Source organism: Gammaproteobacteria bacterium, assembly GCA_029862005.1.
In the GTDB taxonomy this organism is placed as follows: domain Bacteria; phylum Pseudomonadota; class Gammaproteobacteria.
Genome location: JAOTYD010000027.1, coordinates 1 through 42,447, shown reverse-complemented (window position 1 = coordinate 42,447; position 42,447 = coordinate 1). Strand labels below are relative to the sequence as shown.

Here is a 42,447-nt window from a genome sequence, read left to right as displayed (position 1 = left end):
CTGGCCGAAGGTTGCCTCCTACCAGGATTCTATGAGGGTCTGCTTACGAGAAAACAGACGCTCAAACTCGGTGAAGCAGCGGCAATATCCAACCCTAAACCGACCTTGAAGTTATAAGCGCATAGAGGACTTTTGGGTCCGACTGCATTCGCTTGTTATGTGGCCCTCGCAAGTCACTTCCCCCGATGCATGTTGCGTAGAGGCGGGTTGTATCACTCATTTGTGCCCGCATATTATTGTCGCTTTGCTATAACCCTAATCTCGATAAGTGTGCCTTCTGTAATAAGCTCAGATACACCGATCTCAGTCCATGCGGGAAATGGAGATGAAACGAACTCATCTTTTACCTTCATAAACGTGTGCAAATGCTCTCGCAATCCGACATGGTAAGTTGTCATGTCCACAACATCATCGAATTTGAGTTCCGCTTGCGCAAGGTTTTTTTCGAGGACTTGAAATGTATCTCGAAACTGTGTCTCTGGGTCGGTCGAAACTGAAAGGTCTGGTTGGATTCCTGTTACCCCGGAAAAAAATACATAATCACCGTCATCAATGCCCGGTGACAGATGCCAATCGTTGAGAAAATGCTGAAACTCTGGGGTAACAATAACTCTCTTGGGCCTCATGTTTATCTCCGGTTCAATACTTCCCTCATACATCGGTATCGATGGTTCGCTTCTCTCATCTATGGCCGCCTAACAGCATAATGAAAAGGTAATTGACCTGATAATATATTATCTGCTGCCAGGTGTCCGCTTATGGCCGGTTCGAGAAGCCTGGGAAACGAATTTCAGAGTCTGCTATTGAGAAATCGTCAGCGCAACGAGTGGATTGTCCGACTGCATGCGCTTGTTATGGGGCATTTTGCTTTAATGCAGCTTGCATGCATATAAATTCGAGACCTAGCTGAGCGGCAACTAAAGCCGTAATTTCGCTGTGATCGTAATCCGGCGCCACTTCAACGATATCCATACCGACAAATTCGATATCCCATATCCCCCTTAGAATTTCTAGGGCTTGATTTGAAGTTAGACCCCCTGGAACCGGCGTGCCTGTGCCAGGGGCGAAAGCGGGGTCGAGAGCGTCAATATCGAAAGTGAGGTAAGCCTTATGATCACCTATCATCTGCCTTACTTTCCCTACAGTTGAGTCTATGCCGATTCGGTGAACCGTAGGTGAGTCGATTACAGTAAACTGGTCTTTATCTTTATCGTAGTCGGTCCTGATACCAATTTGTACTGATCTCGTGGGATCAACAATGCCTTCTTCAACGGCACGATAGAACATGCATCCATGGTCGTAAGGATTGTCGTTTCTTTCGGTATCTGTATGCGCATCAAAGTGAACTAGCGATACCGCACCATGCGTTTTTGCAACTTCGCGCAAAATAGGTAGAGAAACAAAATGATCTCCGCCGAGGCTCAATGTTTTTGCCCCCTTTCTTAATATATCAGCGACGCAGGCTTGGGTTTGCTCGACCATTTCAGCGGCATCTCCGTAACGGTAAACCACGTCACCATAATCGAAAACATTTATATAATCGAAAGGATCAAATCCCCAGGGATATTGGTTCCTCCAGCTTGATATGTCACGGCTCGCTTGTCTTATTGCTCTGGGTCCAAATCTTGTGCCAGGGCGATTACAAACGGCGAGATCAAATGGCACACCAAGAATTGCAATGTCAGCGTGTTGAAGCTCTCTGCAATAAGGCCGACGCATGAAGGTGTTGGCGCCAAAAAATGGTGCCTCGGAAGTTTGCTCACTCGGGCGTGAACAACCAAATATAGCGTCTGAGGTATTGATATCAGAATCTTTCATATCTATCTAAATAACATATTATCACGGAAAATATGAGCGTCCGGTATTGGCCGAAAATTGCCGCCTACCAGGGATTGACGAGGGTCTGCTATTGAGAAAGCTGCCGCTCAAAATCGATAGATCAGCGGCGATATCCGACCCATAGGCGTCTTTCGACCCTGCTCGACGTGTCTGTCTCGCAGTCAAGCACCCTTATGCCAATGCACTCAGAGCACGATTTCCAAACGTGCTGTATTAATTCTTCGGCATAAGGTTCCAGCATCGCCATGTAATGGGCTGCTGTCCTGAACCTTTCTTATCTCCCGCACCTGGTCTAGTTCCGCCCTTCATTGATTTTGACTGAATTTAAATCAATGGTGACTATAGTATAGTTCTCGCTATGTTCTCAAAAGTACACACTGTAAAGATTCTTTACAGTTGCACCGGAAAGCTGTAAAAAAATTTTGCAAAATGATTCAAAATTTATATTCAATTATTTTTAAGTTACTGATAAACACCATCATTAATTACGTGGCCTGAAATTTGCTTTATTCATCTAATCTAATATTGAGTGATACTAAATTGAAAAATACAATCATACGAATCTCAGCGGCATTAATATTGTCCTTCGGTTTCGCGACATCAAGCCAGGCCACGCTCATAACCATCAATCTGCCGGTCGATAATATTCTCGCATCGGGTGGATTGTGTTCTGATTCAAGCTGCACGGATGGCCAGCTTTGGGAGGATTTAGGTTCGGGGGCTTTGGCAAATGCTAGTGATTGGACGCAATCCGATTCAGTAACAATCGACCTGGGTGCTGGCACACACTATTTTGCCTGGAACATACTGAATGTAGGTAATTTATCCGACGGTAATCCTGCTGCATTGCTTGCAGAAATCCTTTGGGATGGTAACGCCAACTATTCTTCCTCAGCCTGGGAAGTCTATGATGTAGACACTGGCAATTTCCTCGCGAATGCAACCGAGTATGGCTTCAATGGCGATCCGAACATCTGGACTACCGTAAATGGCGGCGCAGCGGTGAGTGGAATTAGCACAAATGCCAATTGGATTTACACCGCGAACAACTTCGCTAATGCTGATGACTCCGCCTGGATTAGGACCAGTATTACAGTTGTACCTGAACCTTCAATCGTAGCTCTCTTTGGGTTGGGTTTACTCGGTTTAAGTTTTGCTCGTCGCAGAAAAACATAACCAATAACTACTTAGTAAAATAACTAAGCCATCTTATTTTAGGTGGCTTTTTTATGAGTGTCTCAGTTGCGGGTGCTGAGTTCAACTGATCGACGCAACACTTTATCTTTAGAACAAAAGATGGAGTGTCCACAATCGAGCACTGACCTAGGCCCGAAAGGATGGCTTAAAATATTCGGAGATTTGTGGGAGATCGTTTCCGCTATAAAGCAGCTAGAGAACATTCATTCCCGAATAATCACGATACTGTCAAACGGGAAGAGTATTTGATATTTTATTGCTAACTGAACCTAACTAAAGAAATATCCGGCCATGATTCTAAGTGACATACAGCCTCAGTATTTTCCCAGATTGAATTTTTTTGCCCGCATGTTCGAATCCAACCAGTTCATCATCAAGGATGAGGTTCAATTCGTAAACAAGCACAGGTTCACAGACGGTTCGCGCGGGGTATCACACCAGGTGCATTCCCCTATCAAGACCAACCACGGGCCAGTAATGCTTACCGTGTCCGCAAAAAAAGGGAGCTACCTGCCGATCAGCAAAACGCTGGTCTCCTACGATCAGCCGTGGCTGAAAAAGCAATTAAATCAAATCAAACATAACTACAGCAAGTCCCCGCAATTCGAGCCCGTCTTCAGCGAGATCCAGTCGATCCTGGAAAGCGGCTATGAAACGGTGGCTAAACTCAACACGACAACCATATGCTGGGCAGTTAGCCGACTGCTGGGCGTCGATCCGGTAGGTCCGGAACACATGACCCTGAAATCGGTAAATTCGCTGATAGATCAGAAGTTGCCGGGTAAGTTACGCCATATCATCCTCGGCACCGAAGTCGATGTTGGCGCCGCCTATCATCAAATGAGCGCATCGGAAAAGATCGCCCGATTGTGCACGATTTTCGGTGCTACGGATTACATCACCGGCAGAACAGCTTATGAGAGTTATTTAGATCTTGATGTTTTTAGTGAAAGAAATATCAATGTCCGGATTCAGCAATGGCTATGCGAGCCCTATGCGCAACAATATATGGACGTGGAAGAATTTACACCCAATCTCTCCATCATCGATTTGTTGATGAATTGTTCACCTGGCGAGGCGCTGGATCTGCTACTGCCGTAGGTGTTGTCTTTTTGGCTGAAATTGACCGCGCATACGGATAAAGGCGGGCAGGCGCTCCTCGTGGCAAGTTTCGCGTCGTACCCGATGTATTTCCCAGTTGATCGGATAGGGCTTGCGGGAGGGGCCGCGCCTCTTGCAGCTAAAGGCCTCTAGCTGCTCGGCATGGCAGAATACGCAGACTACGCGCTGGAAACCATAATCCAGACCGTCGCAACGCAAATAGGCATCAAATTCGCGATGAACAGTTTATATCAATTTCACTGGTTTCATTCTCAAAAAATGTAGTTTGCCGGTGTAGGAAAATTGTAGGATTCAGTAATGCATTGTTATGCTTAGTGGTGCAATCTCGGCAATGGGTGCCTCGCTAGGCTATTGATTATTAGCCTAATATAATTGCCTTATCGTACTCATAATGGTGGGGTCCCCTGTTCAAATCAGGGCGTAGCCACCATTTCTTTCAATGACTTAGCGTCGTTTCGCATTCTCCAGCAACTCTCACTGTAGGAAATTTGCGGTAGATATCTCTAGTAATGGAATTCACCGCCTCCCGCAGATGCTCGATTTTAACTTTGCTCTAATGGGTTATGATGTCGCCATTCTTGTGACTCAATAGATCTTTTCGATCTTCGATTACTCTGCGGCATTGTTTAAAACCAACGTATAGTGTTTTCCGAGGCTCGTTAAGGGCTCACCAACTATTGTGGCCAGAAGAATTTGAGCCGTCAGATGGATGTTGATTGGAAAAAATCCCAGATCCCCATTATTCAAAGCATTACCAACATCCTCCTCTTTGTAGCTAGAAATTAGATGTTGCATCGACCGATTGAGTTCACATCCCAACTGAGACGTTCGCCTATAAACATCTCACTATGTATCGCGGAGATTTTTAACCTGTTTGGGTGAAACTTACCTCATTTGGGTGATGTGCTTTACTTCTTCATTACTGTATAAGACGTATTAAATAACCAGCAAAAAATTCAGGGGGATTTCTAGTTGTAGCGCTATATATAGTTGTTTGGACTAACAATGCCTACAATATCTGGTATTTTCTTGCTAAGAAGCAATAATTATATGCAAAGTGTAAATGGTTGCTTTGGGTAAATGGTTACTTTGGTATAAATCGGTTGGCATCGCGCGAATCGAAGTCGTTGATTCAGTTATTAACGTCTTTGACTTTTCGGAAACCTGAACAATGTTTTTAATTGATTAAAATTAACTAGTCACCGTTATTTAGTAGATTATATTTTGCCGCAAAATACTCAACGAAGGAGGTATGAAGACAAAAATATGGGAAAAATGAAACGTGTTATGGTAATCGGGGGTGCAGGTTTTGTTGGGTCCAACATATGCAAATACTTTCTCGAAAAAGGTCATAGCGTCGACTGCATCGATAATTTTTCAACTGGACGAAAGGCATCAATTTCAAGCCTTCATGAAAGCCGCTCCTTTCGGTTAATGGAGATTGACATATCGGATCCTGGTTTTGTATCTGAATTTAAAGATGAAAAATACGATGAGATATTTCATTTGGCCTGCCCAACTGGGGTACCGAATATCCTTCCAATGGCCGAGGAAATGCTGGTTACCTGTTCGACCGGAACTTTCAATGTCCTCGAACTGACCAAAAAGTGCAAGTCGAAACTCATATTCTCAAGTTCAGCGGAAGTATACGGCGATCCCGAGATATTCCCACAGCCGGAAACCTATAACGGCAATGTCGATCCCGTTGGCCCCAGAAGCGCTTACGAGGAGGGCAAAAGATTCTCGGAAGCCCTAATCGCTATGTACGTTAATAAATACCAGATCGATGCCAAGATCATGCGGCTGTTTAACACTTTTGGAAACGGGATGTCGCCCGACGACACGCGGGTGATACCGCAATTTTTAAAGAGAATTCGACTAGGCCAGAAAATCACCATTTACGGCGACGGAAACCAGAATAGGGCGCACATGCACGTCCAAGATCTGATACGCGGCATGCTGCTTGCCCTGGAGCGAGGAGCTCCCGGTGAGGTTTACAATATCGGTGGTTCAACCCAGATGACGATCAAGGAGTTAGCCTTTCTGATTGATTCGTTAACGTCGATGCCGGTGGAAATTGAGTTCCGCCCTCATTTCATCGAAGATCATGGCGGCCGCCTACCCAATACCACCAAAATCAGGGGGCTTGGCTGGTCTCCCAGAGTAACGGTAGCCGAAGGATTGCTGGAAATGATGCCTAACTACGGTGTACCAGCGATTGATTCAATTCCACCTGAAACTGGCGAAGTTCTAGAACTAGTGTCTTTTATCCAGTAATCGAAACAATTAGTGACCAAATCGATACTAGCGTTTATAACATTGTACGGTTTCAGTTTTTCGCTATGGGGCACCATAGGATTTATCAGGTTCCTCTCTCAAGACAATGCCCGTGCATACGTATCCCCGATCAGGCTTTTTCTGTTATTCTCGCTCGCGGCCCTGATTGCGTTTTTGCTATTTGAAGTATTGCTTTCGATTTCGACGGCCATTAGCGGTGTTTTTTCTACAGATACCCGGCCAGCAGACGACATAAACTCTCTGCCTGCTCCGATTTCATGGGTATTACCGACGATTTCCTGGACTGCAGCGTCTGTCCTGATCGCATACACCCTGGTGCGTATCTTGCGTGCCGCACTTTCCCTGGTCGATACCTTACTGTTCCCGGTGCTTTACTGGTCGCTATATTATTATCTCGAATATTCGAATATTGCTGAATTCGCCGATATCACGGATCCTGCCTATTTGGAGGAATTGGCTATTTTCTTTTCACTGGCCTTGATCGGGAGCTGGTTTGGCAGCAGGTATCTCGTCGGTCGATTAAGGCTCAACTACTACAGGTGGATCAAGCGCGATTCAACAAACGATAAGCTGACTGAACAATCACATGTCGATCTAGACGACGTGGCCGTGCTAGTGCCGGCCCATAACGAGGAAAAAACCATTCATCTATGTCTTGATGCACTACAAAGAGTCGTACCAATTCGCAATGTCTTTGTCGGTAGCGATGGATCCACCGATAACACGGTAGAGGTGGCCAAGCAATGGGACTGCAATGTCGCGAATATACAGCCCAATGGAGGAAAGGCCCGGGCAATACAATATCTGATCGATCATTACGAACTCTGCGACCACTACAAGGCAGTGCTGATCATGGATGCCGATTCGGAAATCGATGAGGCCTACATGAAAAATGCGTTGCCCCTGTTCGACAATCCATCCGTTGTTGCGATTGCGGGTCATGCAGTTCCCAAATGGAAACCACACTGGATACCGGTTTGGGGAAATTTTTTTATCGCCTACCGAGTCCGCCTATATAAGGTCATGCAGGCTTTTCTTCGCTACGGACAGACATGGGAGTTTTCCAATGTAAGTTACATTATCCCTGGTTTTTCCAGTATGTATCGATGCAGCGTGATTCCCGACATCGATATAACTGCCCCCGGTCTATTGATCGAGGATTTCAACATGACCTTTGAGATTCACAAAAACCGCTGCGGGAAAATAGCATATACGCCCAAAGCGATTTCATTTTGCGAAGATCCTCACTCACTGCGGGATTATTTTTCTCAGGTTAAGCGCTGGAATCTTGGTTTTTGGCAAACGGCGAAAAGACATGGTTTCTGGTTTAGTTTCTTCTGGCTTGCACTCGGCACTTTCACATTAGAGGTGCTGCTGCAAAGCGTGGTATTCCTGATGTTTCCGGTCGTATTGGTCTGGCTTCTGCTAGCCCCCGGCGAAACAATGGCTCTCTGGCTTCCCACGCTAGGGATCGTCAATATCAGCCTGAGCGACGTCGTTATCGGCATATTTCTGGTTGATTACATCTTGACGATAGTTATTGCCGTGCTTGAGAAGAAACCAATGTTATTACTGTACGGCCTGGGATTTGTCTTGCTACGCTGGATCGACGCATTTATTTTTTTGTATACCTTGCCCCTCACTTATTTCGTTGAGTCTGATGGTCGCTGGTCTAGCCCTTCCCGTGCGTAAACTATGACTCCAGGAAATTACGATGATTGATCTAAGTAAAGTCAGGGCACTCGTAATCGCCCCACACCCCGACGACGAAGTCTTTGGATGCGGCGGAATTATTCATCGCATCAAGCGCGAAGGCGGCAAGGTATATGTCATGTATGTTACGGTGGGAACTGCGAAGGATTTTTCCGATAAAGGAATATCGACTGCCGATGAACGCATCAGTGAAATTGAAAAGGTTGCCGATTACCTTGACTTCGATGATTTCGACATTGCCCTGAGCGGAGATAAATACCACCTGAAACTCGACGCCATACCCCAGGGCGAACTGGTACATGCCATCGAAAGGGGGAGCAAACTGGCCTTGCATATAATCGAACCGAACCTGGTCCTCACCACCTCCAATCATGACTACAACCAGGATCACCGCGCGGTATTCAAAGCGACCGTAACCGCACTGCGGCCGGCTTCGTTGAAGCAAAAATCGTATCAGTCGATGCTGGCCACATATGAACTGCCTTATCATGCCTGGAATACTGCCGAGACCCTGAGTTCTTCATCGCTGTATGTTAAATTGGAAGAGGCTGACTTGAGTGCCAAGATTGAAGCGCTCAAGCTCTACCAATCCCAGTTAAAACAAGCCGATAGCCCGCTTTCGGTCCATGGGGTGAAGACCATGGCCAGTTATCGGGGGCTGCAATGCGGAGCCATGGCGGCCGAAACGTTTTGGTTAAAACGATTGGCGATTCTTTGAAGATCGTGGAATCTACCAACAAATTACGCTTATGCCCGTTTGATATCGGTTGTTGATTCAGGAATTAAAGTTGATCGCTCCGGATTTACATTACGCTTGGGCGCGCCTACCCCGGGCGACACATTTCGTAGCGGACGGTGCAGCTTGTTTATTTACCGCTCGTTCCTATGTCGGCTTTTAACCTTAGCACCCATCCGGTAAACAATGGATTGGGATTGAATCGGGAAACACAATCGTGACAATATTGTTAACCAACCTAGAATCGAAAGCGGCAACTCTTGGCCGACCCGATCCAATTTGTCCTAATACGATCGGGGGATCATCGGTACCTACCGCGAAATCACGAGGCCCTTTATCAAAATTTATCTTGATCCTCGTTTATTTAGTTTTATGCCATTCTGAATCGGCTTTTGCGGGTGATTTTAAAAAGCGATTTGGCGCCAGTCCTTTGTTGCCGTCTTCCCAGGATCGTGTGTTGACGCTGATAAGTGCCCAAGTCGACAGCTTAGCAACGGATACGGATGGCACCGAGGCGCCAGAGCAGGATACGCCACCACCGCAAACCGACGACGCCACACCGGTGGAAGAACTGGAAACCGTGTTACCGGATTCTTCCACAACGACAAGTCAGGAAACTAGGTTATTTAATTGGGAAAGTACACACGTCCAGGCCGAGGTCGAATACTTGAACGTCTTAGAGGCTACGGATCCGATATTCGAGCAGGAAGATTTTATCAGCCGTGTAAAATCCTATTCCGATTTCAAAATCACGGATAACCTGAATTTGCTGCTGGAGACCGATATCATCTTCGACGAAGAGAAGAACATTTTTGATCAGGACGAAAAGTTTCTGTTTCGAAAAGGCCTGAACATCGATATGTTGAAACTGGACTACAGTGGAGAACGATTCTCATTATTCGCCGGACGATATGAGCCCGCTTCTGAAATATTTCCCGAATCCCCGACATTTTTCGGCAATTATTCGAATTACATCAATCTCGACGAAAAAATAAGCCTCGGTGGAGCGGTCAGACTGGGCAACGAATCCACCGACGAGCACTGGCTAACGCTTCATTTGTTTCATGTCGACACGTCTTTTCTTAGTGCCCCCCTGCTCAGTGGCTTGGACGAAGTGGATAAGGAAGACGGTGGGACTGGAAATACCGAGAAATTTGATAATGGGCTTCTCACTTTTCACGGAAGCTCAAACTACGGAGCCGGAAGAGTCGACTACGTCCTCGGTTACGGAGAACAGCAGCCGGGTCTCGACCTGGAGCTGGTTGAAAAGATGTCCATCGGCGCATTGTACGGGGTAATTAAGCCGTCCGAGAACTACGAAATCGAGTTGGGCTTGGAACTTTTAGACATCGAAAATGCGAACAATAATCCCGAAGACCATAGTACCGTTACCATCAGCGCATATTACAACGCATGGCCCCTGGGTATCGGACTTGCCTACTCGGAACGGGAAGTAACGCCCAACGATGCCAGTGAGGAGGCAGCGACGGGCAGAATTGTCGAAGTAGTCGTACGTTACTGGATTAACGACAATTGGAGCCTCGAATCGGCTCTCGAAACCATAGATGAAACCAGCTTCGAAGAAACTCTGTTTGGATTGGTTTTAGTTTACAGTTTCGATGAAGTGGTTTTACCGGCTTCTACTCCGGCAGACCGAGTTGACCGGCGCCGGTAGCAGCGACAGGCTCTGCATGGTGAAAAGAGTGAGCAACCGCAGACTCCGCCCTATGCCAGGTCCGGCCGATTCCTGCGCTTTTTGGTGCAAACATCGTAGGCCTGAATCTGTCATATAAATCCAATCTGGACAATAATCCGTATATCAAGGATATTTACGGTGACAGTTATCTTTTAATAGCGAAAACGGAAATCCCGATTATGCAGCCTGCCAGCACCACTTTATTAAGACGACCGCTAAAATATCTGCTTGATGGTATCTTGGTGATTTCTGTCCTGCTCGTGGTTTCCTGTATCAAGCCGGATAGTTACTCGGTTACCTCGAACGAAGCTGAACATACTCATAAGATAGTATTGGGGTGGGTGCCTTATTGGGATCAGGATGACGCGATGGAATCGTTTCAGGAAAACATTGACTTGTTTACTCACATTTCTCTTTTCTGGTATGTCCTCGACGAAAGTGGAAAAATAAAAAAATACAAGGGTGCGAGGGAAAGCAGGGAACTGATAAGGTCTGTGCAAAAAAATGGCGTAAAGGTGCTGGCAATAATCACCAATCTTCCGGACGACGATAACGAGGGGGCCTCTAACTGGGATCCGGAACGGGTTTGGGAGGTTATAAAATCGAAAAACCGGAGACAGAAACATGTCGCCGACCTGATTGACCTTGTGAATCGCATGGGATTCGATGGCATCAACATCGATTACGAAGCTTTGCCTGGCGAATACAGAAGCAATTTCACGCAGTTCATACAATTGCTGGGAGAAGCTTTACAGAACCAGGGCAAGGTGCTCGCCGTTGCCTTGCACCCCAAGACTTCGGAGGACAATCCAATGGAAGATAATGGTTCGCATGCCCAGGACTGGAGTGAAATACACCCCTATGTCGATCAAATGCACTTCATGACTTACGGCGAACATTACCCAGGCAGCCAACCGGGGCCGTTGGCGTCGCCAGCATGGGTAGATGGAGTTCTGAATTACGCGATCGAAAAACGAGGAGTTCCCGTGGACAAGGTTTTTCTGGGCCTGCCGCTTTATGGGGAGGTGTGGGAGCGCAAAAAAAGTAACCAATTTGTAGGTGTGGACAAGGAATTTACCTATCGTAAAATTTCTTCATTCCAGGACAGGTTCGACGCCGAGGTCAAATGGAGCGATCCGCACGGCAGTCCCTACCAGTTGTTCGAGGACAGCAGGGGAGTAGGCTATGTAGCCTGGTTCGAAAACAAGGACAGTATCAGGGAAAAGCTTAAACTCAAGGCCAAGTATGGGATTAATAATATAGGCTTGTGGAGGCTGGGCGAGGAAGATCCGGGTATATGGGAAGAAATCAGAGATTCACTGCATTGAAAAACCGTAGGCCTTAAATGAAAAGTAAGCTCCGGATAAATCCGCCAGATTGAAAACCAAGCAAATTCAAATTGAAAGCACGACAATGACGTGATCGTAAAGAATTGACACGAAAAGACATTTTATTTTTAAAGTAAATACTTTACGTACATTTTTAATGCCCACAGATCCGCGGCCATCTACCGATTTTATCAACTGAACCGCCCGCAAATCCGGCTCTTCCGTAGTCCGGGAACTAACTCGCTGCCTCGGAAATCGAGAATTTCCGCACAGCTATTTTACGTATTTATCTAAGGTAACTAATCCGGAAATCTGCTATATATATAACAAATACGGTATCAGGTTTAAGTGGTGAAAAAGAAAGTTTTGTATAAATGGTCGTTCTACCATGGATCGGATTCAGCCACCCAGGACAGCAAAATCGAAGATATTTACTTGACCTATTCGCTCTATTGCTTGGTAAATCATGATCCATCGACGCGAAAAGCCTTGGACGAAGAGCGGGAAAAAGCTGCTGGTAAAGTGCTTCACTCGCTCGGCATGGAGTCATTCGACATCGCGGGTGACCAGCTTCCCTGGTTATTTGTCGACGAAGGTTATGAAAACTATGTATTGACTCGGGATAATAAAGTGATTGTGCGCGACGCCGATCAACGCGAGTATTCGCTCGACGACACCGACGACCTCGAACAACTCAGAAAACAACTCGGTCCCGTTAAGGCCAAAGTTGCGCAAATCAACAGATAACCCTTCTTGACCATGCCAATCCCGCCCCTATACTGAGGCTTGCGAATTTTAGGGGAAGACAATCTCTCCCGATGTGAATATTGTTCGAACCTCGCTAGAAGCATTACTCTAGTCTTCCGTACTTGCCAAAGGGACAGGCCATCATGACCTTGTGCGACATTCAGCCTCATTATTTCCCGAGATTACACTACTTCGCGCGGATGTTTGCATCCGAGCATTTTGTCATCAGGGACGATGTCCAGTTTGTGAAAAACCACAAGTTTTCCGATGGAACCCGTGGCGTATCTCACCAGGTGCATAGCCCGATAAAAACCAATGCGGGGATACATCTTTTAAATGTACCGATAAAAAAGGGCGGAATGCTGCCAATTTATCAAACCCAGATTTCCTACGATCAACCCTGGGCCAAGAAACAGTTGAACCAGCTAAAATCTAACTACTCCAAGTCCCCCGAGTTTCATTCTGTCTTCGCCGAAATCGAGGCCATTCTCGAGGCGGGATACGAAACAGTAGCCAAGCTCAATAATGCTACCTTATTCTGGGCATTGTTTCGCCTGCTGGAAGGCCGTGCGCCCGAATCCTTGGCCAGCCTGTCCCTGGAATCGGTTAATACGCTTTTACAAGAAAGACGGATTGGCGATTTTTACCATATTACTACAGGTACAAGCCTATTTTCCGAGGAAAACGAAATATCAGCATCTGAAAAAATTGTATCCCTGTGTAAAAATTTTGAGGCAACGAACTATCTTGCCGGGGGGACCGCCTTTGACAGTTACATGGATCGCGAAGTTTTCCAGGATAATCAGATTAATATCGAGGTACAGAGCTGGACTTGCCGTCCTTATCCGCAACAAAATACCCAGTTCGAAGCATTTATTCCAAACTTATCCATTATCGACCTGTTAATGAACTGCTCGGCCGAGCAAGCACTGGATATATTGTTATTCCGGGGATAGCACCCAAACCGCCGCCCGGCCACAAACAAACCGATAGACACATTGGCACAAAGAAGGGAGTTGCCCCTGTTCCCGGAAATTCGTCGGCATCGAAGGTGCGCCGCGGTCGCCGTTTAGCCAACACCCTTCCTAAACAACATTAAAATCAGCAGTTTTAATTTGCCGGGATCAAGGTACTCTGCAGCGCTCGCGACGCCCAAAAGTACCAGCCTTGATGATGGCCCCCTGCTGTGTTTCATCCGGTACGAGCTATTTTACCCCTTGAAGTCGATATCCCAGTGGCTGCCGTCGCAAAATGGCTTATTCTTCGAAGCCCCGCAGCGGCACAAGGTAAAGCGGGCCGATGTCGCTCCGGCGCCAAGTTCGTGATCGGCGAGATCAACACCGCTGATCGCATAGGGTCCATCCTTCATGACTCTGATTCGGGATTCTGAGGTTTGCTCGCGGGTCTCGGAGTTGGTTGTATAGCTCAGAGCGCCCGATGGGCACTGGTTAACGAGCGCGATGATCTCCTCGACGCTGGCCCCATCCGGATCGATCCAGGGGTTGGAGCTCATTTTGAATACTGCGCTTAACTGGTCGGTACAGTAACCGGCATGTGCACAGATACTGCGGTTGTCATGGATCGATAAGTGCGTGCCGGAGTAACTGGCCACGCGGTTTTCCCCGGTGTCAGATTCATTGCGATCGTTGAAACTGTTTTTACGATGCGTTCCATCGCAGAAGGGTTTGTTGCTTGAACCACCGCAGCGGCACAGCGCTACGTCGCTGACGCTAGAGACAGTTTCACCTTCAGGCCCCGGAACACAGAGCTCAACTGCCGACATCGCTTCACTTTTCAGTAAATACGGACCATTCTTGGCACAGCTGATGGCGGGTCTGATTTTATTCATTTCAACTCCTTAAGTGTATAAATTCGACCCTTGTTTCAGGTAGCCGACTGTCCCCTATCGATCGGATAATTTAAAGCAAGGAAAATAGTGTTGCAACTATTCCAGCGGGACCATGCCCTGCAGGACCGTAGGAATCAATTCTGCCACTGTTGGATGAATGTGAACGGCGCGCGCGATAACGGTATAGGGCCGGCGCGCGTACATCGTGTCTAGCAGGCAGTGAATGACTTCGTCCCCATTGAGGCCCAGAATGGCGGCGCCCAGGATTTCCTCGGTCTCGGCATCGACGATGATCTTGATGAATCCACGCGTTTCGCCGAACTCGCGGGCCCGGCCGACCTGGGTCATCATGCGCTTGCCGATCAGCGCGGGTTTTCCGGACGCTCGCACCTCCCTTTCCGTCATGCCGATGCGGCCCAATGGCGGATCAACGAATAATCCGTAACATAGTATTCGGTCCGTCACTTTGCGGGGGTCATCATCGAACAGGTTGGCGACGACGATCTCGTAGTCGTTGTAGGAGGTGTGGGTAAACGCGCCGCGTCCATTGACGTCACCGATCGCCCAGATACCTGGCACGCTTGTGCGCAGCTGATCGTCAACATTGATGAAGCCGAACCGGTTGGTTTCGACGCCCGCCCGGTCAACGCCGAGATCATCGGTATTGGGATCTCGTCCCACGGCAGCAAGCAGGTGTGAGCCCGTTACCTCTTCGGGACCCTCGTCGCAGCTGACCCGAATCGCAACCCCGGTGTCCGTTTTCCTGACCCTGAAGCAATCCGCGTTCAAACGGAACTGAACACCCTCTCCCTCCAAAATTTTCCTGACCGCGTTCGAGACATCGTCATCGTCTCTGCCGATAATCCGATCGTGCTTTTCCACGACTGTCACTTCGCTGCCGAAGCGTCGATACATTTGCGCGAATTCCAGTCCAATGTAACTGCCGCCGACGATAATGAGATGTTGCGGAAGAAAATCGACATCCATCATGCTCGAGTTGTTCAGGAATGGTATCTCGTCAATACCTTCCCAGTCCGGTACCCGGGCGCGCCCACCGACGTTGATGAATATCTTCTCGGCCTCGATCGTCTCGCCATTGATTTCAACTGCGTTGGGACCCGTGAAACTGGCGTGCCCGCGGATCAGGTCAACATTGTCCATCCCCTCGATCCAGCTGGTGACGCCCCGGTTCGAGGCTCCTGAAATTTCGTCTTTGCGTGCTTTGACGGCGACCATGTCCACGGCGATGTCACCGGGAATCTGTACCCCGAATCGCGGGGCTTCGCGTGCCATATAAGCGGCCCGCGCACTGGCGACGAGGGTTTTCGTCGGGATACAGCCGACATTGACGCAGGTACCGCCGACAAGGCCGCGCTCTATGATGGCCGTTCGAAGTCCCTCGGCATTCAGTCGACCAGCCAGCGCCGGTCCCGACTGGCCGGTGCCGATAATTATTGCCTCGTACTGATTAGACATGGTTGCCTCCTGTTTGGCTTTATCGATTTGGTCACTGCGACCGACATGTTTTGTGGCCTGGCTGGCAATGACACCGCAGTGAAATTCGCAGCCTATAGGCTATCGGAAAAGCCATTGTAATCCTGACGCGCGTGACGTTAAATATTAACAGTTGCCTTTACGGTAACCCAAATATAACCAAGAGGAGTCGAATTATCATTAATCCAGGCAGACAACCTGCTTGCTTGCACTTGCTTGGCTGCTAATCGCGGGATTTCGTTGGATATTCAATCCTTAGCGATAATCGCCGGCGGCCTGCTGCTGTTTTCGTTGATCTCGGGCCGCCTGCGCGACACGATCATCACCGCGCCGCTGGTGTTCGTCGGCTTCGGTTTGGTTGTCGGTTCCAGTGGCGTTGGCGTCGCGCATATCGATCCCGGGCACGGCATGATCCATTTCATCGCCGAATGCACCTTGATCCTGGTGCTATTCACCGATGCCGCGCGCATCAAACTTGGCGACGTCAGGATCGATCACAACCTGCCTCAGCGCATGCTCGTGCTCGGATTACCGTTAACGATGCTGTGCGGCGCGCTGGTCGCGGTCTGGCTGTTTCCTGCCTTTTCGCTGTGGGAGGCGGCACTGTTGGCCGCGCTTCTGGCGCCGACCGATGCCGCGCTCGGCCAGTCGGTGGTCTCGGCGAAAGCGGTACCGGCACGCATCCGCCAGGCGATTAATATCGAGAGTGGCCTTAACGACGGTATTGCACTGCCGGCGGTGTTGCTGTTCGCGAGCCTCGCGGGCGCCGCCCATGGCACGCAGAACGATGCCAGCATGTGGGTGCAATTCGGATTGATGCAACTCGTGCTCGGCCCGATCGTCGGCATTATTATCGGCGCCACCGGCGCCGTTGCGCTCGACCGCGCGGTGGTGTGCGGCTGGATGGGCGACAGTTACCAGGGGATCGCAATCCTCGCGCTCGCGATATTGATTTACGTTGCCGCCGAACTGATCGGCGGCAACGGGTTCATCGCCGTTTTTATTGGCGGCATGGTATTCGGCAACCGTTTGCAAAACGCCTGTACCTTCCTGTTCGAATTCATGGAAACCGAGGGCCAGCTGCTGATGCTGATTACGTTCCTGATTTTTGGCGCGGTTATGCTGCCGCAAGCGCTCGAACACGCCGGCGTTGAGCACCTGGTCTACGCGTTGTTGAGTCTGACCGTGGTTAGGATGCTACCGATCCTGCTGTCATTGATCGCCACCGGCGTGCGCCTGCCGACGCAACTGTTTCTCGGCTGGTTCGGCCCGCGCGGACTCGCTTCGGTGTTGTTTCTTTTGCTGATCATCGAAGAATCCGATTTGCCGCAACGCGACGAAATTTTTACCGTCACCGTGCTCACGGTGACGTTGAGTGCGCTGCTGCACGGCGTCAGCGCCGCGCCGCTGGCAAACGCTTATGCTCGGCTGGCCGCCGGCATGGGCGAATGCGAAGAAAACATGCCCGCCGTGGAGATACCGTTGCGCGAAGGGCACATTATTGAAACCAAACAAGGGTAGGATCATGAAAAAAATTGCCTTGACCGAATGGAACAAGTTACCCGACCGCCAACCGACGCATGCTCTGGTCGCAGGCGTCGATCTCGTCATCGTTCGTTTCGACGACCGGTTCAGTGTGCTCTACGGGCGCTGCGCGCATCGCGGTGCGTTGATGGCTGACGGCTTTGTTTCCGGTGATAACCTTATATGCGGAGTCCATAACTGGGATTACCGCATGGATACCGGCATCAGCGAATACAATAACAGCGAGACGCTGCCGAAATTTAATGCCTGGGTCGAAGACGGCCAGGTCTGCGTCGACGAAGACGAAGTCAGCGCCTGGGCCGGGGCCAACCCGCAACCCTATAATCGTGACAGTTACCAGGGCGCCTACCAGGACCCCCATGGCACCGTCGACGAGCCCTACGTCAAGTTCATTCGCCAGCTTGCCAATGACGGCCTGAGCAAGACCGGGCACCACGGTCCCGCCTCGGCTATGGGCGTGCCACGCGATCTGTTGCCGAAGTGGGATGACATTCAGTTCGTGGTCGGGCAGTTGCACAAGCTGCCGCGACTCGACGACGAAGCCGTCGGCACCGATCTGGTGATCGGGCCTAATGCGAACAAGCCACTCAAGCTCGATATTCCACTGTTCGTCTCCGACATGAGCTTCGGCGCGCTGTCTGAGGAAGCCAAGACTGCGCTGGCCAAGGGTGCCGAACTCGCCGGCACTGGCATCTGCTCCGGCGAGGGCGGCATGCTACCCGAAGAGCAGGCGGCCAATTCGCGCTACTTTTACGAGCTCGCGTCAGCACGCTTCGGTTATTCGCTGGATAAGGTCAAGAAAACCCAGGCGTTTCACTTCAAAGGCGGTCAGGGCGCCAAAACCGGGACCGGCGGGCATTTGCCGGGCAACAAGGTCAAGGGCAAGATCGCCGAGGTGCGCGGATTACCCGAAGGCCAATCGGCGATTTCGCCGGCCCGTTTTCCGGACTGGACCTCGTTCGATCAGTACCGTGATTTTGCCGGCGAAGTGCGCGAGTGTACCGGCGGCATTCCGATTGGTTTCAAACTATCGGCGCAGCATATTGAAAAGGACCTCGACGCGGCGCTCGAGATTGGCGTTGACTATGTCATTCTCGATGGACGCGGCGGCGGCACCGGCGCCGCGCCACTGATCTTCCGCGATAACATTTCGGTGCCGACGATCCCGGCGCTGGCGCGAGCACGCCGGCATCTCGATCGCTGCAACGCTGATGGGGTGACGTTAATCATCACCGGTGGTCTACGCCACCCGGCCGATTTCGCCAAGGCGCTCGCACTCGGTGCTGATGGAGTTGCAGTGTCCAATGCGGCCATTCAAGCCATCGGTTGCCTCGGCATGCGCGCCTGTCATACCAATAATTGTCCGGTTGGTATCGCCACGCAAAAACCGCATTTACGCGCGCGCTTACCCGTAGATATCGCGGCAGAGCGCCTGGCGCGGTTTTTCGGTGCCACGGTGGACCTGATGGCGGTGCTCGCACGGGCTGCCGGGCACGATCATCTGAACCAGTTTTCGATCGACGATCTAACAACATTCGACGTGGACATGGCGCGACTCAGCGGCGTCGCCTACGGCGGCGTCGATCTCGACGGAGGGCAATAACCATGCATCCCACCGATTTTCTCACAGTCGCGGTGACCCAATTCGTTTATCAGTCAACCTGGGGATGGCTGAAATGAACGAATCGACCACACATCTGGAATGATACCGCGTAGCGGATGTTTTAGAAGCAGAACGTAACCACCATTTTATAGTTGCATTGAAATCGTCCTGCATGCCACCATCTCAAGGCTCTGGTAGCGTCTCCAGGTATTGGCAATGAAAACAGAAACTCCGCCTCAAGCAGGCATGCGTGGGGCGATCCGCCGCTGGGTGGAAAGTCCACGAATACAAAATGGCATCATGGCCCTGATCGTGATTAACGCGATCGTCCTCGGCCTTGAGACCGTACCCGCAGCCATGGAAAGTTACGGCACATACCTGCTGGCGCTTGATCACCTGATACTGGGCGTCTTCGTCATAGAAATCGGGTTACGCATCTTTGCGCACCGCCTGGGATTTTTTCGCGATGCCTGGAGTATATTTGACTTCAGCGTAGTCGCGATTGCGCTGGTGCCTGCAAGCGGGCCCTTTGCCGTGCTGCGAGCGCTGCGCGTATTACGCGTGCTGCGCCTGCTGACGCTGGTACCGTCGATGCGACGCGTGGTCGGTGCCTTGCTGAACTCGATCCCGGGCCTGGGTTCGATCGCGTTGGTGTTGCTCTTGATTTACTACGTATTCGCGGTGATCGCGACCAAACTATTTGGCCCCACTTTTCCGCAATGGTTCGGCAGTATCGGTGAATCCCTGTTTACGCTGTTCCAGATCATGACGCTGGAAAGCTGGTCGATGGGCATCGTGCGCCCGGTGATGGAGGTACATCCGGCTGCCTGGGTGTTTTTCGTCTGTTTTATCCTGATCGCCACGTTCACGATGCTGAATCTGTTTATCGCCATCATCGTCAACGCGATGCACAGCTTCAGCGAGGAAGAGTCGCAGCAGGCGATGGAGGCGATGAACCAGGCCAGGGACCACATCGAGGCGGACCTGCACCAGGAAATGGCAACGCTACGGCAGGAAATATCGGAACTGAAACTTCTGTTAAAGGCGGTGCCAGAGAAAAGCGGCAATTCAGAATCAGGTTGAGCTACCCTGCCAGGCGCTCGCGGCAACGCGCCTGAAATTCTCCCCGAGCATGCCGCGAATGTCAGCATCACCGTAGCCGGCGTCCGCTAATTTCTCTACCAGGTCCTCCAGTTGTTGCGGTCCAGCGTGTTCGATCCCCCGCGTATCATACTGCTGACCCGCCGGCCAGTAGTCAGGGCGACTGCGCAGAATCACGCCGATATCAACATCCACCCTGGGCGAGTAATCGAAACCAAAGCCGATATGCTCGCAGCCAACCAGGTCGGCGAGGTAATCAATGTGGCGCACCAGGGTTGCATTGCTGATGTCGTTTTCACCGAGAAAGATGCCCATGCCGTTGACTCCGATTACGCCCCCGGTTGCGGCGCAGGCCTTGATCTGATCATCGCTGATATTACGCTGGTGGTCCCAGATGGCCGTTGGGTTGGAATGTGAAAATACGACCGGTTTGCTCGACTCGTGCATGATATCCATCGTGGTGGCATAGCCTGCGTGCGAGCAGTCGACAATCATGCCGACACGGTTCATTTCGCGTACCACTTGCCTGCCAAATTCGGTCAGACCGGTGTCACGGTCATGGCAGCCCCCGGCCGCCGCATTGTTGAGGTTGTATGCGAACAGCATTTGCCGCACGCCAAGCGCGTGGTAGACGCTCACCATGTTGATATCTTCGTTGAGTGCGTTCATACCCTCGATATCGAAACTCACCGCAAATTTATTTTGCTTGCGCGCCCGATCAATATCCGCGGTATTGCCTACCAGTACGATACGATCGGTATGCGCCAACACCCAGTGACGATAGGCGGCCAACGTGGCCAGGGTATCCTGCCAGTCCATGACGTCGAAGCCGACATTGATGCTGAGGTAATTAACCCCGCTGTCCGGCCATTCCTGTAACAGGTTGAGATCGACCTCGAGGCTCGGGAATACGCCGGCATGCGCGTCCCACACCAGCGCGTCGCGGTAGAGTTTTTCAAGCCTCGGTTGCATGACTTTACCTATAAATATACCTGCCCATCGAGGACACGGGTCGCGACGCCGCCCACCTGCAGCCTGTCGATTTCCTGGCCGATCAGCGTAACACGGGATTGTACCGAACTCGGGCGCCCGAGTTCGAGTCCCTGTTCGGCGTTAACCGTGATGATATCGGCGTCCGCTGTCACCATGTCATGCCGTACCAGGTAGCTGGCCAACGTCGCATTGGTCGTTCCCGCGGCGGCGGATTCGCTGACACCGACCGCCGGGCAGAAATCGCGCACGTGAATACTGTTAGCTGAATTTTCGACCTCGCTACAGAATACCGCGATCGTCTCGACGCCGTACGCATGACAGAATTCGATCATGCCGTTGAAGTCAGGCTCAATCGCGCGTATCGCTTCGAGCCCGGTAAGCGGTACCACCAGGTGGATGAAATCACCGCGTGCGGTTTCGAGCGGCAGGTCATTGGCGAGCGCGCTGGCTTCGAGGCCGAGCACTTTAAGCAGGGCGCCGGTATGGGGCGGCGGGGCTTCGAAGCGCGGCGGTATGATATCCAGCATGACCTGGTAACGAGCATCACGGCGCGCGCTCAATTCGACGGTTGCGGTTGATCTGGGCAGGCGTAATTCGACCTCACGCGTTAACTGTTGATCCAGCCGGATGCGCTCCGATTCGAGCAGGTGCGTCAGCAGACAGATCGTGCCATGCCCGCACATCGGCAACTCCATGACGGTCGACATGAACTGGACCTGGATCCAGTCGTCGCCATAGTCGTCAACAAAGGCTGTTGCCGGCATTCCGATCTCGCGTGCAATACGCTGCCGTTCGGCTGATTTAATTGTTTTTGCGTCGGTGATTACCGCCGCCTGGCTACCGCCGAATACGGTCGCAGAAAACGCATCATAGAGCGCGAATGGAAAAGCCTTCATGGCAGGCATCCTTGCGAGGTATCCCGGGCTTTGGCGCTGACAGGTGAGTCATTGTCGTCGACTGAAACCTGTGCCGCAGATCTGTCCATTGGAATCTTTCCTCGGAGTCATCAAGTTGTGACAATTTCACAGCAATCTAAGCAAATTCGTGTAAATTACGAAAGCGTTTTCTAGATTTCGCGCTTGAACGAAGTTTGCACAACTATAATAGTATTGTGAGAAACGCCGAGTATCGTGTATTTTGGCCATTAAATCAGGGGTTTACCTGACGATTTTGTAAGGCATAATAAAGCGATGAGGAATGCAAAGATCCTGAGATTAAACAAGGCCGGAATGCCGATTGACTGGATTTCGCGTGAAGAGGCCGCAACGCTGTTGGTAAAGGACCAGGTGGTCTGGGCGTTGGGTGAGCATGCGTTTGAAATCAGGGGCGGCATCAACCGGCTCGGTCGCCAGTCGGTGCTGTCGTTACCGAGCATTCTGGCGAGCGATGGCAGCATCAAGCTGAACGATTTTGTGCCACCACTGGTCAACAGTTACCTGTTCCGCCGCGATCAATTCCTGTGCATGTATTGCGGGGGCAAGTTCACTGCTGATAATCTCTCACGCGATCACATTCTGCCGGTGTCACGCAACGGTACCGACAGCTGGACCAATGTTGTGACCGCCTGTAAACGCTGTAATCATCGCAAGGCAGATCACACTCCCGAGGAAGCAGGCATGCAGCTGCTTGCGGTTCCGTTCGTACCGAATCGTTACGAATTTTTCTATCTTGCGAACAAGAATATTCTCACCGATCAGATGGATTTCCTGAAAACCCAGTTTTCCAAAAACGGCAGGTGGTCTTAACCGTAGATCGGGAAACGCTCGCATATGGCCAGGACTTTGTTCCGGTCATCCTGAACCTGGTTTTCCGAACCCTGTTCGATGGTTCGCGCAATAATGTCACCGAGTGACTTGAAATCGTCCTGTTGTAAACCACGCGTGGTTGCGGCAGCAACCCCGAGACGCAGCCCTACCCACTCGGAAGGCCGGTTCGAGTCGAATGGAACCGGGTTCTTGTTGGAAGTGAGATTAACCCGGGCGAGCCGGTCCTGAACCATTTGGCCGCTTAGGCCGCGCGCTGAAAAATCGAGTAATACCATGTGCGTATCGGTGCCGCCGCTAACCAGCTTGATGTCGTGACCCGAGAGCGTCTGGCCGAACACCCGCGCATTTTCAACAACCTGCTTTCCGTAGTTTTTGAAAGCATTGCTCAAGGCCTCGCCCAGGCATACCGCCTTGGCGGCGATGACCTGACTGTGCAAGCTACCCTGTACGCCCGGGAAAACTGCCGACTGGAGTTGCCTGGCCCAGGTCGAATCACGCGACAGGATAAGGCCACCGCGCGGTCCACGCATGGTTTTGGTGGTGGTGCAGGTTACGATGTCGGCATGAGGTAACGGGGAAGGATGAACAGCAGCCGCGACCAGTCCGGCAAAGTGTGCCATATCAACCAGGTAAAGGGCGCCGACCGAGTCTGCAATATGACGCATGCGCTCAAAGTCGATGCAGCGCGGATACGCAGACCCGCCGGCAATCAGTAACGCTGGTCGAATCTCCTTCGCCATTTGCGCAACCGATTCGTAGTCAATCAGCCCGGTTTCCCGGTCGACACCATAATGGTGTGCTTCGAACCAGCGGCCCGACTGGTTCGGGCTGGCACCGTGACTGAGGTGGCCACCGGCCGCCAGGTTGAGGCTTAGTATTCGATCACCTGGCTTTACGGTTGCGAAGAATACCGCCTGGTTGGCCTGGGTACCGGAATGCGGCTGTGCGTTGACATAGTCGCAATCAAACAGTTCGCGGGCGCGGTCAATTACTGCCTGCTCGACCACGTCGACAAATTCACCGCCGCCATGAAAACGATTTCCGGGGTAACCCTCGAGTGTTTTATTGGTCATCGGGTGTCCGAGCGCTTCGAGTACCGCGCGGCTGACAATGTTTTCCGATGCAATCAGTTCGATCTGTGTCTGCTGACGTTGCAATTCACCTCTTATGGCATCGCCAATCAGGGGATCCGAATCCGACAGGCTGGTATCAAAAAAGTCAGACATCGATTGCGCTATGGTCGGCCGGTGCGGCCAGTTCGAATATTTCGATATCGTCAGAGTATTCCATGAAGTCATGGACGTGCCTTGGCGGGTGATAAACGAAATCACCCGCCTTCAGCACGAATTCACCTTCACCCTCGTAGTACATTTTTACCCAGCCACGGGTCACATACATGATTTGAAAATCGTAATTATGATAATGCCGACCGGTTGAACCGCCGAGGTCGTTGGCGCGCGTGACCCAGGCGTCGTAAGCGCCATGGGTTGCCTCGCTGAGGCCGAGATTGCGAATCTTGAGCCAGTCGCGGTACCCGTGCATTGGTTCAAAATGCGCGTTCTCGGCACGCGACAGGCAGAATCTGGTTTTCCCCCGGCCAAGCTTATCTCCGTTAGCGCAAATAGTGCAATCTAGCAACTGCAATGAATCTGCGCAACGAGTGCTTTTTTGACTGTTAAAACATGGTGTTATCCTATACTCCCAAGTATTATTCTGAGGCACGAATCACAGGCGCCCAGGAGCCTGCAATCACCGGAACCCGAATGCAAGACATTTTCCACGACATATCAAAATATTACGCCGCCAACATCATCGAAAATGTGCTGGTCATCGGCAAAATTGTTTACCAGGAGGATGGCTACCAGTTTGCCCGTGATGACGTTCAAGGTCCTTTCAACCTGGTGGATCCGGAAGCCGACGTGACTCGCATGGTTCATATCATCGGCGAAATCCACCCGCGCTCGGCGCTGGAAAAGATTTTCGAAGTGGATGTCAATTCCTGCCTTTACCTGAGTGAGAATGAAGAAACCGCTGAAATCGAGGTTCGCTCGATCCACAAGGGTATGGGCACCGCGATTTATTCCAAGCAACAGTGCCCGCTGATCCTATGGAATCCAAGCTACGAAGCGCATCGTTACTTTGACGTGATGGACATACAGAACGTGTTTTCCGAGAGTCGACTGAAAGACAGTTTTACCGCGATCCTTGCCGAGAGTCTGCGTGAGTTCGAATTATTCCCACCGCTGGTCCAATTGAAAAAGTGACACCCGCAGGGTGTCATCCCAGCGCAAGCGGGGTATCGGAAATTAAAAACGCAGTAAGATTCCGATACGTTGGACCGCCGCTTTGCAGCAGGGTCAGGGCAGCAGGATGTTATGCTTGCTTCTTATTGCGACATCGACTGCCGAATCGATATAGTTCGGTTGGTGCCGTGCCAGTATCTCGCGTACTTCCTGGTTAGCCTTCTGCCCGGCATCCTGTGCACCACTCTCTGCCCAGGTCGTCGGCTCGAGGCGGTCTCCCAGTTTGGGATAAAAGTAATCGCGCTCCATCGCCTCCATGGTCTGGGTTTCACCAATGAAGTGACCCGCACCGGTAATCACGTTTTTCATCGCTTCGAAGGCCAGCGTATCCTCGGTTACTTCGACACCGCGAATCATGCGGTAGACATGCGATAACATTTCATTGTCGAGCACGAAGGCCTCGAAGGAAGCGCCCAGTAGGCTGGCCATCATGCCCGATGATTCATAAACCATGTTGGCGCCCGACAAACCGCAGGCGAGTGATGACAGCGCTTTTTCCATGCCCATCTGTGCATCCACGGCTTTTGCATCGGACATGCTCGAAGCAACCCCGGAGGGAACACCGATATGATTGGCCAGCTGTGCTGCACCCGCGTTCAGAATCGAGATTTCGCCGCCGCCGCCACAAAACGCGCCAGTGCGCAGGTCGATGACAAAAGGCCAGTTGGAAAATATCACCGGGTAACCGGGCACGAAGACATTGACCATGACCAGTGCCGCCAGGGTTTCGGCAAACGAGGCAGCGAGCATGCCGTCAATCGTCGCCGGCGAAGTTGCTCCCGACATGGCGGCGACAATTGTGTTAATTGGCATACCGCGGCGGATGCTGGCCAGCGCGACTTCGAAGGCGTCCTCGCCATAACGCATCGGCGAAATGATCGGGCTGATGTGCACCTTGCAAAATGGTTTCTCGGCAAACTTTCCCTCGCCGCCGGCGACCCGGTCAAACATATCGACAATCGGGTCGACGTGCGCGCCCAGCGTAAAGCTGGTGCCAACCGGTTTCTGCGTACCGCGCATCAGGCAGTAGGCGGTATTGAAATCGAGCTCAAAGATGTCCGGGATGTCGGTCGCAACACAGCAGCGGGTAAACCAGGATATGTTGGGCAGGGTATCGACGAGACGGGTAAAATCGAATAGATCCGCCAGTGTCGAGGGGCGATAAACGTGGGTGTCGAGATCCAGCGTTTGCACCGCGGCGCCCCCGGTACCGAAATAGACGCGATCACCGCCGACCTCGAAGCTGTGCTTTTGATCACGTCCGTGGAAAACAAAAGATTTGCAGGCGCCGTCGATTATGTCCTCGACCATGTCCTTTGAAAAGCACAGACGCCCCAGGTCGTTGATAGTGGCGCCACATTTTAGTGCCTGCTCGGTCAGGGCGGGAGGCGAGTCGCCCATGCCGAGCTCGGCCAGCATGCGTAACGAGGTATTATAAATCTGGCTGACCTGGGCTTCGGTTAATGGTCGGTACTGGCCGCCCACCGGGCCCGCCGGCGCGGGATTGATCGCGGGTGGTTTACTGCGCTTGGCCAGCATGGCATCACGGCTGCCACCCCGGCGTCGTTTAGATCTGACAGGTTTACTCATGACTGCACCAGGCGGTTTTCCGGATCATATAGTACCGGGCCCACCACGACAGCATCGTATTTTTCGCCAAGAATGCCAAGACTGAGGCGGGTCCCCACTTCCGCTGCACCGGGATCGACGTAGGCATAGGCAATATTCTTTGCTGTCCGGTGACCATAGCCTCCTGAAGTTACCGATCCGATCTGCTCGGCGCCTACGAATACCGGGTCACCGCCATGGGCGCAGGCAACATCGCAATCGACCGTCATCGATACCAGTAGCTTGCGCGGTCCGCGTTCGATTTGCTCGAGCAAAGCCTGTTTGCCGATAAAGCCGCCCTTGTCCAGCTTGACGAAACGATCGAGTCTCGCCTCGAACGGATCATGTTCATAGATCAGGTCCGCTTTCCAGTGCAGGTAGCCTTTCTCGAGACGCATAGATTCAGTTGCATAGAGCCCGAAGTAACCGAGATCAAATTCCTTCCCGGCCTCGACTATGGTCTGCCACACCAGGTAAAGCTGTTCATTCGGTACGTGCAACTCGTAGGCAAGTTCGCCCGAAAAACTGACGCTCATCGCGGTCACCTCGGCATGACCGATGAACATCTGCCGGCAGCGTAACCAGGGGAAAGCCGTGCTTGACCAGTCGCAACGCGGGGATACCGACTGTAACAGGGCGCGTGACTTCGGTCCCGCAACCACCAAAATAGTGTGGCTACTCGCCATTTCGGTAATCGTTACCGTATCAGGCTTGTATCGATTCAGCCAATCTCGATCGTGCCATTCGGCCGCTGCCGCCGAGCCCCACCAGTAGCGATTCTCGCCCAGTTTTACCAGCGTGGCCTCGCTAAGGATATTGCCTTTTTCGGTGAGCAGGTAACACAGGCCTACCTTGCCGATCCCGGTCGGCAGGCGCCCGCAAATCATTTGATCGAGAAATGCTTCAACGCCATCCCCGCTGATTTCGTAACGGTTGAACCCGGAGACTTCCATGATACTGACCTGCTGTTGCAGGTGCTCGACTTCTGTTGCAACCACTGCCCTGGTCGGCGTAAACCGGTAGCTATGCTCATCGACGAACTCAGCGTCGGGCTTGAAGAATAGTACGCGCTCCCAGCCGTTGACGACACCCCAGGCGCAGTGCATCTGGTCAAGTACCGCGTAGAGCGGGGTGGTGCGAGCGAGACGCGATGCGGGCCGATGCTCGTGCGGCAGGTGGTAGTGGAACTCGTTTTGATAGTCCTCGATAGCTTTCAGGCAGGTATGCTCGGTATTGGCATACTGGGTGAAGCGTCGCGGATCGAGAAACCAGGCGTCCCATTCGCATTCGCCATGCACGATTATTTCGGCAAGCAACTTGCCGTGACCACCGGATTCGCCGATACCCGCGCGTAAGCCGATAGCGCAATAGGCGTTCTCGATGCCCGGTATCGGGCCGATCAACGGTGCACCATCGATGGTGTAGGTTATTGGGCCGTTGATGACCGTATGGATGCCGGCCTCGGTGAGCGCGGGCAGGCGCTCGAAGATCCGCTCCATGTTATCGAGGCAGCGGTCGAGATCGGAAGGGCACAGAGCCTGGGTAAAATCGGGATCGATACCGTCCATACCGAAGGTTTTACAACTTTGCTCGTAGACGCCGATCAGCAACCCCAGCTTTTCCTGGCGGCTGTAAAAATCGTCTCCGGGATCGCGGATGATGGGCACCCGAAAGTCGAGCGCCTCGAGCTCCGGCATCGTATCCGTCAGGAAATACATGTGCTCCATCGACGTGACCGGATGCGTTACCCCGAGCATGTTGCCAACCTCGTTGACGCGATACCCGGTCGCGTTGACGACCTTTTCGCAGGTGATGTCGCCGTGCTTGCTGTGGACGATAAATTCACCACTGGATTTTCGGGTAATGCGCTCCACCGGATTGAAGCGGGAAACCTCGGCACCGGCCTCGCGCGCCTTGCGCGCCAGCGCAAACGTGATTCCGGCCGGGTCAATATCGCCGTCGAGGGGATCCCACCAGGCGCCGAGTAAATCCTGGGTGCTAATCAGGGGATGACGCTTACCGACTTCAGCGGCGTCGATGAACTCCATGTCAACTCCCATGCCAGCTGCCATGCCGACGTAATGACGATAGCTGTCGACCTGGTCGGGCGTATGTGCGAGCCGCATCCCACCGGTAATGTGGTAGGAAATCGGGTTCTCGGGATCGGCGGCGAGTTCACGGTACAGGTCGATACTGTGACGCTTCAGTGCAACCATGGTTTGATTGCCGCCAAACTGGGTGACCTGTGCTGCCGCGTGCCAGGTCGAACCCGAGGTTAACTCGTCGCGCTCGACCAGTACCACGTCGGTCCAGCCCTCGCGTGTTAAATGATACAGGGTTGAACAGCCCGCAATGCCACCGCCAATGACGATCACGCGTGCATGTGATTTTAAGCTGTTGTCTGCCATAGGCCCTGAATCGGAAAATTTCGTTAATGATGCCGATTTGATATTCGTTGACAACCAATAATTAAGCTGCGTGATCTAAATTCCTGGTAGACGACTGTTCCTTCAATGTATCCTGGAGTCGATTTCCCGGGTCCTGGTTCTGGTCGTTTGATGATGTTCGAGTTTTGTAGCGAGACAGTGTTGTAAAAGCGATGTTAAAATTTTAAGGTTAAAAAATACCAATGGCAGGGAGTTCAAACATGAAAAGAACTTTACTCACCTCAGTCGCTCTTGTGTTTTTAAGCGGCGCACAGGCCGATGTGCTGATCACAATCAAGGATGGCAAGGGGCGCACGAGTGCGTTTAGTAGCGATGGCAAGATGGCACGCATCGAAGACAGGCAAATGCCGGGCCACGTCATCATCAATTACCAGAGTGGCGAGTTCTTTATGGTGGATTCGAAACGGAAAGAAATAATGCGGACTGTGATCGAGAGCGGAGGCGTTGCTGACGATAGCTCGACAGTTAGTGTAAGCCTTAATGATAAGGGTGGTGGTCAGAAGATTGCGGGCTACTCGACGCGCAAATATGAAATGAGCGCGAACGGTGAGCGCTGTGGAACGGTTTATGCGTCGAGCAAGTTGCTTCAAAACAAAGATGTACAGGCCATATTCGAGTCGATGCGTAATATGCAACAGTTCTCACGCAACATGACAGGCGGCATGGACGGGATGATGTCGGTCTGCCAGCAGGCCAACATGCAGCTGGCGGATGTTATCGAATCGAGCGGGGCTCCGATGAAGGTAATCGATGAAAACGGCAAGATGGTGTCAGAAGTCCTCGCGGTGGATACGAACAAGAAATTCCCTGCAAATCACTACGACCTGCCCGCCGGCATGAAGGTTGTCGACCTGAGCGAGAGGATGAACCAGGCGACGCAGCAAACCCAGGAAATGATGGAAAACATGCCCGATATGAATGAGCTGATGAAGCAAATACAGCAGGGCGGCGGGCAGATGACCGAGGAAATGCAACAACAGATGGAAAAGTTGCAGAAAATGTTTCAGCAGCAGGGACAACAGTAGCACCCCGGGTAAAAGTTCACGACCGATATCGAATGATGGCGTCAGTCGAATATGGCAGCAGTCTCCTCGTCGATGATGCTGCCAATGATTTCCATGTCTTCGACCGTAAACGTCAGCGGTATGCGCAGGTCGAATGTGGTCGCCAGGACTTCCAGTGTTTGCGGCAATTGCGGGGTATTTTCGAGGTAGCGCCAGCTATCATAACGACTCGTAAAACCCTGCGGTTCAACATTACCGAACCATTTTAATTCCACGCCACGCTGTGCACAGCCGCTGACGAAAGCCGGCACCTGCTCCTGATCAAATTCCGCGATGCGAAACTGCAGCGAACTGCCGACATACGATTCCTGCTCGGGCCTATATGGCAGCTGGATCCGTGAATTTTGCGACAGGCGGTTTTCCAGGCTGCGGTAGCGTTCGTTCCAGCGTGCGCAATTTTGATCAAGGCCAGGTAGCTGCGCGCGTAGAATCGTGGCGCGCAGGTTATCCATGCGCCCACTGTAATTCGGGGTATCGAGCCTGATATCGGCAAACACGTCGGCATCGGGCAGGGTTCCGTGGCGTTCGTACATCATGTAAGAACCGGAGTAGATGATGGCCCGCGCGATGATGTCGTCGTCATCGGTCGTCAATAAACCGCCTTCACCCGAGTTGAGATGCTTGTAGGTCTGGGTGCTGAAGCAGGCAATTTTACCAAAACTACCCGATTTTTTGCCATTCCAGCTTGCGCCCATCGTATGTGCGCTGTCCTCGATCAAGGTTACGCCGTACTTTGTGCAAAGCTCGACCACCGCTACCATGTCGGCTATATGTCCACGCATGTGCGAGATCATGAAGAAACGTGCCTTTGACTGCTGCATCATGGCTTCGAGATGGGCCAGGTCGACACAGTAGTTTTCATCGATTTCGACCAGTAACGGCTTACCACCGGCGTTGTCAATGGCACCCGGTACCGGCGCAAGCGTGAAGGCGTTGCTCAATACCGCCTCGCCTGGTTTAAGGCCCGCCGCCCTCAGGGCGATATGCAGCGAGTAGCCGCCGGAAGTACAGGCAAGGCAGTAGCGTTGACCCATGTAATCGGCATACTCCCGTTCCAGTAGCGCGGTTTCGGAGGTCTCACCCTCGAGCGTGTTGTAACGGTGCAGGCGCCCGCTGCGTAATATCTCGACCGCATGCTCGATACCGGTCTCGGGAATGGCTTCCTGCTGGGTAAACGGTTTTGAAAAGACGGTTTTACTCATTGGCGATTTCAGCTGTACCCCGGTAGATCGAAAATATTCGGATAAGCAAACAACGATACACTGCCACCAGTGTGCAAAAAGACGACGTTTTCATCTTTTTTAAAATGGCCCTTGCGGATCAGATCGATCAATCCGGCAAATCCCTTGCCCGAGTAAACCGGGTCCAGCAAGATACCCTCGTAACTCGCCAGCATCTTGACGGCTTCGACCATCGAGTCGGTGGGCAGACCGTAGCCTTCGCCGACGTAGTCGCTGTTGGCGACAATCTTGTCACGCGCGACCAGGTCCGGGCTCAAACCCATGAATTCGGCGGTACGTAGTGCCAGCGCGTAAACATTGTCTTCCTGTTTTTGTTTTTGCGCGCGCACACTAACACCGTAAACCGGAATACGGCTGTGCATCGCTTCCATTCCGACCACCAGCCCGGCCTGGGTGCCGGCACTGCCGGTGGCATGCACCAGGTGATCAATCCTCAACGAGCGTTCGTTCGCCTGGTGGGTCAATTCGAACGCCGCGTTGACATATCCGAGCGCGCCGATCTCGTTTGACCCGCCCCCGGGAACAATGTAAGGCTCTTTCCCATCATCACGCAGTTGCTGTGCAAGCTGCTCCATTTCCGCATTCATGTCGCTGTCCGCGGGACGAATCGAAATGCTTGCGCCGTGCAGCTGGTCGAGTAAAACATTGCCGTTATGGGCATAGGCCTCGTCACGGTACCCGGTACGATCCTCGAGCAGAATATGACTATCGAAACCGAGCCTGGCCGCGATCGCGCAGGTTTGACGCGCGTGATTCGACTGGGTCGCTCCCTGGGTAATAACCGTATCGGCGCCGCGCTCAACTGCGTCAGCCATCAGGAACTCGAGTTTGCGCGTCTTGTTCCCACCCGATGACAGTCCGGTACAATCGTCGCGCTTGATCCAGATGTTGGGCCCGCCAAGATTTTCGGAGATGCGCTCTAACGGCTCGAGCGGGGTCGGTAAATGGGCAAAATGCAGTCGTGGGAAGTGGGAAAGATGCATGACGGTCTCCAGACATGATGCGTGTTTAATCGGAAATCCGCGATAATAATGTAATGTGCGTTAAAGTTAACCTTTTTTCGGAAGTGGGCTGTTGACTCCAGCATTTTTATTGACGCGCCAGTGGTCTGACGAGCCGGATGGCGTGCGCCTGGACTTCTGGCTTGCAACCGCACAGGGTCCGCTGACGGTGTCGATCCATCAACAACAAGCCCTGTTTTTTATCCGCCAGGCGGATGCCGAGGCGGCGACCGGATTGCTCGGCAATGTACGGGATGTGTCAATCAAACCGCTCGAGCTGAAAACCTTTAGCGGTGAACCGGTCAGCGCGGTTTACCTGTCTTCGCAACAACAACTTTACCGTGCACGCGATCGATTGGAACAAAACGGCATCGCCTGTTACGAGGCGGACATTCGCCCGACCGAGCGCTTCCTGTGCGAGCGTTTCATTACCGCCTCGGTCGAGATTGATGCGGACTACAGCAAGCAGGCACTGCATAACCTGCGTTTACAGCCTGGCCAGTACACACCGGATTTTGAAGTCATGTCGCTCGATATTGAATCCGATTACGAGAGCGATACGCTGTTTTCAATTGCATTTGTAACCGCAAATATTAACCGAGTCCTGATGATTGGTGACGGGGTCAATAATGACCTGATCGAATATGTCGCGGATGAGACCGGCTTGTTGCGACGATGGATCGAATGGGTCGAGACAATCGATCCCGATATCCTGATCGGCTGGAACGTGATCAATTTTGACCTCAGGCTACTACAGAGCAAGTCCCAGGCACTTGGTGTGCCGCTCGACATCGGTCGCGGAGCTTCACCACCGCTGTGGCGGCAGTCACAGGTCGACCGCAACCACTACTTTGTATTGATTCCGGGTCGGGTGGTACTCGATGGCATCGATACGCTGCGCTCGGCGACCTACAACTTTTCCAGTTTTGCGCTGGAATCGGTGGCCCGGGAACTGCTTGGGAGAGGTAAGTTAATTCATGACAAAACTCACTCTGATCCGCTTTATAAGGCGAAAGAAATAAAGCGTCAGTTCAGGCAGGAAAAAGAAACCCTGGCGGCCTACAACCTGGAAGATTGCCAACTGGTCTGGGAAATTTTTGAAAAGCTCGACCTGGTCAATTTTTCGATCGAGCGTGCTAGGCTTACCGGGCTGGAAATGGATCGCGCGGGTGGCTCGGTTGCGGCATTCGACAATCTCTACCTGCCGCGCCTGCACCGCAAGGGCTACATTGCCCCGAATATTGGTGATTACCAGGGGGAATTGAGTGCACCGGGAGGATACGTCATGGATTCGACGCCCGGTTTACAGGATTCGGTACTGGTGCTTGATTATAAAAGCCTATACCCAAGCATTATCCGTACCTTTCGCGTCGATCCCTACGCACGAATCGCAGCAATCCGGGCAGAACCACAAGACGTCATTCCGGGTTACGGCGGTGCCAGTTTTCACAGGCACGAGCATATCCTGCCGCAAATTATCGAAAACCTGTGGGCCGCGCGAGACCAGGCCAAGCACGACGGCAACGCCGCGTTATCGCAGGCGATCAAGATCATCATGAACTCGTTTTACGGCGTGCTCGGAACATCCGGTTGCCGCCTGCACGATTCACGTTTGACCAGTTCGATCACCAAGCGCGGTCACGACATCATCATCCAGACGGTTAAGCTCATCGAGGCGGAAGGTTACGAAGTTATTTATGGAGACACCGATTCGGTTTTTGTTTCCCTAAGCGGCCCACGCGACAATTGCGCCGCGGCTGAAATCGGCAAGCATTTGGTCGATACCATAAACCGGTACTGGCGCGATCATCTGCAGCAGGAGTACGCCATCGAGTCCTGCCTGGAAATGGAGTTCGAAACCCATTTTCGGCAATTTTTCATGCCCACCATGCGCGGTTCGGACCAGGGCAGCAAGAAGCGCTACGCAGGTTTGATCGATGATGAGCAGGGCAACCGCAGAATTATTTACAAGGGCCTGGAAACCGTGCGCACCGACTGGACCGAGCTGGCGCGCGAGTTTCAGCAAACCCTGTACCAGCTAATTTTTGACGGCGAAGAATATAGCGAATATATAAGAAAAACGATCGCGGACCTTTACGATGGCAAATTCGATCATCAACTCGTGTATCGAAAGCGCCTACATAAGAAACTTGGAGAGTACCAGAAGAATATTCCGCCCCATGCGCAGGCTGCGATCAAGGCGGAGGCGGAATTCAAGCAGAAGCAACAACCGTCAAGATATCTCAACCGGAGCTGGGTCGATTACGTGATTACCGTTGCCGGGGCACAGACCCTGGAGTGTCAGAACGCAAGGCTCGACTATGACCACATCGTCGAGAAACAGTTAACACCGATTGCAGACACGATACTCAACGCGATCGGGTCGTCGATGGACGAGATTACGCGCCAGCAGCAGAATCTGTTTTAGAAAATGTCATTCCCGCTGGCACGAGAATGAATCGGCTAATAGTCATCCCGGAATGCGGGTAGCGCATATCCGGGATCAATATAATGATGGCGCAATCCCAAGATTCCGATACGTCGGGCCGCCACCTACGCGACTATGACAACAATGTTTCAGTCACGCAGAAACATCATGTCGCCGCCAGGTGCGGCGGTGTGACAGGCAATACAGCCCGCTGGCTTGCCCTTGGCTACCTTGCCAGCCAGCATCATGCCTGCTGGATTGGTGTCGAGGCTACCGTCCGCCTTGTACTTTGCCCAGAACCAGTCCTTGGTTTCAGGATCGTAGCCGGGGCGTTTCAACATCACGGTAACGGCTTTCAGATACTTCACCGGATCATTCGCGACCGTTGCGATACTGACACCTTCACCCCCGTAGTTGCGCTTGACAATAATGTGGTGCAGCTTTCCATCGAGGGCGATTTGCCCCGAGATGGTATCAAGGATTGCGCCATGTGGGTGTTGGCCGGTGTAGGGTCGTGACATCAGCCCGTCTTTTCCGGCATAACCGGCATCCAGCATGGTCTGCCATAAATTCTTGGCGTAATTGACGTCCTCTTCACCCCCAAAAGGCGCTGCCGCGTTGACGCCCCCTGTTAAAAATACAAGAACTCCCAGGTATAACACTTTCATTGTTTTCATTTGGATTCCCCTTTTTATTTGCACTGTGCCTGAAATTGGACAAGCGTCAGATCAGGAGGTTGCATTGATTTCCGAAAAAATAGAATGATCCCGGAATCGGTCTGGAGGGGTAAAATCCATTGGCCATCGGTTTGGATACGACAGTCATCATCGCCTTGTTCGAGATCCAGCAGAATCACGCTGCGATCACGGTCGCTGAGCAGCAGGTATCCGGGCTGCGAAGGATGCATGGCCAAGTCCCGGGCGACGACCGATTTGCGTGAGCTGAATCCAAGTTTTTCACGGTCAAAAGCGCTCAGCGTTCCGTCTCGATGACTGCGATAAATACGATTGCCGTCATGATGCAGATCCATGGGTTGCGAATCGCCTTCCAGCACGGCTTCGATTGCTTCATTTAGTGCGTCGATGACAAGCGTGCTACCGTCAAATAGATTGACCGCAATTCGGTTGTTGCCGAGATCGATTGGGCTGAAGACCGATTCCTGGGTTGTTTCAATTTCCTTTTCGAGACGACCTTCGGTTGCCGATAGCGCGTAAATCCTGTGGGCTTGCCCCCCGGCCCAAAGCCGGGTCGTCGCTTCGTTAACAACCGGCGAATAAATCCACCCCGGAAACTGGCTGCGCCAGATGATTTGCCCGTGATCGGGATCGATCGCGTAGAGATCACCATGCAGACTCCCGGCAAAGGCCCAGGTGGAGACACTCGGTGTGAACAGCGTGTACTGCTGCTCGAGGTGCCAGGCAATCCGACCAGTTGCGAGTTCAAGTGCATACAAGCCTTGCGTGCTTCCGACCAGCAGCAAGGTTTCATAAATAACGGGTTCGAATGTCTCTACACCAACCAGGCTTGACCATAGTGGCTCGGGCTGTTTTTGATCAAACCTGTAAATACCCTGGTGTGAAACATAAATCGAGTCGCCGATCAGTAGCGGATTGACGGGGTATGCCGACTGTGCCGATTGCAGCGCTATCAACAGGCAGGTAGCCAGTAATACCCGGGCAGCGCGCTTGTTCATGGCACGAGTATCAGTCTTTTACCTTGCGCGGCTGCAGTTCATCATATTGCGGCAGATCCTCCACCGCTGCGCGCCAGGATGCTCGATCTTTCCAGAATATGTTCTGCGTGGGTTTGATTCCGGGATCTTCATCCAGGGTGCCTGCCGGGATGATCATCGCGGTACCGCTTTGCGAAAGCCAGGGTAAGGAGGAACCGCATTGCTTACAGAAACAGGTTGCAAAATGCCGGGCCTCCGGGTGTTCGAAGCGACCGACCAACTCTTCTCCACTCAACCATTCGAACTGTTTCGGGTCGACGATGATGTTACTGGCGTGGGCACTGCCGGTGAATTTGCGACAGCGCGAACAGTGGCAGTACTGAAAGATGTATTCAGGACCTTGAAACTGGTAGGTGACGGCCTGGCACAGGCAGCTACCCCTGGTGGGTTTATTCATGGTTGTCCTCTCCGGGTTGCCTGAAGTTTAGCCCAGTCCCTATTCGGGCAGCAAATCAGGCGCCAGCAAGGCGACAATCTCGCGCAGGGTTTCATCGGCCAGGTTTCGCCTGAAAAGATCGTCGTCGACGACATCGAAACTGCCCGAGCGAATCGCCAGGAAACTGGTGTCAGTTTTAATGTCGACAAACTCGATCAGTTTAATTTTCGAGATGCACTGACGCAGAAATCCGAGATTGTTTTCCACTTCTAACAGTTCGGCCGATGCTGCAACCTGTTCCGGGTTGGTTGCGAGCACGTTGATGCGTTGGTAACGCTCGATGTCGATCAGGGGGCGAACCCGGTAGATCTGCATTTGCCCCTGGGTGCCGCGGGCGATGAGTTCAGGGTAGGTGCCCTTGGCGACACTGTTGTCGAGAAACTCGAAAAAGTATCTTGGCTTATCGTTGGCCAGCCATTTGAACAGGAGTTTGGGCATGCCAGCGTAGGCCTCGATGCAGTGGCCGAGAAAATCCTCTACTGCCTTGTAGCGTCCGCGTACCAGCCCGCGTTCCCAACCGCGTTCGACGGTGGCCTCGGGCGGCGTTACGATAAAATACATATACATGGTGTCAATGTAACGCACGTAGGTCTTGTGCAGGACGCGGGTAATTTTTTCGCTGGCGAAGCTATCGAAGCGAAACCGGTCCACCATCAGGTGCGGAATCGAATGCTTTTGGTCGGCCTTGGCCCGGATGTAGTGATCGAGCTTGGTATCGATAATGTTGATTTCATGGCTGGTAAACCGGCCGGCGTACTTGTAGCTCTCACCGAGAGCATCGTAATCGAGCAGCATACGACGCCAGATATCCGGGCTGATCGTGCCATAGCCGTGATCCTCGATACCGAGATCGGTCATCATCTGGCTCAACATCGGGCGTAACGAACTCTTGCCGGCGGCGGAAGCCCCCTTGAGGCTGATCAGTATCGGTTTCTCGGCATCCGCGATGCGCTCGTAGCCTTCGGCGGCGATGGCCTCGTCTACCAGTTTGCCGACCTTGTTGCCGATCTCACGGCTGCCGAGGTAATTACAGGCATGCCGGACACAGATATTTTTCAGGTAATCCGGATCGTTACCAACAAATCCGCGGGTCGTCGCTATCGACCCCAGAACCCGGTACAGGCTTCGATAAACAGCCCGCGAAAATTTGTCGTCGGCATTGAGACCGCGTTGCTTGTAACTATTAATTAACTCGAATTCACGTTCCTGCCTGCTTTGCGGAGCAGCTGCAGGCCGCTTCGGACTGGCACCCCGCAACCGCGACCAGAAGGAAGATTTCGCACTAACCGTGGGTGTCTGTGGTGCCAGTGCCCGCTCCAGTTCCAGCTGGGTAATATCCTCGATCCGGGTCCACATGGTTTCAAATCCATGCTCAATCTGCATCAGGTTGGGGATGACATACTTGCTGAAAATCTTGCGCGCGATGGTGCGAAAATTGATACCGAGATCTTCTTCGTACTCGCCTTCGAGTACCACGATGTCTGCAGTAATACGCACGATCAGCTCATGCAAAACCAGCCGATGTGGGCGGAAGCTGATCAGTTCTTCCGGGCTTAGCCCGGTTTCCGCCACGAGTTCATTAACTTCGGCCAGGGTGGTGAAAACGTTCGCGGAATTGTAAATCGTTTCGAGCTCACGATAGGCGGGCGGTATTTCCGATTCAATCCCCGGATTCCATGCTGAATGGCTTTCCTGATTCTTCATCCTGTATTTGTCTTTTCAAGCGCGATAAATATCTGCGCGCGGCGATATCTGCACGGCTGCCGATACAAGTCATGCGAGCATAAACGGATTGAACGATGTTGTGTATTAAGTTTTATCACGGGTTATCATCAGAATAATTCTACTCGGTAATCCAGTGAACCATAGAGAAACATGAAGCATGGAGTCAAACTTGAAACGCTGAGCTGGATAGAGGCGGAGCAATGGTTTGAGAGCAATCCCGTTGTCGTGATACCCCTCGGTGCGGCAGCGAAAGAACATGGACCACATTTGCCGCTTAACAATGATGCCATCATTGCAACCTGGCTGGCTGAAGAAATCAGGCAACGGTTACCGGTGGTCATCGCGCCGTTGATCAATGCATCTTTTTATCCCGCGTTTATCGAGTATCCGGGGTCCATCAGTTTGCGCCGCGAAACCGCGCGCGATGTTATCGTTGACACCTGCACCAGCCTGGCTGGTTTTGGACTGTCGCGTTTTTATGTCGTTAATACCGGCTTGTCGACGCTGCAGCCGCTCGCCGAGGCCAGACGAATGCTGGATCGAGACGTTATCCTCGAATACCTGAGCCTCGATGAAGCCTTGCAATCGCTGCCCGCCGGTTTACTCGAGCAACAATACGGATCGCATGCCGACGAACACGAAACTTCGCTAATGCTGCATATTGCGCCCGATGTTGTGAATATGAGCCTTGCAGTCGATGATGGTGCCGAGGGCGAGGGCCGCCTAACCCGCAACAAGGGGCAAGGCTTGTGGTCGCGTTCGGGTGTATTTGGCCAGGCGACCCTGGCCACGCCTGCCAAAGGGCAGGTGATAGCGCAGGTTTTACTCGATCATGCTCTGGAACAAATTGATGGTCTAGGGGATTAGATATTCTTTACGCGATAAAAAATTTTTTCTCATCCTACGCTTTAGTTATGTCGCATCGCATGGTACAGGTATGGATACATCCGGGCAGTCTAGTTCAATCCCGGGTTGGCTTGCTAGCGTCGGGCAGATAAATTCTCAGCTGGCTGGAATTTCGCGGCCGCGCTGCTCGATATAGTCCAGTAACGCTTCGTCAAGTGCTTCATCGAGCGGTGGGAGTTCGTATTTTTGCAGCCACTGTTTTGCCTTGCGCACCCCGACTGCCTCGCTGTCGAGTCGACCGTCGGCGTCCCATTGCTCGTAGGAATTATTGTGCTGTGAATCGAAGATGAAAAGATTGCTGTTGAGCGTGTGCGTTTCACCGAGGAAGTGCCCGCCGGGCCCAACCCGTTTGGTGGCTTCGAAAACCTCCTCGATATCGCTGAAATCCGGGCCCTGCAGGAAATGATAAAAGGCATCTAGCTGTTCGAAATCGATCATGGTCTTGCCGTAGCCGACGGTTAGGGCGCCTTCCAGCATGCCGCCCGCCATCGTCAACCAGTTGGCATCGGACAGCATGCTCGGAAACAGCCCCCACATCGAATCGTAAGCTGCCTGCATGTCGCCTGATTTCGATGTCGCAACATTCAGAATCGCGCGGTGTGGCAGCTTGTAGTAACGCGCCATCGAACTCGACAGGAACTGCACCATCGCCGAGTCCGGCGAACCGTGCACCGGCGCACCGCTATTGAGTGCAACCGTCATCGCGGGCACCCCGAACAGCATGGGCGCGCCGGGGCGAATAATCTGCGTCATCGCCATTGCCATCAGCGCCTCGGCGAGCACCACGCCGACCGTGCCGACATTGCTGGCCGGTGTGCTCGCGGCTGCCATCGAAAACGGCGAACACATGACCGCCTGGTTATTCATCGCGTAAACCTTGAGTGCGTCGAGCATGGTTTCGTCCCATACCAGCGGGGAATTGGCGTTGATCAACGAGGTGGTGACGGTGTTGTTGGTCGCAAATTCTTCGCCGAAGACGAGCTTCATCATGTCGACCGTATCCTCGGCCCGCTCACGCGCGGTCACGTTGCCGATGATCGGTTTGTCGGAGTATTTGAGGCCGCTGTAAGCCATGTGCATATGCCGGTGCGGCACCGGGATGTCGACCGGTTCGACGATAGTGCCGCCGGCGATATGCACGGTCGACGCCATGTGGTTGAGTTTTTGCAGGTTGTTGAGATCTTCCAGCGTCGCGTAGCGGCGCTCACCTTCCATGTCGCGCACGAAAGGTGCGCCGTAAGAGGGCGACACCACCGCATGCCCGTCACCGACGCGCACCGAACGTTCAGGGTTGCGCGCATGATGGACGTAAGACGACGGTATCTTGCCGATCAGCTCGAGCAGTTCCGCGCGCCCGATCCTGACTCGCTCAGCGTCGATCTCGGCACCGGTCTGGCGCCAGTAGTCGAGCGATTCCGGGTCCTGGAAGTCACAACCGATCTGCTCGACGACGCGCATTGCAAAATCATGAATCAGCTCAACACCTTCCTGGTTGGTAACTTCCATGATCGGGATGCCGCGCTTGATTTCCGGATGATGCACGATCGCGGCACTGGCTACTGCGGCTCTCCGTGCCGCGCTGCCACCCTGTCTTCTGCGCCGGGTTGCCATCGTCTTACAGGGCCATGCCGATCTTGCGGCCATCGTGAAACGCGTAAGGAGCCTGGCGTGGAGCAGCGGCATCGCCAATCACGTGAAAACGAACCTCGGTTTCGCTTAACGCGAGCTCAACGTCGTTGTAAACCACGTTAGTGGTGGCGGTGACGATTGCCGATGCCTCGATGCTCGACGTCGAGCCGTCAAGCAGCGAACGGATTTCAGCACGGTCGCCATGCCAGTGTTCGATGACCGATTCGAGTATAAAATTTGCACCCAGCCTGGCGAGATTTTGGCGAATCGGCGAATCCGAAGTGGTGCGCGCTAGCTCCTGCCCAATCATCGGATCGGGAGTAACGATGCTAATCTCGTGACCCTTGTCGGCCAGGTACCAGGCGGTGCCGGTACCACGCCAGTTACCGCCCTCGTCGAGCACGATGACCGATTTGCCGAGCTCGGCCTGGTCGCGGTAGACTTCTTCGCAGGCATATACCTTGCCGTTACTTAGACCCGGCAACTCGTCGGCCTCGGGTAACCAGCGTTGTTTTGCGAGCCCATCGGGCATCGAACCGGTGGCCAGCACGACATCATCGGCACCGAACTCGATGATGTCCTGTTCATCCATGGGTGAAAAGTAACGCACCTCGACACCGAGTTGCTCAAACTGACGCAGATACCAACCCATTAGTTCGGTGATCTGGCCGCGGCGGGGGGCGAGCCCGGCTAACCGGAACTGCCCGCCAAGATCCCCCAGCGCCTCGCACAGGGTGACATGGTGGCCGCGCTCGGCGGCAACCCGTGCCGCTTCCATGCCAGCGGGCCCACCACCGACAACGAGTATCTTTTTAACCGCATCGGTTTTATCAAAGCGGTCACCACCCCATTCGAACTCGCGTCCGGCGGAGGGATTGACCAGGCGGATATCCAGTAGTC

Annotated in this window: 35 protein-coding genes, 1 pseudogene and 1 other annotated feature; of the genes and pseudogenes, 17 read left to right on the top strand and 19 right to left on the bottom strand. The window is 52.6% G+C overall.

The window, feature by feature from the left end; genetic code table 11:
• Positions 1-233 precede the first annotated feature (233 nt).
• Both OES20_14760 and speB read right to left on the bottom strand, forming a co-directional pair.
• Positions 234-626, bottom strand: coding sequence for a RidA family protein (locus OES20_14760; GenBank protein ID MDH3635959.1), 393 nt, complete (start codon positions 624-626; stop codon positions 234-236).
• A 226-nt stretch (positions 627-852) separates the two neighbouring features.
• Positions 853-1,818 carry an agmatinase gene (gene speB, locus OES20_14755; protein MDH3635958.1) on the bottom strand — a complete coding sequence of 322 codons (966 nt, stop codon included), beginning with the start codon at positions 1,816-1,818 and terminating at the stop codon, positions 853-855.
• A gap of 145 nt (positions 1,819-1,963) precedes the next feature.
• Positions 1,964-2,062, bottom strand: a sequence feature (23S ribosomal RNA rRNA prediction is too short).
• A gap of 302 nt (positions 2,063-2,364) precedes the next feature.
• Between speB and OES20_14750 the strand changes: the two genes are divergently transcribed.
• Both OES20_14750 and OES20_14745 read left to right on the top strand, forming a co-directional pair.
• Positions 2,365-3,015 (top strand): PEP-CTERM sorting domain-containing protein, encoded by a 651-nt coding sequence (locus tag OES20_14750; protein MDH3635957.1) that lies wholly within the window; start codon positions 2,365-2,367, stop codon positions 3,013-3,015.
• Positions 3,016-3,327: 312 nt separating this feature from the next.
• Positions 3,328-4,137 carry a WbqC family protein gene (locus OES20_14745; protein MDH3635956.1) on the top strand — a complete coding sequence of 270 codons (810 nt, stop codon included), beginning with the start codon at positions 3,328-3,330 and terminating at the stop codon, positions 4,135-4,137.
• A 123-nt stretch (positions 4,138-4,260) separates the two neighbouring features.
• Here the strand turns inward: OES20_14745 and OES20_14740 are convergent.
• Positions 4,261-4,380 (bottom strand): annotated as a pseudogene (locus OES20_14740) (transposase zinc-binding domain-containing protein).
• Positions 4,381-5,424: 1,044 nt separating this feature from the next.
• Between OES20_14740 and OES20_14735 the strand changes: the two are divergent.
• The 7 genes from OES20_14735 (at position 5,425) to OES20_14705 (ending at position 13,632) form a co-directional block, all read left to right on the top strand.
• Complete coding sequence (locus tag OES20_14735) at positions 5,425-6,435, top strand: NAD-dependent epimerase/dehydratase family protein (protein MDH3635955.1); 1,011 nt, start codon at positions 5,425-5,427, stop codon at positions 6,433-6,435.
• 12 nt (positions 6,436-6,447) lie between these two features.
• The gene (locus OES20_14730) at positions 6,448-8,148 is read left to right on the top strand and encodes a glycosyltransferase family 2 protein (GenBank protein ID MDH3635954.1); all 1,701 of its coding nucleotides are present in this window, start codon (positions 6,448-6,450) and stop codon (positions 8,146-8,148) included.
• Between the two features lie 22 nt (positions 8,149-8,170).
• A complete protein-coding gene (locus tag OES20_14725; protein ID MDH3635953.1) occupies positions 8,171-8,887 on the top strand; it encodes a PIG-L family deacetylase in 717 nt (238 codons plus the stop codon).
• A gap of 235 nt (positions 8,888-9,122) precedes the next feature.
• Entirely contained in the window at positions 9,123-10,580 is a 1,458-nt protein-coding gene (locus OES20_14720; protein ID MDH3635952.1) for a hypothetical protein, read from the top strand.
• Positions 10,581-10,780: 200 nt separating this feature from the next.
• Positions 10,781-11,929 carry a glycosyl hydrolase family 18 protein gene (locus OES20_14715; GenBank protein ID MDH3635951.1) on the top strand — a complete coding sequence of 383 codons (1,149 nt, stop codon included), beginning with the start codon at positions 10,781-10,783 and terminating at the stop codon, positions 11,927-11,929.
• A gap of 351 nt (positions 11,930-12,280) precedes the next feature.
• Positions 12,281-12,676 (top strand): hypothetical protein, encoded by a 396-nt coding sequence (locus OES20_14710; protein MDH3635950.1) that lies wholly within the window; start codon positions 12,281-12,283, stop codon positions 12,674-12,676.
• Between the two features lie 143 nt (positions 12,677-12,819).
• Positions 12,820-13,632, top strand: coding sequence for a WbqC family protein (locus OES20_14705; GenBank protein MDH3635949.1), 813 nt, complete (start codon positions 12,820-12,822; stop codon positions 13,630-13,632).
• A 254-nt stretch (positions 13,633-13,886) separates the two neighbouring features.
• Here the strand turns inward: OES20_14705 and OES20_14700 are convergent, their stop codons facing one another.
• Together OES20_14700 and OES20_14695 are read right to left on the bottom strand one after the other, a co-directional pair.
• Positions 13,887-14,525: a CDGSH iron-sulfur domain-containing protein gene (locus OES20_14700; protein ID MDH3635948.1), complete on the bottom strand. Its 639-nt coding sequence runs from the start codon at positions 14,523-14,525 to the stop codon at positions 13,887-13,889.
• Between the two features lie 96 nt (positions 14,526-14,621).
• Entirely contained in the window at positions 14,622-16,001 is a 1,380-nt protein-coding gene (locus OES20_14695) for an FAD-containing oxidoreductase (protein MDH3635947.1), read from the bottom strand.
• Between the two features lie 258 nt (positions 16,002-16,259).
• Between OES20_14695 and OES20_14690 the strand changes: the two genes are divergently transcribed.
• The 3 genes from OES20_14690 (at position 16,260) to OES20_14680 (ending at position 20,250) form a co-directional block, all read left to right on the top strand.
• On the top strand, positions 16,260-17,540 hold the full coding sequence (locus tag OES20_14690) for a cation:proton antiporter (GenBank protein MDH3635946.1): 1,281 nt from the start codon (positions 16,260-16,262) through the stop codon (positions 17,538-17,540).
• Positions 17,541-17,544: 4 nt separating this feature from the next.
• On the top strand, positions 17,545-19,167 hold the full coding sequence (locus tag OES20_14685) for a glutamate synthase-related protein (protein MDH3635945.1): 1,623 nt from the start codon (positions 17,545-17,547) through the stop codon (positions 19,165-19,167).
• A 216-nt stretch (positions 19,168-19,383) separates the two neighbouring features.
• Complete coding sequence (locus OES20_14680; protein ID MDH3635944.1) at positions 19,384-20,250, top strand: ion transporter; 867 nt, start codon at positions 19,384-19,386, stop codon at positions 20,248-20,250.
• Here OES20_14680 and OES20_14675 read toward each other — a convergent pair.
• Together OES20_14675 and OES20_14670 are read right to left on the bottom strand one after the other, a co-directional pair.
• A complete protein-coding gene (locus OES20_14675; protein MDH3635943.1) occupies positions 20,242-21,240 on the bottom strand; it encodes a dipeptidase in 999 nt (332 codons plus the stop codon). The genes OES20_14680 and OES20_14675 overlap by 9 nt on opposite strands.
• Before the next feature lie 8 nt (positions 21,241-21,248).
• Entirely contained in the window at positions 21,249-22,157 is a 909-nt protein-coding gene (locus tag OES20_14670) for a PhzF family phenazine biosynthesis protein (protein MDH3635942.1), read from the bottom strand.
• Positions 22,158-22,451: 294 nt separating this feature from the next.
• On the opposite strand from OES20_14670, the gene OES20_14665 reads away from it, so the two are divergent.
• Positions 22,452-23,006 (top strand): HNH endonuclease, encoded by a 555-nt coding sequence (locus OES20_14665; protein ID MDH3635941.1) that lies wholly within the window; start codon positions 22,452-22,454, stop codon positions 23,004-23,006.
• On the opposite strand, the gene OES20_14660 is transcribed toward OES20_14665, so the two are convergent.
• Complete coding sequence (locus tag OES20_14660) at positions 23,003-24,253, bottom strand: serine hydroxymethyltransferase (protein ID MDH3635940.1); 1,251 nt, start codon at positions 24,251-24,253, stop codon at positions 23,003-23,005. The genes OES20_14665 and OES20_14660 overlap by 4 nt on opposite strands.
• Positions 24,246-24,569, bottom strand: a complete 324-nt coding sequence (locus OES20_14655) for a cupin domain-containing protein (GenBank protein MDH3635939.1) — start codon at positions 24,567-24,569, stop codon at positions 24,246-24,248. Before OES20_14655 ends, OES20_14660 begins: the two co-directional genes overlap by 8 nt.
• A 221-nt stretch (positions 24,570-24,790) precedes the next feature.
• Between OES20_14655 and OES20_14650 the strand changes: the two genes are divergently transcribed.
• Positions 24,791-25,291, top strand: coding sequence for a hypothetical protein (locus OES20_14650; GenBank protein ID MDH3635938.1), 501 nt, complete (start codon positions 24,791-24,793; stop codon positions 25,289-25,291).
• Positions 25,292-25,384: 93 nt separating this feature from the next.
• Here OES20_14650 and OES20_14645 read toward each other — a convergent pair whose 3' ends face one another.
• Together OES20_14645 and OES20_14640 are read right to left on the bottom strand one after the other, a co-directional pair.
• Positions 25,385-26,920 carry a trimethylamine methyltransferase family protein gene (locus OES20_14645; protein ID MDH3635937.1) on the bottom strand — a complete coding sequence of 512 codons (1,536 nt, stop codon included), beginning with the start codon at positions 26,918-26,920 and terminating at the stop codon, positions 25,385-25,387.
• Positions 26,917-29,346, bottom strand: a complete 2,430-nt coding sequence (locus tag OES20_14640) for an FAD-dependent oxidoreductase (protein MDH3635936.1) — start codon at positions 29,344-29,346, stop codon at positions 26,917-26,919. The genes OES20_14645 and OES20_14640 overlap by 4 nt, the downstream gene beginning before the upstream one ends.
• Positions 29,347-29,585: 239 nt before the next feature.
• Between OES20_14640 and OES20_14635 the strand changes: the two genes are divergently transcribed.
• Complete coding sequence (locus tag OES20_14635) at positions 29,586-30,410, top strand: hypothetical protein (GenBank protein MDH3635935.1); 825 nt, start codon at positions 29,586-29,588, stop codon at positions 30,408-30,410.
• Positions 30,411-30,451: 41 nt separating this feature from the next.
• On the opposite strand, the gene OES20_14630 is transcribed toward OES20_14635, so the two are convergent.
• Both OES20_14630 and OES20_14625 read right to left on the bottom strand, forming a co-directional pair.
• Positions 30,452-31,651: an aminotransferase class I/II-fold pyridoxal phosphate-dependent enzyme gene (locus tag OES20_14630; GenBank protein MDH3635934.1), complete on the bottom strand. Its 1,200-nt coding sequence runs from the start codon at positions 31,649-31,651 to the stop codon at positions 30,452-30,454.
• Positions 31,652-31,659: 8 nt separating this feature from the next.
• Entirely contained in the window at positions 31,660-32,673 is a 1,014-nt protein-coding gene (locus tag OES20_14625; protein ID MDH3635933.1) for a D-cysteine desulfhydrase, read from the bottom strand.
• Positions 32,674-32,764: 91 nt separating this feature from the next.
• Here OES20_14625 and OES20_14620 point away from each other — a divergent pair, with 91 nt between their 5' ends.
• Positions 32,765-35,119: a DNA polymerase II gene (locus OES20_14620; protein ID MDH3635932.1), complete on the top strand. Its 2,355-nt coding sequence runs from the start codon at positions 32,765-32,767 to the stop codon at positions 35,117-35,119.
• Positions 35,120-35,268: 149 nt separating this feature from the next.
• Here the strand turns inward: OES20_14620 and OES20_14615 are convergent, their stop codons facing one another.
• Genes OES20_14615 through OES20_14600 form a run of 4 tightly spaced genes read right to left on the bottom strand, consistent with a single transcriptional unit; the run spans position 35,269 to position 38,991 of the window.
• Complete coding sequence (locus OES20_14615; protein ID MDH3635931.1) at positions 35,269-35,796, bottom strand: cytochrome P460 family protein; 528 nt, start codon at positions 35,794-35,796, stop codon at positions 35,269-35,271.
• A gap of 14 nt (positions 35,797-35,810) precedes the next feature.
• Positions 35,811-36,812, bottom strand: coding sequence for a PQQ-like beta-propeller repeat protein (locus tag OES20_14610; protein MDH3635930.1), 1,002 nt, complete (start codon positions 36,810-36,812; stop codon positions 35,811-35,813).
• Positions 36,813-36,822: 10 nt separating this feature from the next.
• Positions 36,823-37,248 carry a GFA family protein gene (locus tag OES20_14605; GenBank protein MDH3635929.1) on the bottom strand — a complete coding sequence of 142 codons (426 nt, stop codon included), beginning with the start codon at positions 37,246-37,248 and terminating at the stop codon, positions 36,823-36,825.
• Positions 37,249-37,287: 39 nt separating this feature from the next.
• Positions 37,288-38,991 carry a zeta toxin family protein gene (locus OES20_14600; GenBank protein ID MDH3635928.1) on the bottom strand — a complete coding sequence of 568 codons (1,704 nt, stop codon included), beginning with the start codon at positions 38,989-38,991 and terminating at the stop codon, positions 37,288-37,290.
• Between the two features lie 171 nt (positions 38,992-39,162).
• Here OES20_14600 and OES20_14595 point away from each other — a divergent pair, with 171 nt between their 5' ends.
• On the top strand, positions 39,163-39,879 hold the full coding sequence (locus tag OES20_14595) for a creatininase family protein (GenBank protein ID MDH3635927.1): 717 nt from the start codon (positions 39,163-39,165) through the stop codon (positions 39,877-39,879).
• Between the two features lie 135 nt (positions 39,880-40,014).
• Here the strand turns inward: OES20_14595 and OES20_14590 are convergent, their stop codons facing one another.
• Both OES20_14590 and OES20_14585 read right to left on the bottom strand, forming a co-directional pair.
• Complete coding sequence (locus OES20_14590) at positions 40,015-41,601, bottom strand: trimethylamine methyltransferase family protein (protein ID MDH3635926.1); 1,587 nt, start codon at positions 41,599-41,601, stop codon at positions 40,015-40,017.
• Positions 41,534-42,447, bottom strand: a 914-nt coding sequence (locus OES20_14585; GenBank protein MDH3635925.1) for an FAD-dependent oxidoreductase, incomplete at its 5' end; no start/stop codon positions are given. The genes OES20_14590 and OES20_14585, both read right to left, overlap by 68 nt.

Bases quoted from the DNA above. Each gene is read 5' to 3' on its own strand.
- OES20_14640 (MDH3635936.1), bottom strand. From the start codon at position 29,346: ATGGCAGACAACAGCTTAAAATCACATGCACGCGTGATCGTCATTGGC.
- OES20_14745 (MDH3635956.1), top strand. From the start codon at position 3,328: ATGATTCTAAGTGACATACAGCCTCAGTATTTTCCCAGATTGAATTTT.
- OES20_14700 (MDH3635948.1), bottom strand. From the start codon at position 14,525: ATGAATAAAATCAGACCCGCCATCAGCTGTGCCAAGAATGGTCCGTAT.
- OES20_14695 (MDH3635947.1), bottom strand. From the start codon at position 16,001: ATGTCTAATCAGTACGAGGCAATAATTATCGGCACCGGCCAGTCGGGA.
- OES20_14650 (MDH3635938.1), top strand. From the start codon at position 24,791: ATGCAAGACATTTTCCACGACATATCAAAATATTACGCCGCCAACATC.
- speB (MDH3635958.1), bottom strand. From the start codon at position 1,818: ATGAAAGATTCTGATATCAATACCTCAGACGCTATATTTGGTTGTTCA.
- OES20_14685 (MDH3635945.1), top strand. From the start codon at position 17,545: ATGAAAAAAATTGCCTTGACCGAATGGAACAAGTTACCCGACCGCCAA.
- OES20_14595 (MDH3635927.1), top strand. From the start codon at position 39,163: ATGAAGCATGGAGTCAAACTTGAAACGCTGAGCTGGATAGAGGCGGAG.
- OES20_14670 (MDH3635942.1), bottom strand. From the start codon at position 22,157: ATGAAGGCTTTTCCATTCGCGCTCTATGATGCGTTTTCTGCGACCGTA.
- OES20_14655 (MDH3635939.1), bottom strand. From the start codon at position 24,569: ATGCACGGGTACCGCGACTGGCTCAAGATTCGCAATCTCGGCCTCAGC.
- OES20_14600 (MDH3635928.1), bottom strand. From the start codon at position 38,991: ATGAAGAATCAGGAAAGCCATTCAGCATGGAATCCGGGGATTGAATCG.
- OES20_14645 (MDH3635937.1), bottom strand. From the start codon at position 26,920: ATGAGTAAACCTGTCAGATCTAAACGACGCCGGGGTGGCAGCCGTGAT.
- OES20_14675 (MDH3635943.1), bottom strand. From the start codon at position 21,240: ATGCAACCGAGGCTTGAAAAACTCTACCGCGACGCGCTGGTGTGGGAC.
- OES20_14605 (MDH3635929.1), bottom strand. From the start codon at position 37,248: ATGAATAAACCCACCAGGGGTAGCTGCCTGTGCCAGGCCGTCACCTAC.
- OES20_14715 (MDH3635951.1), top strand. From the start codon at position 10,781: ATGCAGCCTGCCAGCACCACTTTATTAAGACGACCGCTAAAATATCTG.
- OES20_14705 (MDH3635949.1), top strand. From the start codon at position 12,820: ATGACCTTGTGCGACATTCAGCCTCATTATTTCCCGAGATTACACTAC.
- OES20_14615 (MDH3635931.1), bottom strand. From the start codon at position 35,796: ATGAAAACAATGAAAGTGTTATACCTGGGAGTTCTTGTATTTTTAACA.
- OES20_14610 (MDH3635930.1), bottom strand. From the start codon at position 36,812: ATGAACAAGCGCGCTGCCCGGGTATTACTGGCTACCTGCCTGTTGATA.
- OES20_14635 (MDH3635935.1), top strand. From the start codon at position 29,586: ATGAAAAGAACTTTACTCACCTCAGTCGCTCTTGTGTTTTTAAGCGGC.
- OES20_14735 (MDH3635955.1), top strand. From the start codon at position 5,425: ATGGGAAAAATGAAACGTGTTATGGTAATCGGGGGTGCAGGTTTTGTT.
- OES20_14660 (MDH3635940.1), bottom strand. From the start codon at position 24,253: ATGTCTGACTTTTTTGATACCAGCCTGTCGGATTCGGATCCCCTGATT.
- OES20_14625 (MDH3635933.1), bottom strand. From the start codon at position 32,673: ATGCATCTTTCCCACTTCCCACGACTGCATTTTGCCCATTTACCGACC.
- OES20_14630 (MDH3635934.1), bottom strand. From the start codon at position 31,651: ATGAGTAAAACCGTCTTTTCAAAACCGTTTACCCAGCAGGAAGCCATT.
- OES20_14590 (MDH3635926.1), bottom strand. From the start codon at position 41,601: ATGCCGCTGCTCCACGCCAGGCTCCTTACGCGTTTCACGATGGCCGCA.
- OES20_14680 (MDH3635944.1), top strand. From the start codon at position 19,384: ATGAAAACAGAAACTCCGCCTCAAGCAGGCATGCGTGGGGCGATCCGC.
- OES20_14665 (MDH3635941.1), top strand. From the start codon at position 22,452: ATGAGGAATGCAAAGATCCTGAGATTAAACAAGGCCGGAATGCCGATT.
- OES20_14760 (MDH3635959.1), bottom strand. From the start codon at position 626: ATGAGGCCCAAGAGAGTTATTGTTACCCCAGAGTTTCAGCATTTTCTC.
- OES20_14725 (MDH3635953.1), top strand. From the start codon at position 8,171: ATGATTGATCTAAGTAAAGTCAGGGCACTCGTAATCGCCCCACACCCC.